General features: G+C 72.8%; 60 protein-coding genes. 29 read left to right on the plus strand and 31 right to left on the minus strand.

Annotated elements, in window-relative coordinates; genetic code table 11:
• Positions 1 to 41: 41 nt before the first annotated feature.
• Together QRN89_RS16135 and mshA are read right to left on the minus strand one after the other, a co-directional pair.
• A complete protein-coding gene (locus QRN89_RS16135) occupies positions 42 to 533 on the minus strand; it encodes a type III secretion system chaperone family protein (protein ID WP_290350127.1) in 492 nt (163 codons plus the stop codon).
• Entirely contained in the window at positions 526 to 1,869 is a 1,344-nt protein-coding gene (gene mshA, locus QRN89_RS16140) for a D-inositol-3-phosphate glycosyltransferase (protein WP_290350128.1), read from the minus strand. Before mshA ends, QRN89_RS16135 begins: the two co-directional genes overlap by 8 nt.
• Positions 1,870 to 2,133: 264 nt before the next feature.
• On the opposite strand from mshA, the gene QRN89_RS16145 reads away from it, so the two are divergent.
• The 3 genes from QRN89_RS16145 to QRN89_RS16155 all read left to right on the plus strand — a co-directional run bounded on the left by QRN89_RS16145 (position 2,134) and on the right by QRN89_RS16155 (position 5,950).
• Positions 2,134 to 2,961, plus strand: coding sequence for a class I SAM-dependent methyltransferase (locus QRN89_RS16145; RefSeq protein ID WP_290350129.1), 828 nt, complete (start codon positions 2,134 to 2,136; stop codon positions 2,959 to 2,961).
• 398 nt (positions 2,962 to 3,359) lie between these two features.
• A complete protein-coding gene (locus QRN89_RS16150) occupies positions 3,360 to 4,403 on the plus strand; it encodes a C40 family peptidase (RefSeq protein ID WP_290350130.1) in 1,044 nt (347 codons plus the stop codon).
• A 245-nt stretch (positions 4,404 to 4,648) separates the two neighbouring features.
• Positions 4,649 to 5,950, plus strand: coding sequence for a PP2C family protein-serine/threonine phosphatase (locus QRN89_RS16155; protein ID WP_290350131.1), 1,302 nt, complete (start codon positions 4,649 to 4,651; stop codon positions 5,948 to 5,950).
• Positions 5,951 to 6,017: 67 nt separating this feature from the next.
• On the opposite strand, the gene QRN89_RS16160 is transcribed toward QRN89_RS16155, so the two are convergent.
• The 3 genes from QRN89_RS16160 to QRN89_RS16170 form a co-directional block, all read right to left on the minus strand.
• The gene (locus tag QRN89_RS16160; protein ID WP_290350132.1) at positions 6,018 to 6,350 is read right to left on the minus strand and encodes a DUF2516 family protein; all 333 of its coding nucleotides are present in this window, start codon (positions 6,348 to 6,350) and stop codon (positions 6,018 to 6,020) included.
• Positions 6,351 to 6,507: 157 nt separating this feature from the next.
• Positions 6,508 to 7,146 (minus strand): hypothetical protein, encoded by a 639-nt coding sequence (locus tag QRN89_RS16165; RefSeq protein ID WP_290350133.1) that lies wholly within the window; start codon positions 7,144 to 7,146, stop codon positions 6,508 to 6,510.
• 34 nt (positions 7,147 to 7,180) lie between these two features.
• A complete protein-coding gene (locus tag QRN89_RS16170) occupies positions 7,181 to 7,615 on the minus strand; it encodes a helix-turn-helix domain-containing protein (protein WP_290350134.1) in 435 nt (144 codons plus the stop codon).
• A gap of 179 nt (positions 7,616 to 7,794) precedes the next feature.
• Here QRN89_RS16170 and QRN89_RS16175 point away from each other — a divergent pair, with 179 nt between their 5' ends.
• The 6 genes from QRN89_RS16175 (at position 7,795) to QRN89_RS16200 (ending at position 11,916) form a co-directional block, all read left to right on the plus strand.
• Positions 7,795 to 8,259, plus strand: a complete 465-nt coding sequence (locus QRN89_RS16175) for a DUF6228 family protein (RefSeq protein ID WP_290350135.1) — start codon at positions 7,795 to 7,797, stop codon at positions 8,257 to 8,259.
• A gap of 124 nt (positions 8,260 to 8,383) precedes the next feature.
• Positions 8,384 to 9,265 (plus strand): GNAT family N-acetyltransferase, encoded by an 882-nt coding sequence (locus QRN89_RS16180; RefSeq protein WP_290350137.1) that lies wholly within the window; start codon positions 8,384 to 8,386, stop codon positions 9,263 to 9,265.
• A 295-nt stretch (positions 9,266 to 9,560) separates the two neighbouring features.
• Positions 9,561 to 9,935, plus strand: coding sequence for a helix-turn-helix transcriptional regulator (locus tag QRN89_RS16185; RefSeq protein WP_290353732.1), 375 nt, complete (start codon positions 9,561 to 9,563; stop codon positions 9,933 to 9,935).
• A 10-nt stretch (positions 9,936 to 9,945) separates the two neighbouring features.
• Complete coding sequence (locus QRN89_RS16190; RefSeq protein ID WP_290350138.1) at positions 9,946 to 10,362, plus strand: VOC family protein; 417 nt, start codon at positions 9,946 to 9,948, stop codon at positions 10,360 to 10,362.
• A 90-nt stretch (positions 10,363 to 10,452) separates the two neighbouring features.
• Positions 10,453 to 11,169, plus strand: coding sequence for a class I SAM-dependent DNA methyltransferase (locus QRN89_RS16195; RefSeq protein WP_290350139.1), 717 nt, complete (start codon positions 10,453 to 10,455; stop codon positions 11,167 to 11,169).
• A 132-nt stretch (positions 11,170 to 11,301) separates the two neighbouring features.
• On the plus strand, positions 11,302 to 11,916 hold the full coding sequence (locus tag QRN89_RS16200) for a LysE family translocator (protein WP_290350140.1): 615 nt from the start codon (positions 11,302 to 11,304) through the stop codon (positions 11,914 to 11,916).
• Between the two features lie 99 nt (positions 11,917 to 12,015).
• Here QRN89_RS16200 and QRN89_RS16205 read toward each other — a convergent pair whose 3' ends face one another.
• Positions 12,016 to 12,909 carry an aldo/keto reductase gene (locus tag QRN89_RS16205; RefSeq protein WP_290350142.1) on the minus strand — a complete coding sequence of 298 codons (894 nt, stop codon included), beginning with the start codon at positions 12,907 to 12,909 and terminating at the stop codon, positions 12,016 to 12,018.
• Positions 12,910 to 13,000: 91 nt separating this feature from the next.
• Here QRN89_RS16205 and QRN89_RS16210 point away from each other — a divergent pair, with 91 nt between their 5' ends.
• Complete coding sequence (locus QRN89_RS16210; protein WP_290350144.1) at positions 13,001 to 13,489, plus strand: MarR family winged helix-turn-helix transcriptional regulator; 489 nt, start codon at positions 13,001 to 13,003, stop codon at positions 13,487 to 13,489.
• 303 nt (positions 13,490 to 13,792) lie between these two features.
• Complete coding sequence (locus tag QRN89_RS16215) at positions 13,793 to 15,199, plus strand: MFS transporter (protein WP_390701575.1); 1,407 nt, start codon at positions 13,793 to 13,795, stop codon at positions 15,197 to 15,199.
• A gap of 55 nt (positions 15,200 to 15,254) precedes the next feature.
• On the opposite strand, the gene QRN89_RS16220 is transcribed toward QRN89_RS16215, so the two are convergent.
• Positions 15,255 to 15,725: a DUF5958 family protein gene (locus QRN89_RS16220; protein WP_290350146.1), complete on the minus strand. Its 471-nt coding sequence runs from the start codon at positions 15,723 to 15,725 to the stop codon at positions 15,255 to 15,257.
• 486 nt (positions 15,726 to 16,211) lie between these two features.
• On the opposite strand from QRN89_RS16220, the gene QRN89_RS16225 reads away from it, so the two are divergent.
• Complete coding sequence (locus QRN89_RS16225) at positions 16,212 to 17,054, plus strand: nitroreductase/quinone reductase family protein (RefSeq protein ID WP_290350148.1); 843 nt, start codon at positions 16,212 to 16,214, stop codon at positions 17,052 to 17,054.
• Positions 17,055 to 17,131: 77 nt separating this feature from the next.
• Positions 17,132 to 17,266, plus strand: coding sequence for a hypothetical protein (locus QRN89_RS16230; RefSeq protein WP_290350149.1), 135 nt, complete (start codon positions 17,132 to 17,134; stop codon positions 17,264 to 17,266).
• A gap of 24 nt (positions 17,267 to 17,290) precedes the next feature.
• On the opposite strand, the gene QRN89_RS16235 is transcribed toward QRN89_RS16230, so the two are convergent.
• Complete coding sequence (locus tag QRN89_RS16235; protein WP_290353733.1) at positions 17,291 to 18,061, minus strand: TetR/AcrR family transcriptional regulator; 771 nt, start codon at positions 18,059 to 18,061, stop codon at positions 17,291 to 17,293.
• A 107-nt stretch (positions 18,062 to 18,168) separates the two neighbouring features.
• On the opposite strand from QRN89_RS16235, the gene QRN89_RS16240 reads away from it, so the two are divergent.
• Positions 18,169 to 19,290 (plus strand): ATP-binding cassette domain-containing protein, encoded by a 1,122-nt coding sequence (locus QRN89_RS16240; protein WP_290350151.1) that lies wholly within the window; start codon positions 18,169 to 18,171, stop codon positions 19,288 to 19,290.
• On the plus strand, positions 19,283 to 20,026 hold the full coding sequence (locus QRN89_RS16245; RefSeq protein ID WP_290350153.1) for an ABC transporter permease: 744 nt from the start codon (positions 19,283 to 19,285) through the stop codon (positions 20,024 to 20,026). The genes QRN89_RS16240 and QRN89_RS16245 overlap by 8 nt, the downstream gene beginning before the upstream one ends.
• Here the strand turns inward: QRN89_RS16245 and QRN89_RS16250 are convergent.
• Both QRN89_RS16250 and QRN89_RS16255 read right to left on the minus strand, forming a co-directional pair.
• Entirely contained in the window at positions 20,007 to 22,307 is a 2,301-nt protein-coding gene (locus QRN89_RS16250) for a phosphotransferase family protein (protein WP_290350155.1), read from the minus strand. The genes QRN89_RS16245 and QRN89_RS16250 overlap by 20 nt on opposite strands.
• A 132-nt stretch (positions 22,308 to 22,439) precedes the next feature.
• Positions 22,440 to 23,318, minus strand: a complete 879-nt coding sequence (locus tag QRN89_RS16255; protein ID WP_290350156.1) for a winged helix-turn-helix domain-containing protein — start codon at positions 23,316 to 23,318, stop codon at positions 22,440 to 22,442.
• A gap of 167 nt (positions 23,319 to 23,485) precedes the next feature.
• On the opposite strand from QRN89_RS16255, the gene QRN89_RS16260 reads away from it, so the two are divergent.
• A complete protein-coding gene (locus QRN89_RS16260; RefSeq protein WP_290350157.1) occupies positions 23,486 to 23,641 on the plus strand; it encodes a hypothetical protein in 156 nt (51 codons plus the stop codon).
• Between the two features lie 22 nt (positions 23,642 to 23,663).
• Here the strand turns inward: QRN89_RS16260 and QRN89_RS16265 are convergent, their stop codons facing one another.
• Both QRN89_RS16265 and QRN89_RS16270 read right to left on the minus strand, forming a co-directional pair.
• Positions 23,664 to 24,401: an HAD family hydrolase gene (locus tag QRN89_RS16265; protein WP_290350158.1), complete on the minus strand. Its 738-nt coding sequence runs from the start codon at positions 24,399 to 24,401 to the stop codon at positions 23,664 to 23,666.
• Positions 24,398 to 25,285, minus strand: coding sequence for a winged helix-turn-helix domain-containing protein (locus QRN89_RS16270; protein ID WP_290350159.1), 888 nt, complete (start codon positions 25,283 to 25,285; stop codon positions 24,398 to 24,400). The genes QRN89_RS16265 and QRN89_RS16270 overlap by 4 nt, the downstream gene beginning before the upstream one ends.
• 192 nt (positions 25,286 to 25,477) lie before the next feature.
• Here QRN89_RS16270 and QRN89_RS16275 point away from each other — a divergent pair, with 192 nt between their 5' ends.
• Positions 25,478 to 25,645 (plus strand): hypothetical protein, encoded by a 168-nt coding sequence (locus QRN89_RS16275; protein ID WP_290350160.1) that lies wholly within the window; start codon positions 25,478 to 25,480, stop codon positions 25,643 to 25,645.
• Between the two features lie 152 nt (positions 25,646 to 25,797).
• Here the strand turns inward: QRN89_RS16275 and QRN89_RS16280 are convergent, their stop codons facing one another.
• The 3 genes from QRN89_RS16280 to QRN89_RS16290 form a co-directional block, all read right to left on the minus strand.
• On the minus strand, positions 25,798 to 27,048 hold the full coding sequence (locus QRN89_RS16280; RefSeq protein ID WP_290350162.1) for a GNAT family N-acetyltransferase: 1,251 nt from the start codon (positions 27,046 to 27,048) through the stop codon (positions 25,798 to 25,800).
• Positions 27,049 to 27,188: 140 nt separating this feature from the next.
• On the minus strand, positions 27,189 to 28,178 hold the full coding sequence (locus tag QRN89_RS16285; protein WP_290350163.1) for an asparaginase: 990 nt from the start codon (positions 28,176 to 28,178) through the stop codon (positions 27,189 to 27,191).
• Between the two features lie 84 nt (positions 28,179 to 28,262).
• On the minus strand, positions 28,263 to 28,913 hold the full coding sequence (locus QRN89_RS16290) for an RsiG family protein (protein ID WP_290350164.1): 651 nt from the start codon (positions 28,911 to 28,913) through the stop codon (positions 28,263 to 28,265).
• A 146-nt stretch (positions 28,914 to 29,059) separates the two neighbouring features.
• On the opposite strand from QRN89_RS16290, the gene dtd reads away from it, so the two are divergent.
• Positions 29,060 to 29,485, plus strand: a complete 426-nt coding sequence (gene dtd, locus QRN89_RS16295) for a D-aminoacyl-tRNA deacylase (protein ID WP_290350165.1) — start codon at positions 29,060 to 29,062, stop codon at positions 29,483 to 29,485.
• A gap of 93 nt (positions 29,486 to 29,578) precedes the next feature.
• Here dtd and ygfZ read toward each other — a convergent pair whose 3' ends face one another.
• From ygfZ to QRN89_RS16325, 6 genes are all read right to left on the minus strand, one after another.
• On the minus strand, positions 29,579 to 30,559 hold the full coding sequence (gene ygfZ / locus QRN89_RS16300) for a CAF17-like 4Fe-4S cluster assembly/insertion protein YgfZ (RefSeq protein ID WP_290350166.1): 981 nt from the start codon (positions 30,557 to 30,559) through the stop codon (positions 29,579 to 29,581).
• A gap of 10 nt (positions 30,560 to 30,569) precedes the next feature.
• Entirely contained in the window at positions 30,570 to 31,007 is a 438-nt protein-coding gene (locus QRN89_RS16305; protein ID WP_290350167.1) for a Fur family transcriptional regulator, read from the minus strand.
• A gap of 124 nt (positions 31,008 to 31,131) precedes the next feature.
• The gene (locus tag QRN89_RS16310) at positions 31,132 to 31,704 is read right to left on the minus strand and encodes a heme-binding beta-barrel domain-containing protein (RefSeq protein ID WP_290350169.1); all 573 of its coding nucleotides are present in this window, start codon (positions 31,702 to 31,704) and stop codon (positions 31,132 to 31,134) included.
• A 254-nt stretch (positions 31,705 to 31,958) separates the two neighbouring features.
• Positions 31,959 to 32,861 (minus strand): hypothetical protein, encoded by a 903-nt coding sequence (locus QRN89_RS16315; protein WP_290350170.1) that lies wholly within the window; start codon positions 32,859 to 32,861, stop codon positions 31,959 to 31,961.
• The gene (locus QRN89_RS16320) at positions 32,858 to 33,634 is read right to left on the minus strand and encodes a hypothetical protein (protein ID WP_290350172.1); all 777 of its coding nucleotides are present in this window, start codon (positions 33,632 to 33,634) and stop codon (positions 32,858 to 32,860) included. The genes QRN89_RS16315 and QRN89_RS16320 overlap by 4 nt, the downstream gene beginning before the upstream one ends.
• A complete protein-coding gene (locus tag QRN89_RS16325) occupies positions 33,631 to 34,404 on the minus strand; it encodes a hypothetical protein (RefSeq protein ID WP_290350174.1) in 774 nt (257 codons plus the stop codon). The genes QRN89_RS16320 and QRN89_RS16325 overlap by 4 nt, the downstream gene beginning before the upstream one ends.
• A 430-nt stretch (positions 34,405 to 34,834) precedes the next feature.
• On the opposite strand from QRN89_RS16325, the gene QRN89_RS16330 reads away from it, so the two are divergent.
• On the plus strand, positions 34,835 to 35,197 hold the full coding sequence (locus QRN89_RS16330; RefSeq protein WP_290350176.1) for a DsrE family protein: 363 nt from the start codon (positions 34,835 to 34,837) through the stop codon (positions 35,195 to 35,197).
• Positions 35,198 to 35,296: 99 nt separating this feature from the next.
• Here the strand turns inward: QRN89_RS16330 and QRN89_RS16335 are convergent, their stop codons facing one another.
• The 8 genes from QRN89_RS16335 to QRN89_RS16365 all read right to left on the minus strand — a co-directional run bounded on the left by QRN89_RS16335 (position 35,297) and on the right by QRN89_RS16365 (position 40,877).
• Entirely contained in the window at positions 35,297 to 35,572 is a 276-nt protein-coding gene (locus tag QRN89_RS16335) for a DUF3099 domain-containing protein (protein ID WP_093661261.1), read from the minus strand.
• Positions 35,573 to 35,683: 111 nt separating this feature from the next.
• On the minus strand, positions 35,684 to 35,971 hold the full coding sequence (locus QRN89_RS16340; RefSeq protein WP_017945923.1) for a DUF1416 domain-containing protein: 288 nt from the start codon (positions 35,969 to 35,971) through the stop codon (positions 35,684 to 35,686).
• A gap of 41 nt (positions 35,972 to 36,012) precedes the next feature.
• The gene (locus tag QRN89_RS16345) at positions 36,013 to 36,858 is read right to left on the minus strand and encodes a sulfurtransferase (RefSeq protein ID WP_290350177.1); all 846 of its coding nucleotides are present in this window, start codon (positions 36,856 to 36,858) and stop codon (positions 36,013 to 36,015) included.
• 151 nt (positions 36,859 to 37,009) lie between these two features.
• On the minus strand, positions 37,010 to 37,090 hold the full coding sequence (locus tag QRN89_RS35605) for a putative leader peptide (RefSeq protein WP_352103060.1): 81 nt from the start codon (positions 37,088 to 37,090) through the stop codon (positions 37,010 to 37,012).
• Between the two features lie 407 nt (positions 37,091 to 37,497).
• Positions 37,498 to 38,187, minus strand: coding sequence for an LmeA family phospholipid-binding protein (locus QRN89_RS16350; protein ID WP_290350178.1), 690 nt, complete (start codon positions 38,185 to 38,187; stop codon positions 37,498 to 37,500).
• 103 nt (positions 38,188 to 38,290) lie between these two features.
• A complete protein-coding gene (locus QRN89_RS16355) occupies positions 38,291 to 39,502 on the minus strand; it encodes a hypothetical protein (RefSeq protein WP_290350179.1) in 1,212 nt (403 codons plus the stop codon).
• 10 nt (positions 39,503 to 39,512) lie between these two features.
• The gene (locus QRN89_RS16360; RefSeq protein WP_138054465.1) at positions 39,513 to 39,767 is read right to left on the minus strand and encodes a MoaD/ThiS family protein; all 255 of its coding nucleotides are present in this window, start codon (positions 39,765 to 39,767) and stop codon (positions 39,513 to 39,515) included.
• Positions 39,768 to 39,809: 42 nt separating this feature from the next.
• Positions 39,810 to 40,877: an alpha/beta fold hydrolase gene (locus QRN89_RS16365; RefSeq protein WP_290350180.1), complete on the minus strand. Its 1,068-nt coding sequence runs from the start codon at positions 40,875 to 40,877 to the stop codon at positions 39,810 to 39,812.
• A gap of 287 nt (positions 40,878 to 41,164) precedes the next feature.
• On the opposite strand from QRN89_RS16365, the gene QRN89_RS16370 reads away from it, so the two are divergent.
• From QRN89_RS16370 to QRN89_RS16390, 5 genes are all read left to right on the plus strand, one after another.
• A complete protein-coding gene (locus QRN89_RS16370; RefSeq protein ID WP_290350183.1) occupies positions 41,165 to 41,959 on the plus strand; it encodes a response regulator transcription factor in 795 nt (264 codons plus the stop codon).
• A 23-nt stretch (positions 41,960 to 41,982) separates the two neighbouring features.
• The gene (locus QRN89_RS16375; protein WP_290350184.1) at positions 41,983 to 43,008 is read left to right on the plus strand and encodes a LacI family DNA-binding transcriptional regulator; all 1,026 of its coding nucleotides are present in this window, start codon (positions 41,983 to 41,985) and stop codon (positions 43,006 to 43,008) included.
• A gap of 345 nt (positions 43,009 to 43,353) precedes the next feature.
• Positions 43,354 to 44,379, plus strand: coding sequence for a S1C family serine protease (locus QRN89_RS16380; protein WP_290350186.1), 1,026 nt, complete (start codon positions 43,354 to 43,356; stop codon positions 44,377 to 44,379).
• 20 nt (positions 44,380 to 44,399) lie between these two features.
• On the plus strand, positions 44,400 to 45,125 hold the full coding sequence (locus QRN89_RS16385) for a response regulator transcription factor (RefSeq protein ID WP_290350187.1): 726 nt from the start codon (positions 44,400 to 44,402) through the stop codon (positions 45,123 to 45,125).
• Entirely contained in the window at positions 45,122 to 46,555 is a 1,434-nt protein-coding gene (locus QRN89_RS16390; protein ID WP_290350188.1) for a sensor histidine kinase, read from the plus strand. Before QRN89_RS16385 ends, QRN89_RS16390 begins: the two co-directional genes overlap by 4 nt.
• Here the strand turns inward: QRN89_RS16390 and QRN89_RS16395 are convergent.
• Together QRN89_RS16395 and QRN89_RS16400 are read right to left on the minus strand one after the other, a co-directional pair.
• Positions 46,520 to 47,395, minus strand: coding sequence for a phosphatidylinositol-specific phospholipase C (locus QRN89_RS16395; RefSeq protein WP_290350189.1), 876 nt, complete (start codon positions 47,393 to 47,395; stop codon positions 46,520 to 46,522). The genes QRN89_RS16390 and QRN89_RS16395 overlap by 36 nt on opposite strands.
• Before the next feature lie 170 nt (positions 47,396 to 47,565).
• Positions 47,566 to 49,392 (minus strand): bifunctional metallophosphatase/5'-nucleotidase, encoded by a 1,827-nt coding sequence (locus tag QRN89_RS16400; protein ID WP_290350190.1) that lies wholly within the window; start codon positions 49,390 to 49,392, stop codon positions 47,566 to 47,568.
• 137 nt (positions 49,393 to 49,529) lie between these two features.
• Here QRN89_RS16400 and mshD point away from each other — a divergent pair, with 137 nt between their 5' ends.
• From mshD to QRN89_RS16425, 5 genes are all read left to right on the plus strand, one after another.
• Positions 49,530 to 50,456, plus strand: coding sequence for a mycothiol synthase (gene mshD, locus QRN89_RS16405; protein WP_290350192.1), 927 nt, complete (start codon positions 49,530 to 49,532; stop codon positions 50,454 to 50,456).
• Positions 50,457 to 50,624: 168 nt separating this feature from the next.
• On the plus strand, positions 50,625 to 51,020 hold the full coding sequence (locus QRN89_RS16410; protein ID WP_290350194.1) for a GntR family transcriptional regulator: 396 nt from the start codon (positions 50,625 to 50,627) through the stop codon (positions 51,018 to 51,020).
• Complete coding sequence (locus tag QRN89_RS16415; RefSeq protein WP_290350195.1) at positions 51,017 to 51,898, plus strand: ABC transporter ATP-binding protein; 882 nt, start codon at positions 51,017 to 51,019, stop codon at positions 51,896 to 51,898. Before QRN89_RS16410 ends, QRN89_RS16415 begins: the two co-directional genes overlap by 4 nt.
• Positions 51,895 to 52,797 carry an ABC-2 membrane transporter-related protein gene (locus tag QRN89_RS16420; RefSeq protein ID WP_290350196.1) on the plus strand — a complete coding sequence of 301 codons (903 nt, stop codon included), beginning with the start codon at positions 51,895 to 51,897 and terminating at the stop codon, positions 52,795 to 52,797. Before QRN89_RS16415 ends, QRN89_RS16420 begins: the two co-directional genes overlap by 4 nt.
• A gap of 117 nt (positions 52,798 to 52,914) precedes the next feature.
• Positions 52,915 to 53,871 carry an ABC-2 membrane transporter-related protein gene (locus QRN89_RS16425; RefSeq protein ID WP_290350197.1) on the plus strand — a complete coding sequence of 319 codons (957 nt, stop codon included), beginning with the start codon at positions 52,915 to 52,917 and terminating at the stop codon, positions 53,869 to 53,871.
• Positions 53,872 to 53,943: the final 72 nt, after the last annotated feature.

The following is a 53,943-nucleotide window of genomic DNA, read 5'->3' on the forward strand; positions in this document are numbered from 1 at the left end:
TTGGCCCTCGGGCCGCGGGGTCAGCCCCTCGGGCCGCTGGGTCAGCCCTTGGGCCGCTGGGTCAGATGCGTGAACGCTTCGAGATTGCGCGTGGACTCGCCGCGCGCGACCCGCCAGGCGTACTCCTTGCGAATGGCCCCGGCGAAGCCGAGCTCCAGCAGCGAGTTGAACGCGCCGTCCGCGGCCTCCAGCACGGTCCCGAGCAGCCGGTCGAGTTCCTCGGGGCCGACGGTCGACAGCGGGAGCCTGCCCACGAGGTAGACGTCACCGAGCCGGTCGACCGCGTAGCTCACCCCGTACAGCTTGAGGTTGCGCTCCAGCAGCCAGCGGTGGACGCCGGCCTCGTTCTCGTCGGGGTGGCGGATGACGAAGGCGTTGACGGACAGCGTGTGCCGGCCGACGCGCAGGGAGCACGTCGTGGCCAGCTTGCGCGTGCCCGGGAGGGTGACGACGTACGTGCCGGGCTCCGGGCCCTCCCAGTCGAGTTCCGCGTCCTTGAGGTACGCCTCGATGATCTGCCGCGCGTCAGCCATGGTGGGAGCGTACGCGACGGCGGTGTTCGTGCATCGCGGCCGTGTAGACCTCCGCGGTGGCGGCGGCCGCCGTGTCCCAGCCGAAGCTGCGGGCGTGCTCGGCGGCGGCCGCGCCCATCCGGCTCGTCAGGCGCGGGTCGTCGACGAAGCGACGCAGCGCGCGGGCGTAGTCCGCCGGGTCGTGGCCGGCCACCAGGAAGCCGGTCCTGCCGTCCCGCACGGCCACCGGCAGTCCTCCGACCGCGGCCGCGACGACGGGCGTGCCGGCCGCCTGCGCCTCCACGGCGACCAGCCCGAACGACTCGCTGTGCGAGGGCATGACCAGCACCGACGCCGCCCGGAACCAGTCGGCGAGCCGGTCCTGCGCAACCGGTGGCCGGAACTGCACCACATCGGCGATGCCCAGCCGCGCCGCCAGTTTCTGCAGGCCCTCCGGCCTGGCCAGCCCGCTGCCGCTCGGGCCGCCCACTATCGGCACCACCATCCGGGACCGCAGCGAGGGGTCCTCGTCCAGCAGCAGCGCGACGGCCCTCAGCAGCACGTCGGGGGCCTTCAGCGGCTGGATGCGGCCGGCGAACAGCGGGATCACGGCGTCCCTGGGCAGTCCGAGACGGGCCCTCGCGGCCGAACGGCCGTCGGCGACACGGAAGCGGTCGAGGTTCACGCCGGGGTGGACCACGGCGACCTTCGCGGGACGCGCGTCGTAGTGGCGGATCAGCTCGCGCGCCTCTTCGGCGGTGTTGGCGATCAGCCGGTCGGCGGCTTCGACGATCTGCGTCTCGCCGATGACCCGCGCGGCGGGCTCGGGGGTGTCGCCGTCGGCGAGCGCGGCGTTCTTGACCTTGGCCATGGTGTGCATGGCGTGGACGAGGGGGACGCCCCAGCGCTCGGCGGCCAGCCAGCCGACGTGGCCCGAGAGCCAGTAGTGGGAGTGGACGAGGTCGTAGTGGCCGGGGCGGTGGCCCGCCCACGCCCGCATCACCCCGTGGGTGAAGGCGCAGAGCTGCGCCGGCAGCTCCTCCTTGGCCAGACCCTCGTACGGACCGGCGTCCACATGCCGGACCAGCACGCCCGGCGCCATCTCCACGGACTGGGGCAGCCCGCCCGTGGTGGCGCGGGTGAAGATCTCGACCTCCACGCCGATGGCCGCCAGCCGTCGGGCCAGCTCCACGATGTAGACGTTCATCCCGCCCGCGTCGCCGGTGCCCGGCTGATGCAGGGGCGAGGTGTGCACGCTGAGCATGGCCACCCGCCGCGGCCTGCGGTGATGGCCGGGCAGCCGCAGACGGGGCGGCGCCGCCAGGGTGCCGGCGAGCCGGGACACGTACTGGCTCACGGGGACGGTCCTCTCGGCTCTGGTGCACGGGCATGACGAACAGAGGACAACCAGGGCCCTCCAAAGCCGGTCAACAGTGGAACCGTCTCTTTCATTTCCTGTCCCCCTCCCCCTTTGCCCAATCGTTGCCCGGGGCGCGCGGGCGGCCCGCGGCGACGCCGGAGGCGGCACTCCCGCGGCCACGGCCGTCCCCCACCTTCGCCCGGGTACCCCGCCCCCGCGACCGGTACCGGCGCCGATTTCCTCCGGTTTACCCTCGTGTGCATGTCCCCGCGCCCCGTCACGCCCTCGTCCCGCCCCGTGGGCGCGGTGACGCGCGGTACCACCAATCCGAACCGGCTGCGCCGCATGGACCGCTGGATCGCCGCCATGCACGGCCCCGCCCTGCGCCGTTCGGCGGCCGCGCCCGTCGCGGTCGACCTCGGCTACGGGGCCGCCCCCTGGACCGCGGTGGAACTGCTGCAGCGGCTCCGCGCGGCGGAGCCCCGTACCCGCGTCGTGGGCGTCGAGATCGAGCCGGCCCGGGTGGAGGCCGCCCGTCCGTACGCGCGGGAGGGGCTGAGCTTCGTGCACGGCGGCTTCGAGGTCCCGCTGCCGGACCCCGTCCGTCCGCTGGTCATCAGGGCCGCGAACGTACTCCGCCAGTACGACGAGGAGCAGGTGGCCGAGGTGTGGCAGCGGCTGTGCGCCCGGCTCGCACCCGGTGGCCTGCTGGTCGAGGGGACCTGCGACGAGATCGGCCGCCGGCACGTGTGGGTGGCGCTCGGACCGGAGGGCCCCAGGACCGTCACCTTCGCCACCCGCCTCGGCTCGCTGGACCGACCCTCCGACCTCGCCGAACGGTTGCCCAAGGCGCTGATCCACCGCAATGTGCCGGGCGAGCCGGTCCACGCGTTCCTGCGCGACTTCGACCGGGCGTGGGCGGCCGCGGCGCCGTACGCCTCGCTCGGTGCGCGGCAGCGCTGGATCAGGGCGGTGGGTCTGCTGGCCGCGGACTGGCCGCTGACCGACGCGCGGACGGACGGCCGGCGGCGGTGGCGCCAGGGCGAAGTGACCGTCAAGTGGGCGGCGTTGGCGCCCGGTTCCGGCTGAGCCGCGCTGTCGCCGGCACCGGTGGTCCTGCCGAGCGACGCACTGCCGGCACGTCTCCACCGGGCTGCGGCCGATGCGCTGCTGCCCGCGAGCGGGGCGCGAGGCGCACGCGCCGGGCGCGAAGGCGGACACCCGGAACGCCGTGATCGGATCGGGAACGCGGACCGGGGTTCGTTCGTCGGAGGGGTGGAAGTGATCTACGGCTGGTCCATCCGCGGGAACAGGGGGGCGCGTGAAGGGTGACGGACCGGACTGCGGACGGGTGACAGACAGGACCGGGGCGGACTTGCCCTGTCGCTTTGGCGCGGGTCGTGGCACCATCGCGTCGACAGCCGTAAGTTACTGACGGTAAATCAAATGGAGCCGAGAGTCGTCTGGCGTTGTCCGGAGGGGGACTTGTGAACCGACGCCGTTGTGCCGCCGCCGCCATCACGGTGGTGAGCGCCGTGACGTTGCTGGCCGCGCCCGGCCAGGCCTTCGCCGTGCCCCAACCGCCGGAGCCTCCCAGGAAGAGCCTGGAAGAGGTGCGCAAGGAGCTCGACGGGCTCTACCGGAAGGCCGCTTCGGCCACGGACGCCTACAACCTGGCGGAGGAGCAGGCCGACCGGCAGTCGGCCCAGATCGTGAAGCTGGCCAAGGAGATCGTCAAGGGGCAGACCCGGATCGACGACCTCAAGGACCGGGCCGGCGCCACGGCCCGCGCCCAGTACCGGGGCGGCGGACTGCCGCCGGAGGCGCAGTTGGTCCTCACCGACGACCCGCAGCTCTTCCTCGACGCCGCCGGACGCATCAAGGCGGGCGGCAAGGCGACGAAGGACCTCCTCGGCGAACTGAACCGGACCCAGGCCGACTTGCGGGCGTACAGCAAGGAGGCCAGCGCCCAGTGGGCGCTACTGGAGGCGAACCGGGTCAAGAAGGAGAAGCACAAGAAGGAGATCAACAAGCAGATCGCCGCAGCCCGGAAGATAGAGGCACAGCTCCAGAAGGAAGAGCTGGCGCGACTGCAGAAGCTGGAGCAGGAAGCCGCGTACCGGGCCCAGACGGCCTGGCTGGACTCCGGCGTCCTCAAGGAGATCAACGGCCGCGCGAGCGGGCAGGGCAAGGCCGCGGTCGCCTTCGCGACCCGGCAGATCGGCAAGCCCTACGTCTGGGGTGCGGAGGGGCCGGGCTCCTACGACTGCTCCGGACTGACCTCGCAGGCCTGGGCGGCCGCCGGGCGCGGCATCCCGCGCACCTCGCAGGAGCAGTGGCGGCTGCTGCCGCGCATCGACATCAAGGACATGCGGCCGGGCGACCTGATCATCTACCACGCCGACGCCAGCCACGTGGGGATGTACGTGGGAGACGGCGCGATCGTCCACGCACCCCGCCCCGGGCGGAACGTGACGCTGGCGGGTGCGGGCTCGATGGCGATCCTCGGGGTGGTCCGCCCGGACAAGTGAGCGGAACCACAACAAAAAGGATGGAGTGAGCCGGGTCACGCGGGAGTTGCGTGACCCGGCTCACCTGCACTGCGTGACGTTCGTCATCACCCGGGGAGCAACTACGCCCTGATGCGCGGCATATGCCAGCCACTCTTCCCGGAACGCCATTCCCCCGCACCCCCCGCTACCGCTATGGTCCCCGTCTGGTGGGACGTCGTTCGTCGACCCACCGCGCCCTCGGGGGGAGGGAAGGAAACACACCGATGTCCGTACCCGTTCCGCGCCAGCGGACCGGCTCAGCAGTCACCGAAGGCCTCATCGCCGCAGCGCCCCTCACCGCAGGTCCCTTCGCCGCCGGCCCCGTACAGGAGTCCTCGGGCGGCGGCGATCTCACGCTCCTCGTCATCGAGGACGACCCGGCGGGCACCTTCACCGTCCCCGAGCTGCTCGGCGCCGCCGGTACGCGGGTCCGCATCCGCACGGCCCGCAACCTCACCGAGGCCGAGCGGCTGCTCACGGACGACATCCACTGCATCCTCGTCGACCTTGCGCTGCCCGGCACCGCCCGCGACCGCGCCGAGGGCGACGAGCTCGCCGTGCTGCGGCACGTCCTGCGCATCGCGCCGAAGCACGCCGTGCTGGCGCTGACCGCGGACGCCGACGCCGACCGCGCCGCCGAGGCGGTACGGGTCGGGGCACAGGACTTCCTGCACCGTGACGAGCTGGACGGACGGGTCCTCAGCCGGGCCATCCGCTACGCCGTGGAGCGCAAACGCGCCGACAGCGCCCAGGTGAAGCTCGCCGAGTCGCGACTGCGGGCGCAGGAGAACGCCCGGCTGGAGCGGGGACTGCTGCCCACCCCGCTGCTGCAGGGCAGCGACCTGCGGTTCGCGGCCCGCTACCGGCCGGGGCGCTCCCGCGCCCTGCTCGGCGGTGACTTCTACGACACGGTCCGCACCCCGGACGGCACGGTCCACGCGATGATCGGCGACGTCTGCGGGCACGGCCCCGACGAGGCCGCCCTCGGCGTGGAGCTGCGCATCGCCTGGCGGGCACTGACGTTCGCCGGGATGTGCGGCGACGAGCTGCTCTCCACGCTCCAGCAGGTGCTGGAGCACGAGCGTGAGAGCGACGAGATCTTCGCGACCCTCTGCACGGTCGACATCGCCCCGGACGGCCGGCGAGCGGGCCTGTGCCTGGCCGGGCACCCGTCCCCGCTCATCGTCCGCAAGGGCCGGCCCGCGCGGCTGCTCCCGTACGAGAACGGCGGCCCGGCGCTGGGCCTGCTGCCGCGCGCCCGCTGGCCGCGCCGGCAGGTGGAGCTGGGTGCCGCGTGGAGCCTGATGATGTACACGGACGGCCTGATCGAGGGCCGGACCGCACCGGGCGGGGACCGGCTGGGCCAGGACGGCATGGTCGACATGGTCAACCGCCAGCTCGCGGCCGGTCTCAGCGGCGAGTCGCTGCTGGAGGCCGCGGTGGCGGAGGTGCGCGAGATGAACGGCGGCGATCTGACCGACGACGTCGCCGTGCTGCTGCTGGACCGCGACCGGGCGCACGGCTGAGGCCCGGCCGGGGGCCGGGCCTCAGGATGCCTCGGACGGGCTCTGCCGGGGACGCTCCCGCGACCGCCTACCGTCCGCCGTTGTAGGGCCCGTACGGCCCGTCGCTGCTGGAGCCGCCGCGCCGGCCGCCGCCGGACACCTGCTGGAGTGCGGGCCGGACGTCGACCATGAAGACGATCGTGGCGATCAGACCGGCGATCTGCAGGAACAGCATCGGTACGAACAGGTTCACGGCGACCGTGACACCGAGCAGAATCAGCCAGAACATCTTCGACTGCTTGTCGGCCGCACGGTACGCGTCCTCCCGGGCGAAGGCAGCGAAACCCAGCGCGACCAGGGCGAGGATGAGCATGGCCAGATTGAGCAGCCAGAGAATCGTGCCGAATCCCTCGAGCAACATGCTGTGCACCGCCTAGTGGGTTGAAACGCGTCACGACCACGGTACGGCCAGGACAAGGCCAACGTACCCGCACAACGGGCCGGGAACCCGAAAGGTGCCCGGCCCGTGGGATGTGCGCCCCCCGGCGGCCGCGAGGGCCGCCCGTGGGGCGGTGCCGCTACTTCCCGGCCTGCGGGCTGGTGGACTTCTTCGCCACGGGCTTGCGGGGCGCGGGCTTGCGGGCGGCCGGCGGCGCCGGCTTCCTGTCCTCCGCCCTGGCCGCCGGCTTCGGGGCGGTCTGCGTCTTCGCCGCACCGTTCGGCGGCTTAGGCGCCTCGGCCTTGGGCTGGGGCTTCGGCTCCGCCTTGGGCTCGACGGCGACGGCGATCTCGGCGATCTCCTCCGCGGCCTCGCCGCGCCACGCCTTCACGGCCTGCTCACCGTGCTCGGCGACCTTCTCGTAGGTCTCGCGGGCCCGGACCGCGTACTCCGCGGCCACGCCCACACTGCGCAGGGCCAGGTCCTGCGCGTTCTCGCCGAGCTTCTTCAGGTCGGTGTCCAGGTTCCCGAGCACCTCGGTCACCTTGGCCTGCACGGTGGCCTGGGCCTCCCGGGCCTGAGCCACCACCTTCGCCTGCACGGCCTTCGGGTCGGTCTCCCGCACGGCGTCGATACGGCCGGGCGCCTCGGCACGCAGCTGCTCGATCAGCGCGGGCACCTTCCGTGCCTGCTGCACGGCCAGGTCGGCGGTGCCGGCCGCGAAGTAGAGGGGGGTCGGGTCGGTGAGGGTCTTGCGCAGGTCATCGGTGATGGCCATGACTGTGGTCCTCCCGGATCGCAGATTCGTCGGTTCAGACTTCGGGTGATGAGGGTTGGTCGGCACCACTTCCTGCGGCCGTGCGGGGGCCGTCCTCAGAGGTGTCCTTATCCGTATCGGCGTCGAAGCCGTTCTCCTTGCGGAACGATTCGTAGATCTGCAGCAGCACCTGCTTCTGCCGCTCGTTGATCGAGGGATCGGCGAGTATGACGGCCCGCGTCTCCAGCTCGTCCCGCTCGCGCTCGTCGAGGATCCCGGCCCGGACGTACAGCGTCTCGGCGGAGATCCGCAGCGCCTTGGCGACCTGCTGCAGCACCTCGGCGCTCGGCTTGCGCAGCCCGCGCTCGATCTGGCTCAGGTACGGATTGGACACCCCGGCGGCGTCGGCGAGCTGCCGCAGCGACAGCTGCGCGTTGCGCCGCTGCTCGCGGAGATAGTCACCGAGACTGCCGACGTTGAGGGATGCCATGGTGTCGATGGTGCGCCATCGACGCTAACAATTGCAAGCACCTGCTTGCAAAAGTGCGCTCCGTCACCCGCGCGGGCCAGTGGACGGCCGAGGCCGCCGTGACGTGGCTCGCTGGAGATGAGCCACGTCTCGGTCCATCCGAGTGACCTCGAACGGGCTGCTGACCTAGCGTTCCGCCCATGACCACACCAGACGTCGGCACTGACGATGGGGCCGGCGTGACCATCCGCTGCCAGGACAACGCGTCCGTCGGCGTGACGTTCTGCGACCGGTTCGGCTTCGACGCAGACTCCGTGCACTATGCCGTCGAGCTGCGGGCCCCCGGTCTGAGCGCTCGTGTCAACGAGGTCGTCGCCTGGATCAGGGACAGCGGTCTCCCCGCGTTCCTTGACGAGCTCGCCGCCGACCACCGGGGCTGGGACGGCGAACGGTGCTGGCGGACCGACGACCGGGACCTGATCGTTTCGGCCGTGTTCCGGCCGGGCGGGCACGTCGGCCTGACATGGACGCTGCGCCCGTGGCCGAAGGACGCGGGCGGCTGGAGCGCCTCGGTCACCACCTGGCTGGAGGCCGGGGAACAGATGTCGGCTCTGGCAGCCGATGTCCGGTACTTCCTCGCCCTCTCGCGGGAGGCGTCGCCATGACCGGGACGGGGCGGCTGCCCGTTCCGTCCCCGTACCGCAGGACCGCGCAGCGGTAGGGGGCCCCGCGGCCTCACCCCCGGCGGAAACCCCGAGGCGCCCCCGTCGGCATGGGCGACCATGGGGCATGCGATCGGATGACTGGCACCTCACCGAAGACGTCGACGACTTCCTCGCCCGAGCCGGGGACTTCCTGCGCTCGCAGCCCGGCCGGCACGTCATGCCGTTGACGTGGACCGCGAGACTGCGAGCCCGTGGGGCGGAGGCGTTCGGCACCGCAGCCCCCGTCTTCGGGATGCTGGACCGAGGGGGCGAGGTCCACGCCACCTTCTACCGCCTCCCGTCCAGCGGTCTCGGTCTCACCCCGCTCACGCCCGAGGAGGCCGACGGCCTCGCCGCCCGCCTGACCGCCCTCGGGTACTCCTTCCCCTCCGTCAGCGCGGACCACGGCACCGCCACGGCCTTCGCCGAGGCCTGGCAGCGCCACACCGGCGCGACGCCGAAGCTCCGCGACACCCGACTCCGGCTGTACCGCCTCGGCACGCTCACCCCACCGGACCCCCTGCCGGCGGGACGGGGCCGTCTCCTGGGCGAGGAGGACCTGGAGCACGTCATGTACTGGTGCGGTGAGTTCGCCAAGGCCGTCGGGGAGGACGTGTCCATCGACGCCGACACATGGGCCGACACCCGCTACGCCGACAAGCGCTACACGCTCTGGGAGACCCCGGACGGCACCCCCGTCTCCGTCGCGGGCATGAACCCGATGATCGGCGGCCAGATCCAGGTGGACATCGTCTACACGCCGGCCCACCTGCGCGGTCGCGGCTACGCGGGTGCCGTGACGGCGGAGGTGAGCCGGGCCGCGCTGGCCGCGGGCGCGCGGGACGTCGTGCTGTTCGCGGACCTGTCCAACCCCACCAGCAACGCCCTCTACCAGCGCCTCGGCTATCGCACGCTCGCCGACTGGGCGGTGTACGGATTCTCGCCCGCCGTACCGGAAGCAGGCTGAGAACCGACGGAGTCGCGGCGCAGGTCACCGGGCTGGTACGCGGGCCACGGGCACGGGCGACTCGGGCACGGGCGACTCGGGCACGGTCACGGACGCGGTCACGGACACGGACACGGACACGGGAACGGTACGGGCCGGGGCCCCACCGGTCACCGGTCCGTACGGCTTCCGGCTTCCGGCTTCCGGCTTCCGGCTTCCGGCTTCCGGCTTCCGGCTTCCGGCCGGTCTGTACCGTGTCCTTGTGTCCCGCGTACCCCTCTCCGACCTCGTCAGGCTCCGCCGGGCCCGTGACGCGATGGACCGCGACTACGCACAGCCCCTGGACGTGCCGGCGCTGGCCCGCATCGCCCTCATGTCGCCGGGGCACTTCTCGCGCAGCTTCCGGGCCGCCTACGGCGAGACGCCCTACAGCTACCTCATGACCCGCCGGATCGAGCGGGCCAAGGCCCTGCTGCGCCGTGGTGACCTGACGGTGACGGAGGTCTGCATGGAGGTCGGCTGTACGTCGCTCGGCTCGTTCAGCTCGCGGTTCACCGAGCTGGTCGGCGAGAGCCCGAGCGCGTACCGGGCCCGCGACCACGACCACGGTGCGGCCGTCCCGGCCTGCATCGCGAAGATCCACACCAGGCCGGTCAGGAACGGAGAAGCGAAGAGCCCCACCGGTCCGTAGCGTGACAGGCATGGACATCAAGCTTTCGCAGTGCTTCATCGCCGTCGACGACCACGACAAGGCGCTCGCCTTCTACCGCGACGCACTCGGTCTCGAGGTGCGCAACGACGTCGGTTTCGAGGGCATGCGCTGGGTGACCGTGGGCTCACCCTCACAGCCGGACGTGGAGATCGTCCTCGAGCCGCCGCTCGCGGACCCGAACGCCACGGACGCCGACCGCCAGGCGGTGGCCGAACTGCTGGCCAAGGGCATGCTGCGCGGCGTCATCTTCCGGACCGACGACGTCGACGCCACGTTCGAGCGGGTCCGCGCCGCGGGCGGTGAGGTGCTGCAGGAGCCCATGGACCAGCCGTACGGGGTGCGGGACTGCGCGTTCCGCGATCCGTCCGGGAACATGCTCCGGTTCAACCAGCCCCGCGCCACGTAGCCAGGGGAGGAGCAGGGGCACGCACCGGGGCCGGGCGTTCTCCCCGGGCCGGTGCGGTTCCTGGCGAGGGGCGGGGCTAGCGTTCTGCCCATGCCGCTGCCCGACGCCGCCCCGGACCGCTCCGCCGACGTCATCGCCGCCTGCCGGGACCACGGTGCCGAATCACTCCATGTGCGCTCCGCGCGGATCGCCTACGACACCGTCGCCGTCGACTACGACGTGCTGGTGCGGGCGGAGTTGGCGACCAAGCCGCTGGACCGGGCCGTGCTCGGGGCGCTCGCCGAACTGGTGACGGAGGCGGGTACGGGGCCCGTGGTCGACGCCGGCTGCGGCCCCGGGCGGATCGCGGCGTATCTGGCCGGGCTCGGGGTGGACGTGTCCGGGATCGACCTGTCGCCCGCGATGGTCGCGGTCGCCCGGCGTGCGCACCCGGAGCTGCGGTTCGAGGTGGGGAACATGACCGCCCTCGACGCGGCGGACGGCTCGCTCGGCGGGATCGTCGCCTGGTACTCGACGGTGCACACCCCTCCCGAGGCACTGCCGGAGGTCTTCGCCGCGTTCCGGCGGGTGCTCTCCCCCGGCGGGCGGCTGCTGCTCGCGTTCAAGGCGGGCGACGAACTCCGGCATCTGGACCACGCGTACGGACACGAGCTCTCGCTCGACGTCTACTGGACGCCCCCGGACCGGGTCGCCGCGATGGTCGCCCGGGCCGGGCTCGACGTGGAGGCCACGCTGGTCCGCGAGCCCGACGAGCGGGAGCGGCCCCGGCAGGGACGGCAGGCGTTCCTGATGGCGCGCCGCCCTTGAGCCGCCGCGGCCGGCACCCCCGCATCGCGCCGTCGGGCCCCGGACGTTGCACCTCGGGCGCCGGCACTCCGCGTGGGGCGCCGGCCCGGCGACCGTCCCGTACCGACCCGTCCCCTCATCAGGAAGCCGAGAATGACCCAGGTCATCGCCGTCGCCGTCATCACCGTCCTGGCCGTCGTCAGTCCCGGCGCCGACTTCGCCATGACCGTGCGCAACAGCTACCTGTACGGCCGGACCGCCGGGCTGCTCGCAGCTGTCGGGATATCCCTGGGCGTGCTGGTGCACGTCGCCTACACCATGCTCGGCGTCGGGCTGCTCGTCAGCGGCAGCCCCGCCCTGTTCACGGTGATGAAACTGGTCGGGGCGCTGTACCTCGTCCACGTCGGGGTCAGGACGTTCACCGCCCGCACCCGCCTGGACATCGATCTGTCCGGCCCGGGCGGGCTCTCGCGGGTGCAGGCACTCCGCACCGGTTTCCTGACCAATGCGCTCAACCCCAAGACCATGCTGTTCGTGGTCAGCACGTACACCCAGGTCGTGACCGCGGGCACGCCCCTCGCCCAGCGGATCGGGTACGGGCTGTTCATGTCGGTGGCCCATCTCGTCTGGTTCAGCCTGGCCGCGCTGTGCTTCTCGCACGAGACGCTGCGGGCCCGGATGCTGCGCCGCCAGGCCGTACTGAACCGGGTGATCGGCTCGGTGCTGGTCGGCCTGGGTGTGGCGCTGGCGCTCACCCCCGCCGTGTGACCGGCCCCGCCGCCGCATGGCCGGCACGGTGCCCGACGGCCCGGTCCGAGGTCCCGGCGCCGCACGGCCGGGCGGCGGACGACACCTCGTCCCCGGCGGTCAGACGTGCGGGACGCTCGACAGCAGGGCCATGTCCTCCCCGGTGAGCCGCAGCGCGCCCGCCGCGACGTTCTCCTCCAGATGCGCGGGATCCCCCGTGCCCGGGATCGCCAGTACGTGCGGGCCGAGTCCGAGCGTCCAGGCCACGCGGACCTGGGCGGGGGTCGCGCCGTGGGTACGGGCGACGGTGAGGACGGGGTCGTGCTCGTCGCCGGTGACTCCCGCCTCCCGGCCCCGGCCGGCGATGGCGAAGAACGGTACGTAGGCGATGCCCTGTTCACCGCACGCGCGGATGAACTCCTGCTCCACGCCCGGCACTCCGATGGCGCAGGCGTTCTGGACGCAGACGACCGGCGCGATCGCCCGCGCCTCGGCGAGTTGGCCGGGGGTGACGTTGGAGACGCCGAGGTGGCGGACGAGTCCGGCTTCCCGGAGCTCGGCCAGGGCGCCGAAGTGCTCGGCGATGGAGCCGGTCGCCTTGCTCCTCGGGACACGGAGGTTGACGACGTCGAGATGGTCGCGGCCGAGCTGGCGGAGGTTCTCCTCCACCTGGCCGCGCAGTTCGGCCGGCGAGGCCCAGCGCCAGTCGCCGGACGGGTCCCGTCCGGCCCACACCTTGGTGGCGATGACGAGGTCGTCGGGGTACGGCGCGAGCGCGGTGTTGATCAGCTCGTTGGCGGACCGGAGCGGTGAGAAGTAGAACGCGGCCGTGTCGATGTGGTTCACGCCGAGCTCGACCGCGCGACGCAGCACGGCGACCGCCCGGTCCCGGTCGCTCGGGGTGCCGTCGGCGCCCGCCGTCAGGCGCATGGCGCCGAACCCGATCCGGTTGACCGTGAGGTCGCCGAGTGTCCAGCCGCCGGCCGCCGTTGCGTTGATCGTCTCCGAGGTCATGGGCGGAGTCTGACACGCCCTCACGGGACCGCGGCGAGAACATAAGCTTCCGGATAATCCGCCACGGACCGAATTGTTTACGCTTGGACCCATGACGGCCATGGCACCCACCCGCAGCGAACCCGACCTCTCCTACCTCCTGGACCACACCAGCCATGTGCTCCGCACCCGGATGTCGGCCGCGCTCGCCGAGATCGGCCTGACGCCGCGGATGCACTGCGTGCTGGTCCACGCCCTGGAGGAGGAGCGCACCCAGGCCCAGCTCGCCGAGATCGGCGACATGGACAAGACCACCATGGTCGTCACGGTGGACGCACTCGAGAAGGCCGGGCTCGCGGAGCGCAGGCCGTCCCGGTCGGACCGTCGCGCCCGGATCATCGCGGTGACGGAGGAGGGCGCGCGGATCGCCGGACGCAGCCAGGAGCTCGTCGACTCCGTGCACCGGCAGGCACTGTCGTCACTCCCCCGGCCGGAGCGTGACGCCCTGCTGCGGGCGCTGACCGTGCTGGCCGAGGACCACCTCGCGGCACCCGTCGAGAGCCCCCGCCCGGCACGACGGGCACGCCAGCGGGAGAGGTGAGCGAACGCCCCGAGGAAACACAAAGACGATCCGTAAAAAATAGTCTGCAACAAAACCATCTGCTACGGTCTCTCTTGGTCGACGCGCCCAACTGTCCCGTGCCCGCGGGCCGTCGACGTGTGCACGCCTGCACCCATCGACGGGAGAGACCGCATGTCCGCACTTCCCGCTCCGCCTCCGGCCACCCCCGCCACCGACGGCACCGCGGCGACCGAGCCCGCCACCGCCGCGACCGACCCCACCGCCGGCAGCGCCCTCCGTTCGCGCTGGGTCGCCCTCGGGGTCCTCGCCACCGGCCTGCTGATGACGATCCTCGACGGGAGCATCGTCACCGTCGCCATGCCGGCCATCCAGCGCGACCTGGGCTTCTCTCCCGCGGGACTCAGCTGGGTCGTCAACGCGTACCTGATCCCGTTCGGAAGCCTGCTCCTGCTGGCGGGGCGACTGGGCGATCTGCTGGGGCGCAAACGGATGTTCCTCGCGGGGACCGCGGTGTTCACGGCCGCCTCGCTGCTCGCGGGCCTCGCGTCGTCGCCCGCAGTGCTGATCGCCGCCCGGTTCCTCCAGGGCACCGGGAGCGCGATGGCCTCCGCCGTCGGACTGGGGATCCTGGTGACCCTGTTCGCCGAGCCCGCCGAACGGGCCAGGGCCATCGCCGTGTTCAGCTTCACGGGAGCGGCGGGCGCGTCGCTCGGGCAGGTACTCGGCGGCGTCCTCACCGACGCCCTCGACTGGCACTGGATCTTCTTCATCAACCTGCCGATCGGGCTCGCGGTGCTGGCCGTCGCCGTGCCCGCACTGCCGGCCGACCGCGGACCGGGCCTGCGCGAAGGAGCCGACGCCGTCGGGGCGTTCCTGGTCACCGCGGGACTGATGACCGGCATCTACGCGGTCGTCGAGGTCGAGCGGTACGGCTGGGACTCGGCGCACACGCTCGGCCTCGGCTCGTCGGCCGTCGCGCTGCTGATCGCGTTCGCCGTCCGCCAGGCGACCGCCGCGACGCCCCTCGTACCGCTGCGGATCCTCCGCTCCCGAGGCGTCACGGGCGCCAACGCGGTCCAGATGCTGATGGTCGCCGCGCTCTTCACGTTCCAGTTCCTCGTCGCCCAGTACCTGCAGCAGGTCCTCGGGTACGGAGCCGCCGGCACCGGACTCGCGATGCTGCCGGCGGCCGTGGTCATCGGCGCGGTGTCCCTGGGCGTCTCGGCCCGGCTCAACGCCCGTTTCGGGGAGCGGAATGTCCTGCCGGCGGGCCTCGTCCTGCTGATCGGGATGATGGTCCTGCTCACCCGCCTTCCCGTACGCGCCGACTACGTCACCGACCTGCTGCCGGTCATGCTGGCGGCGGCGGGCTTCGGACTGGCCCTGCCCGCGCTGACGACGCTCGCCATGTCCGGCGCGCGGGACGACGACGCCGGACTGGCGTCCGGGCTCTTCAACACCACGCAGCAGGTCGGCATGGCACTGGGCGTCGCGGTCCTGTCCACACTGGCGGCGGCTCGCAGCGAGCACCTGCTGGCCGGGGGATCGTCCGCATCGGCGGCCCTGACCTCCGGCTACCGGCTGGCGTTCACGGTGGGTGCGGGCCTGCTCGTGGCGGCTTTCGCCGTCGCCGTCCTCACCCTGCGCCGTCCGGAGACGCGGAAGCCGTCCGGGGCCGGCCGGGCCCCGGCAGCCCCGAAACCCCCGGCGAACACCTCAACTCCCTGACCGGCGAGCGCCGTCGGCCCCGGCGGATGCCACGCCGGTGTCGTCCGACCGCCCGTCACGCTCGGCACCGCCCCGGGCCCCGAGCCCGGCCCCCGTCCGACGGCCGACCGGTCCCCGCCTCCCGGTCGGCGGTCAGCCGGTGCCACTCGTGGCCGCAGCCGACGACGCGGCACCGCCTCCTGCGCCGGCCGTCCGCGATGGCGAGCAGGGCGATCAGCAGACGGAATGCCTTCATCCGCTCGTGCCGAGGCGTCAGTGAGGCGATGGCCCCCACCCGGTCCTCGATCCGTCCCCGAACGAGCATGACCGCCGGCGTGTGGGTGGGCCTGAGACCGGAGCGCCGGATGCTCTCCACGGATTCCTCGGCGGTGGGATGGGCCTGGAAGCAGAAGCCCGCGAGCAGGCGCAGCGTCCGCGTCTGCTCGTCCTCGGGGAGGGTGGCGAACCACTCGATGCCCTCGTCGAGCGGGCGCAGGCCCTGGGCGAGTTCGTTCAGGTACACGTCGGGGTTCGTTCCGTACCGCATGGCTTCCCCACTCCCCGGTCCCGGACGTCCGGCCAGGATGCCCCGCCGACGGCCACCACCGCATTCCGATTACGCGGCCGGAAATCGATGTTGCCCAGCCCGCCCTTTCCCCATTAAATTGAGCGCGTGACTGCCGGGTCGGCCATGGGCCACGAACGAGTAGGGCACCCGGCCTTGGCGTGATGCCGAGGCGGGCGAGAAGCCCGCCTTTTCTGCTTTCCACGGCGTGTGCTGCGCACCGCCGTTCTCGCGACCGTCGCACCCGGTGCGACCGCGCGCCACGCACCCCCCGTACGTCCCGTCCGACGGCACACATGCCCGTGCACCTGCGGACTCCTGTGGCCGCAGGGCCCGTACGGACACGCGGCTGCCGTTCCTCCGCGCGCCACGCGCCCTTCCTTTCCACCCACCCCTCGGGCGCGACGCGCCCTGCGCCGGGTGAATTCGCCATGCCCGAAAACGAGAAGACGCAAGAGAAAGCAGAGAATGCCGAACGATTTCAATCAGCAGGTCATCGACGAGTTCCGCGCCCATCGCGGCCGCGTCGGAGGCTATTTCGAAGGTGCCCGGCTGCTCCTTCTGACCACCACCGGGGCGCGCTCCGGCGCCCCGCACACCACGCCCGTCGGCTACCTCGCCGACGGCGGCGACCGCGTCCTCGTCATCGCCTCCGCGGGCGGCTCGCCGAAGCACCCCGACTGGTACCACAACATCGTGGCCAACCCCCGGCTCACCGTCGAGGACGGCGTCTTCACCTACGAGGCCCGCGCCGTGATCCTGGACGGGGAGGAGCGCGAGCGCGCCTTCGCCCGTGCCGTGGAGGCGGATCCCGGCTGGGCGGAGTACCAGGCGAGGACCGACCGCGTGATCCCGGTGGTCGCGCTGGAGTCGGTCGAGCACGGGCCGCCGGACATGGGCACCACGTCCATGGGCGAGGCCATCAAGGCGGTCCATGACGCCTTCCGGCGTGAACTCGCCCTGATCAGCCGGGAGATCGGCGACTCCGGCCCCCGGCTCGGCGCCCAGCTCCGGATCAACTGCCTGACCCTGTGCCAGGGCCTGCACAACCACCACACCGGTGAGGACACCGCCCTCTTCCCCTTCCTCGCCGGGCGGTACGAGGAGCTCGCCCCGGTCATGGACCGGCTGCGCGAGGAGCACGGGAAGATCGCGGCGCTCCTGGACGAGCTGCGGCGGGTCGTCACGGCGGACGACGCCGACCCGGGACTCGTTCAGGCCGAAGTCGAACGGCTCACCGACGAACTCGAGGCGCATCTCGTCTACGAGGAGGAGCAGTTGATCCCGGTTCTCGACGCCGCGGGGGCCTGACCGGGCCCGGGCACGGAGCCCCGGCGCACGGCTGAAACGTGCGCCCGGGTCCCGGTCCTCCTGGTTGTCCACGACCGATGCCGCTCGGCCCGCCCTCCTGGCGCTCCGCCTTCGTCCGGTACGTCGGCCGCAGGCTGTCCACCGCCGGGACCGCGCCCGGATGCGCCGAGGGCGGGGGCACCGAGCGGCGCATGGGCGGGACACCGGACTGAGACCGCGACGGATGGGGGCGGCGGTCACCCCGTCCCGTCGGCCCTCCGTGACGCGATCAGGACCGCCACCCCGTCCAGGATCCGCGCCAGCCCGAAGGCGAACTCGTAGCCCGGCTCGTCGGGTTGGGTCATCACTCCGGAGCCGAGCAGCCGGGCCACCGACGGATAGCGCTCCGGGTCGGCGAGGCGGGCGAGGGTGTTCTGGTGCCGGGCGAGGAACTCCTCGGGGGTGCCGCCGGCCCTGACGGCCGCGTCGAGATCCGCCATCATCGTGGCCTCGCTGCGAACGAAGCCGCTGACCAGCAGGATCACCGAGATCTTCTCGCCGTCGTCGAGCCCGGTGCCCTCCAGTGCGACGAGGCCCTGCTCCCACCAGGCGACCATGTTCGGCGTCGCGGGCGGGCCGGAGACCGGGATCCGCAGCGCCCACAGGTGACGCAGCAGCACATCGCGCTGCGCCCGGGCCCAGGCGGTGAGTGCCTCACGCCAGTCCGCGCCGCCGGGGGCCGGGGGCGGGGGCCCCAGGGCGGCCTCCTGCATCAGGACGTAGAGCTCGTCCTTGGCGGCCACATAGCGGTAGAGCGACATGGTCGAGACCCCGAGGGCCTTCGCCACCCGGCCCATGGAGACCGCGGGCAGCCCCTCCTCGGCGGCGACGGACACGGCGGCCCCGACGATCCGGTCGAGGCTGAGACCCGGCTTGGGGCCCTTGGCGGGCCGCTCCCGCAGCCCCCACGCGGCCTCGATGCTCGCGGGCAACCCCGTACGGCCGCCTCCCGCGCCGCGCTCCGCCATCCGTCGCACCTCCGCTCTCCTGGCCTTGACGCACATCCTAGTAATGCGTAACCCTTACACAGTGATGCGTATGTCATACGCAGTACCGACCACAGGGGGGTACGGCCATGGAGCCGAGCTCGTACGCACCGCGTGAACCCCGCGGGCCGCACCACGCACACCGCGCCGACCAGGCAACCGACCCGCACCACACGCCCCGTCGTCCCGGCCCGCCCCGGGGGCAGGAGCCGGCCGTCGAGGCCACGGCGCTGCGGAAGTCCTACGGCGCCGTCCGGGTCCTGGACGGAGTCGATCTCCGCGTCGAACGCGGCACCGTGTTCTCGCTCCTCGGCCCCAACGGCGCCGGCAAGACCACCACCATCCGCATCCTCACCACGCTCACCAGGGCGGACGCCGGCACCGCCCGCGTCGCCGGGCACGACGTGGTCGCCGAGCGGACCGCCGTACGGCGGTCGATCAGCCTCACCGGACAGTTCGCGGCCGTCGACGAGATGCAGACCGGGGAGGAGAACCTGCGGATGATGGCCCGGCTCGGCGGCGCCTCCCGGGCGGCCGCCCGGAGCCGCGCCGCCGGACTGCTCGAACGCTTCGACCTCACCGCGGCGGCCCGCCGTCCCGCCCGTACCTACTCGGGCGGGATGCGCCGGCGGCTCGACCTCGCCGCGGGGCTCGTCGGCGACCCCGAGGTGATCTTCCTGGACGAGCCCACGACCGGGCTCGACCCCCGCAGCCGACAGCAGCTGTGGGAGGTGGTCCGCGCGTTGTCGGCCCGGGGAGCCACCGTCTTCCTCACCACCCAGTACCTGGAGGAGGCCGATCAGCTCGCGGACCGCATCGCCGTGATCGACGGCGGGCGGATCGTCGCCGAGGGCACCGCGCACGACCTCAAGAGCCAGGTCGCGGGCCACCGCCTCGACCTCGTCCTCAGCAACCACGCGGCCTACGAACGCCTCTCCGCACGGGCGGTCCTCCACGCCCCCGAGACCCTGACCCTCGGCGTGCCGACCGACGGCACGGCGGCCCATGTGCGCGCGCTTCTCGACGAACTCGACCCCGGGCGGTGCGACGTGGCGCGCTTCTCCCTGCACACGGCGACGCTCGACGACGTCTTCCTGACCCTCACCCGCACGGCGCCGCGCCCGCCCGCCGATTCCGCCGTCACCCCCGAGTCCACCGCAACCCCCGGCGCCGGGTCCGGCGCGTCCGCCGAGGAGGCCACCCGTGTCTGACGCGCTCACCCTGACCGGCCGCGCCCTGCGCCTCAGCAGGCGCAACGTCGACGCCGTCATCACCAGCCTGATGCTGCCGGTGATGCTCATGCTGATCTTCGTCTACTTCTTCGGCGGGGCCATCGAGACCGGCACGGCGTACGTCACCTACGTCGTCCCCGGTGTCCTGCTGCTGTGCGCGGGCTTCGGCGCCTCCACCACGGCCGTGACGGTCAGCGAGGACATGAAGGGCGGGATCATCGACCGCTTCCGTTCGCTCGACATCGGCGGCATCCCCATCCTGGCCGGCCACGCCGCCGCCAGCACGGCCCGCAACCTCGTCTCGACCGCCCTCGTCCTCGGGGTCGCCTTCGCGATCGGCTTCCGCCCCTCGGCGACGGCCGCCGGCTGGTTCGCCGCCGCCGGTGTCCTGCTCGCCTTCGTCATCGCCGTGTCCTGGCTGTCGGCGGCGATCGGGCTGCTCGCCAAGACCCCCGAGGCGGCGGGCGGGTTCACGTTCTTCATGATGTTCCTGCCGTACCCCAGCAGTGCCTTCGTCCCCATCGACACGATGCCGGACTGGCTGCACGGCTTCGCGGAGCACCAGCCGGTCACCCCCGTGATCGAGTCCCTGCGCGGTCTGCTGCTGGACCGGCCGGTCGGCGACTCGCCGTGGATCGCGCTGGCGTGGTGCGCGGGGCTGCTGGCCGCGGGCGTGGCGGGGGCATGGGCGCTGTTCAGGTGGCGGACGAGGTGAGCCGGCCGCCCGTGCGACTCGACTGCCGTGCTCCCGCGTCCTCCGGCGGCGGGGTGTCCGGGTCCCGCGCCAGTATCGCGCGGGCTCCCTCCGGCAGCGCGATGTAGAGGAACGGGTTCACGTCCCGGGGCGTCCGGCGCAGCCCGAGCGAGTCGGTGGCCGCGCCGAGCGTCATCGCGTAGGAGTCCACCGCCCTGCGGACGTTGGGAGCGTGCAGGTCCGCGCCGTTGACGAGGCGGTCGAGGTCCAGATACGCGGACCGGACGACCTCGATCCACCGGTAGGTGCGGACGTCCTCCTCCCAGCCCTCGACGTAGTCCGTGCCCAGCGCCCCCATCCGCAGCGCCCAGCGTCGGTACATGCGCCGGGCGATCTCGGTGCGGTGGGGCGTCAGATGCAGATGCCGGACCAGGTCGTACAGCGGATCGCCGACCATGGCGAGTTCCCAGTCGATGACGGTGAGCCTGCCCGGGCCGCTGCGCACCAGGTTCCACGGGTTGAGATCGCCGTGCAGGAGTACGGGAGTGCGGCGCGTCACCGTGTGCCGGTCGAGGATCTCCTTGAGCCGGTCCGCACCCGGCAGTCCCAGCGCCCGGGCCAGTTGCCGGGAGTCCGCGGGCAGGGAGGCGACCATCCCGACGAGCCGGTCGCTGAGCCGGCGGTGGAAGCAGCCGTCGTCCGCCGCCGTGCCGAGGGTCCCGGTGTCGGCCGCAGCCAGGGCGACCAGTTGGTCGACGAGGTCGTCCGCCTCCTGGGGCCGCAGGCCCTGCACCGGATGCTCCGGGGGACGGAACGGACCCGCCGGACCCTCGTAGGAGTGGACGGCGAACTGGTCCTCCAGCCCGCCGTAGCCGAGGGCCAGGATGCGGGGCGCGCGCACGCCGCCCCGCAGCCGTTCCACGGCCAGCAGCACGGCGTGCTCGTCCAGGAGGCGGGGCTCCCTGCGGGCGGCGCCGTTCAGCTTGCGGCGGACGACGACCCGCGCCCCGGCGCTCTCCACGTCCACGACGGTGTTGAGGTGCCCCGTGCCCCGGAAGACCCGGCCGGCGGGGGCGGCACCCTCGGCGCCGAGGGCCTCCGTCACGGCAGACCAGGGGAACCAGGTCCGCTCGGGAACCCGCACGTCCGCCTGCCACAGGACGGCCGACGGTCTGTGCCGGACCCGGGCGGGCCGCACGGGGAGCCGGGCGGTGTGCCAGCGGTACAGGGCCTGCTCGATCTCCGGCAGACCCGGCGGGTCGGGCAGCCGGAGCGGCCCCTGTGCAGCCGCCAGGGCCTGCCGCACGGACTCCGCCGCCTGGTGGAGGTCCCTCGGCAGGTCCGCCCGGCCCAGCCCGCGGGCCGCGCGCATCACGTCCGGGAAGACGGACTGCGCCCGCTCGAAGTCGAGATAGGCCCGCAGGTCCTCCGTGCCCTGCGCGGCCTCCGGCCGGACCTCGGTCATCGCCCTGCCCCAGGCCTCGACGACCTCGTCCTCCTGGAAGGAGGGGTAGCGCATGCGGACGAGATGGGTGGCGAGATCGTGCAGGGGGTCCCCGTACGTCGCCAGTTCCCAGTCGACGCACACCAGCGGCGGGCCGCCGTCGTCGTAGTAGCGGAGGATCACGTTGTCCCGGTGCAGATCGGTGTGGAGCAGCGTGAAGGGCCGGGGCGTCATGGGCGGGATCCGGTCGGCGAACCTCCGCAGGGCGTCCTCCGGCACTCCCAGGGACACGAACAGACCGCCGAACTCAGCCCAATTGGGCTGCCTGATCTGCTCGTCGGCGAGCCGGGCCATGGTGCGCAGGAACGACCGGCTCGCGCCGTCCCGCGGCCAGCCGGCCGGCAGCTTCGGCAGCCTTGTCACGGGCACCGCGTACATTCCGGCCAGCAACGGTGCGAGCGCCTCGACGAGCCGGGGGTCGACGGGCTTGCCGTACTCGCAGACGCCCGACAGCGGGACGCCCTCGACGTAGGTGTGCACGGCGGCGTCACCGACCACCGCGAGCACTTCGGGCACATGCGGCAGCACGCCCTTCAGCGCGTCGAGGAGGAGCCGCTCCCGCGGCCAGGTGCGGATGACGACCGGAAGCACCCGGGGCATCCGCCGGCGCACGGTGACCCGTTCACCCGCCGCGCGCCCGAGCAGCCGCGCCGTGTCCGGATCCAGGGCGGCGATGTGGTTGCGGTTGTGGTGGCCCCGGGTCGTCTCACCGGTGCGGGCCGCCTCACGGACGAAGCGCGCGAGCGCGCCGCCGTCCGGACCGGCGGTGCGAAGGACGGCCGTAGGGGAAGTGCCCACCAGCCGCTCCTGAACAGTCACGCGAGGCGCCCACGATGACGGACACCATAGCGGGACTCCCCCGCACGGGGCGGTGAACCGGCGAGGCCGGTGCCGTGACCGGAAGGGTTCACCGGCCCGCAGCGCCCTGCACTAACCGAACTGATGACTCCGGTCCCAGTAGGAGTCGAACATCTGCTGCGACGCGGTCACGAACCGGGATCCCTCCGACGCGGCGTCCTCGTCCTTGGCGTAGTGGAAGAGGGTGGCCCCCAGCCCGATCACATCGGTGATGACGATCTCCTGGCCGTCCTGCAGCCGCACCTCCCGGTCCACCAGGTCGTAGAACCCGTGCAGCGCCTCCTCGCCGTTGAGCAGGTAGAGCTTGCCCGTGGGGTAGTGCGGCACATGGGCCACCCGGACGTCCACCTCCGGGACGCGCCCCTCCTGCCTGAGGTCGCGCAGGGTGTCGACGAGCAGGTCCGTGTAGCGCCGGCTGATGGCGCGCAGCCGCTCCAGCGGACGGGGATCGTCCGGGTCCTCGACGTTGCGGGGGTACAGCGAGGGCTGCCGCAGATCGGGCAGCAGCAGGCGCACGGCGATGCGCCGGGGACTGATCTCCCCGCTCTGCACCCGCTGGGACGCGACCCCGAGGTGCGAGGTCAGCGACTGGGCCGTCAGGGTGAAGACGTCCAGTGCGACTTCCTCCTCCTCGAACGCGGCCTCGATGAACGGCCCGAGAGCGGCCGCTCCGGATCTGGAGTGCCGCCGGGCCGAGGACGTGTGGACCAGCTGGGTCTTGATCACCCTGGTGCCGCTGCCCCTGCGGGACTCGATCCACCCCTCGTGGGTGATCTCCCGCAGTGCCTTCTGGACGGTGTCGCGCGAGACACCCAGGCGGTCGGCGAGTTCGCGCTGCGTGGGGTAGCGGCCGCCGACGTGGTACGTGCTGCCGTCGGTCAGCTCGGCCCGCAGCGTGTCCGCGACACGCTGGACCAGGTCGGCGCCTTCGCCGGTCTCCTTGCTCCCCACGCCGCGAAGCTACCCCTTCCGGCCGTACCGCATACCGCTTTCGGTCACATTGGCCGGGCAACGCACCTGCGGGTTAAGGGATCTGACGGATAGGGGACCAACTGGTCAAACAACCAATCCAATTGGACTGGTTGGCTTGACCGGGCCCGCCCGTTCGGAGGGAACTCATGGCTCGCCTCCTGCCACCACTGTGGGAACTTCTGGCCCAGCAGCTCCTCGGAGCTCCGGGACTGCTCGTGGCGGTCGTCGCCCTGACCGCCAAGGAGGAAAGGCGCAACTGTGCGGTGCTGGGGTGCGTCGTGTGCGTGCTCCTGCTCATCTAGTGCCATGACCGGGCGGCCGTGGTCACCGACCCCGCCGCACGATCGACAGCACCGGTTCCAGCGATTCCACGACCACCGTCGCGCCGGCCGCGCGGAGCCGTTCCGCGCGGCGGGTGTCGTGGGCGTAGCCGAGGAAGCTGACGCCCGCGGCGCGTGCCGCGAACAGGTCCGAGGGGGTGTCGCCGATCATCAGGGCCGAAGCGGGCGCGGCGCCGAGGGAGCCGAGGGCCCGCAGCACACAGTCCGGGTCGGGCTTGAGGAGCGCGAGGTCCGGGCCGCGGCCGTGGATGTGGGGGGCGAAGCAGTCGCGCAGGCCGCGCCCGGTGAGGTACTCCTCCGCCGCCCGCGGCGAGTTGTTCGTGGCGACCGCCAGTCCGTCCGCCACCGCACTCCAGGTCCGTATCAGGGGATCGGCATAGGCGGTGGGCCAGGCGCTCCGGGTGGCGAGCAGTTCCTGGCGGGTGAGCTCCTGCTCCAGCCCTTCGACCACGTCGCTGCCCGGATGCTGCAGGCCCACCGTCCGCAGCACCTCGTGCGGATCGGCGGCGGTCCGCTGGTCGTCCGTGAGGCGCACCCGGCCGCCGTGCCGGTCCAGCCAGCCGACCAGGCTCTCCGCGACCCCGGAGGCGGGATGGCGGGCGAAGAGGCGGCAGATGGGGCCGTCGAAGTCGAAGAGGACGTGGTCGGCCCCGCTGATCAGGTCCTCGATGGTCTCCGCCACGTGCGCCGCCTGTTCGTCGAGTGCCGCATCAGTAGTCACGAAGAGAGTGTCAGGTTCGTGGCGATGGTGTTCCAGAGTGCGTCGAACCACTTCCGCGACTGTTCGACGAAGGCCGCGTCGCGGGTGCCGTTGCCGGCGTCGAACGGGAAGAGGAGCGACTGGGTGCCGAGGGTGTCGTACATCTCCACGGTGGTCGCCTCGATCTCCTCCTCGCGTCTGGTCACGGTGTAGTACGCGAAGAGCGCCTCCGTGCCGTTCAGCACGTAGAGCTTCACCGGTGGGGTGAACGGCAGCGCGCGGAAGGCGACCGTGACGTCGATGCCGTGGGAGGCGCGCAGCGCCTGGAGGTTGTGGCGCAGCACCATGCCCTGGGCGTTGCGCTGGGCGAGCCAGCGCTGGTGGACCAGGTCGTCCTCGTCCGTGTCGGCGACGGACGTCGGGAACGCGAGGTCGATGTTGCGGTCGGGCAGCAGCAGCCGCACCTCGACGGCCTCGGGCCGGATCCGGCCCTCGTGGATCAGCCGCAGCGGTTCGGCCAGCGCCAGCATGAGCGTCTCGGCCGTCAGGCACAGGGCGTCGACGCGCACCTCGGGCACCGAGAACGCCTTCGCCAGCTGCGGGGCCAGGGCGACCATCGTGGGCTGCGGCCGGACGTCCTCGCCGTCGCCCGGCCCCTCCGGACGCTCGGCGACCCTGGCCGGGGCACCCCTGGTGACATGGGTGAGGAGGCCGTCCTCCTGGAGGATCCTGAGGGCCTGCCGTACGGTGCCCCGCTCCACGCCGAACTCCTGGACGAGCTGGGACTGCGTGGGCATGTGATCGCCGGGTCGGAGCACACCACTGTCGATCCGGTCGCGCAGCACATCGGCGATGTCGTGATGTGTCGGCTTTCTTCCGTTCACCGTGCCGTTCTCGTGGTTCACAACTCGACGCTACAACTCTTCCGAAGTTATGGGGAGTTGCCGAACACGGGTTAGTCGACATTGCCAAGTGGGGACAACTTCAATTGAGTTGGCGCCAACTTGCAAGACATGGCCGAAGAGGCCGAGTACCGCCCCGAGTTGGCCGCTTCTTCGACGACTGCGCTCCTCCCCGACCCCAAGGAGGGACCTGCCATGCCACTCATCGCCTTCGCCCTCGAGGAATTCGTCCAGTGGCGTTTCGGCCTCATGGGCGTGATCGGCCTGGGACTGCTCAGCTTCGGTCTGCGTGCCAGGAACGCCCCCTGCGCAGGTGTGGGCAGCGTCGTGCTGGCGCTGCTGCTGCACTCCGCCTCGGTGTGAAGCCGGGCGGGCGGCCCCGCCGCCCACCCGGTCCGGCACCGGCCCGGGCCGTCCGGTTCGTCCGCCCCGATCCGGGCCCGGAAGGCCCGCAAGGCCGCAAGGCCGGAAGCCCCAAAAGCCCGTAACGCCCGGAATCCCGAAGGCCCCGGGGCTCAGAACATGTCCGGGCACCACGCCCGGCGCCGGGACCGGAACAGGGCGTCCGCCAGAACCGCCGCGCCCGCGCGCTCCTCCGTCACCCGCCCCAGCGCCACGAGCCGCAGCACCGATTCGTCGCCCAGGTACAGGGACCCCAACGCCCCCAGGTCCATGACGAGATCGGCCGGAGCGTCGGTCGGGGAACACTCCGCCGCGCCCCCGGGCGACACCTCCAGCCGGAACCGGCCACCGGCCGCACCCAGCGGGTCGTGCACGTCCAGCACGAGCGCGCCGGCGGTGTCGTACGTACGCGCCTCCAGCGCCCGGACGACGTCCAGCACCCGCACCCACAGGAAGTCCGCGTGGGTGACGGTACGGGCGGCGCGCGGGTCGGGCAGCAGCAGCGGGAGGACGTCGTCCGGGGCACGCCGCCCCGTCCTCACCGTGGTGACCCAGTCCACCGAGCACACGAACTGCCACAGGGCACGCTCGGCGGCGGACGACACCGCGATCAGCTTCTCGACCGCCAGCGCCGTGTCCGGCTGGCCCGCGTCGGACCAGCCGGACGACTCGGCCCCGTAGACGGCCAGGCCCTCCACCTCACCCGCCGACGAGCGGTACAGCGCGTAGAACGGCTCCTTCCAGGGCTCGGGCCCCACCTGGGCCGCCCCCGTGGCCACCTGCCACCAGCGCGCGTCGCGGTCGGTCGCCCCGGCCCGGTCGGCACGGAAACGGTCGTACAGTTCGGGGCCGAGCTTGCGGACCTCCTCGCCGTCGACCAGATCGATCCTGCCACCGTCCACCGGGCCCGCCCAGCGCGGGTCGAGACCGGTACGCGCCACGTCGACGCTCCACTCCGTGAACCAGGTCGCGGGACCGAAGCCGTACCGCCCGTAGATCGGGAACTCCGCCGCGATCAGCGTCGAGACGATCTCGCCGCGCTCCTTCGCGGCCTCGAGATCCGCCGTGATCATCCTGGTGAGCAGCCCACGCCGGCGGTGCGTCGGCAGGACGGTGACGTTCGAGACGGCGTTCGCCGGGACGGCGGCCCCGCCCGGGACCGTGAGCTCCTGTGCGTAGGAGCGGTACGTCGCCACACAGCGGCCCGCGTCGAAGGCGCCCTGCACCCGGGGGAGATCGAAGTGCGACAGCCGGTCGGCGACCAGGTCCTCGCTCACCACCGGGGGCTTCAGGAACCCGGTCCTGCAGGCGCGCAGCCAGTCGGCGAACTCGGACTCGGTGACGGGGCGCACATCGGGGCTCATGACACCCACGCTATGTCCCTCCGCCCGCGTCCGTCACAGGGATTACGGCGCCGTCCGCCGGGCGCCCGACCGGTCCGGCCCCCGGCGGTCCCCGGTCCGGCTCCGGCCTCCGGCGGTCCCCGGTCCGGCTCCCGCCGCGGTCAGAAGACCGCCCGTACCCCGCCCACCGGTTCGCCCCCGCCGAGCAGCGGGGAGTCCGCGATCCGCGCCACCACCGGGTCGTCCACACCCAGCCGCTCGAGCAGCCGGGCCAGCACCGGCCCCAGCGCTCGCGCGCCGCCGTCGTCGATCTTCAGGGCGAGGGCCCGGCCGTCGGGGAGGGCCACCGCCTGGACCGCCTCGGCGCCGACCTTCGACAGCGCCCCCGGCACGGCCCGCATCAGCCAGGTGTCGTGCCTGTTCGTCCCGGCGACGTACTCGGGGTGGGCCCGCATCGCGTCCGCCACCCGCCGCTCCGCGGAGCCCTCCGGCGCCAGGACGTACGCGCGGAACGCCCTGGCCAGGCCGACCAGACCGATCGCCATCAGCGGTGCGCCGCAGCCGTCCGTGCCGACTGCGGCGACCGGCTCTCCCGCGGCCTCCTCCACGACCGTGCGCGTCAGCAGCTGCAGTGGGTGGGAGGGATCGGCGTAGCTCTCCATCGGCCAGCCGTTCACCCGGCACGCCGCGAGCATCGCCGCGTGTTTGCCGGAGCAGTTCATGGCGACCCGGTCGCGGGGCCGGCCGGCCGCCAGGTACCGCTCCGCCTCGGCCTGGTCCAGCGGCAGCGACGGCGGGGTCCTGAGGTCGTCCGGGGTCAGCCCGTGCTCGGCGAGCATCGTGCGGACGAGGCCGATGTGGAACGGCTCCCCTGAATGGCTCGCCGCGGCCAGCGCGAGCCGCTCCCCGGGCAGGTCCACGCCCGCCCGCAGCACGGCCGCGGCCTGCATCGGCTTGTTCGCCGAGCGGGGGAGGACGGGCACCTCCGGTTCGCCCAGCGCCAGCTCGACGCCCCCGTCGGCCGCCAGGACCACGAGAGAGCCCCGGTGCCGGCCCTCCACGAAGCCGGAGCGGACGGCCTCGGCGAGGACCGGGTGCGGCGCGGGCCCGGCCCCGGGCACGTCGGCGGACACGGACGGGGTGACGGTCATGTGCGGCAGCCTTCCGGGGCGGCACCCGGCCGACCCGAGCCGCCGGCGGGGTTCCGCATACGGGCGGTTCGCGTGACCCGGCGTTCAGGTGAGCAGGTCGTCCACTTGCGCTTCGCCGTCACGGTACCTGCGGGCGATCTCCGCGCTGCAGTCGTCAGCGGTGCGCTGCAACTGCTGCCGCTGGCCCGATACTTCCTGCTCGTAGTCCGCGAGCCGCCCCATCGCCGCGCGCAGTTCGTCGTCCGTCCGCGCTTCCAGGTCGGACAGCTCGACCTCGGAGAGCATCTCCGCGGCCAGCAGCCGGTACTCCTCGCCGCGCGGCACGGACAGCGTGACGTGCCGGGCCGAACTGCCGCGCCGCGACGGCGGGTCGGCGAGGATCCGGGAGAGCCGGTCGACCACCGCCGCGTCCGGGCCGGACCGTTCCGGGCCGCCGGTCTCGGCGGGCGGCAGCGGCGACGGCGGTGCCGAACGCCGGCACAGCTCCGCGCGCAGGATGTCGATCCGGCCCTGCAGCAGCCGCCGCACATAGCTCAGATCGGCCTCGTCCCGCTGGGACTCCTTGCGCAGGGCCCGCAGTTCGGGAAGCCGCAGGGCGGCGAGATCGCGCGCACCGGGCTCGGGACGGCTGTCACCGGTGCGCTGTGCGGGCGGGCGGGCGGTACCGGCCCCCGTGCAGGCACCGCGGGTCATCTGTACGGGACCGGGCGACTGCCCGGCGCCAGGTGTGCTCATGCGTGAATCAGTCCCCTCGACCGGTGCATGAGGTCTCCCCGGGCCCGGAGGGCCGAGGGGATGCACCGACTCCGTGCATCGTGCCATCACGAGCGGTGCCCATGCAGGCGGTCTGCACCCGTTCAGCCCCCGATAGGTTGGTCTGTATGCGTGCAGTGGTGCAGAGGGTCGACGGCGCGAGCGTCGTGGTGGCCGGTGAGACCGTGGGAGAGATCGTCGGCGAGGGACTGTGCGTCCTGGTGGGGGTGACCCACGAGGACACGTCCGAGAAGGCGGCACAGCTCGCCCGCAAACTGTGGTCGGTGCGGATCCTCGAGGGCGAGAAGTCCTGCTCGGACGTGAACGCCCCCTTGCTGGTGATCTCCCAGTTCACCCTCTACGGGGACGCCCGGAAGGGCCGCCGCCCCACCTGGAACGCCGCAGCGCCCGGCGAGGTCGCCGAGCCGCTCGTCGACGAGGTGGTGGCGCGGCTGCGTGAGCTGGGGGCGCGGGTGGAGACGGGCCGCTTCGGAGCGCAGATGAGGGTCTCGCTCACGAACAACGGCCCGTTCACGGTGCTGCTGGAGGTGTGAGGGCCGCGGAGGCCACGGTCCGTGGTCTCCGCGGACGCCCGTGCGCCGCGATCCCGGGCCCGCACGGGCCCGGTCCCCGCGCCCGTGCGGCTCCTACGGCTCGACCACGACCTCCTGGGCCGCGGCCGTGTTCCCGGCCAGCAGCGCCGCGTCCACCGGCACGTTCCGCTTCACCAGGGCGAGGGCGATCGGCCCCAGCTCGTGGTGGCGGGCCGAGGTCGTGATGAAGCCGAGCTGGCGGCCGTCCTCGCCGTCCGCGGCCAGCCGTACCGGCGTGCCGTGCCCCGGCAGGTGCACCTCGCTGCCGTCGAGGTGCAGGAACACCAGCCGGCGCGGCGGCTTCCCCAGGTTGTGGACGCGCGCCACCGTCTCCTGCCCCCGGTAGCAGCCCTTCTGCAGGTGCACGGCGGGCCCGATCAGCCCGACCTCGTGCGGGATGGTGCGGTGGTCGGTCTCGAAGCCCAGCCGCGGGCGGTGCGCCTCCACGCGCAGGGCCTCGTACGCCAGGACGCCGATCGCCGGGCCGTTGGCAGCGGCGTACGACTCCAGCGCGGCACGCGGCAGGAACAGGTCGCGGCCCTGCGGGGTCTCCCGGACGACCACGCCCTCCGGCACCTCCGCGATCGAGCCGGCGGGCAGATGCACGACCGCGAACTCGTCCGTCCGGTCCGCGACCTCCACCTGGTAGAAGAACTTCATCGACTCCAGGTACGCGAGGAGCGCCTCCTGGGTCCCCGGTTCGACGTGCGCCCACACGGTCTCGCCGTCGTCCACGAGGTACAGCGCGTGCTCGATGTGGCCGTGCGCGGAGAGGATCAGGGCCTCGGTGGCCTCACCGGCGGGCAGCTCGCTGACGTGCTGGGTGAGGAGCAGGTGCAGCCAGCCGAGCCGGTCCTTCCCGGAGACGGTGATCACGCCGCGGTGCGAGAGGTCGACGAGACCCGTGCCGTCGGCGAGGGCACGCTGCTCGCGGAACAGATCGCCGTAGTGGGCGGCGACACCTTCGTCGCGTCCCTCGGCGGGAACGGCGCCGGGCAGGGACAGCAGAGGGCTGGTCGTTGAATGTCGCTGCATGGACCCAAGCCTACGTCTGGCCGCCGGCGGCCTTCCCCGCGCACTTCCGGCACTGGCCGAAGATCGCGAAGTGCTTCATGTCGGTGGTGAAGCCGAACTTCTCGCGGAGCTCGGCGGTGAAACCGGCGGCCACGTCGACGTCCGCCTCGATCACGTCCGCGCAGTCGCGGCAGACCAGATGGAGGTGGTGGTGCCGGTCGGCCAGGTGGTAGGTGGGGGCGCCGTGCCCGAGATGGGCGTGCGAGACCAGGCCCAGCTCCTCCAGCAGCTCCAGGGTCCGGTAGACCGTCGAGATGTTCACCCCGGACGCGGTCCTGCGCACCTCGACGAGGATGTCGTCGGGCGTCGCGTGCTCCAGCGTGTCGACGGCTTCGAGGACGAGCTGGCGCTGCGGGGTCAGCCGGTAACCGCGCTGCCGCAGATCGCTCTTCCAGTCGGTGCTCACCACGCGTCCAGTGTAGGCAGCGCCGGGCGGGGGTGCGGAGGGACCGCGATCCGTCCGCACCCCCGGTCTCACCGGGGCCGCGGGTCGGGCGGGGAGCGCCACGCACGCCGCGGGTCACGCGGGAGGGTCACTTGAAGAAGGCGATGCCGTCGTCCGGCAGGTCACCGAGGTCCTTGGCCCACGCCTCGACCTGCTCGGGAGTGACGACCTTCTTCAGGTGCGCCGACATGTAGGGGCGCAGCGGCACGTCGGGGGTGGACTTCTCGCCGACCCACATCAGGTCGCCCTTGACGTAGCCGTAGAGCCGCTTGCCGCCGGAGTACGGCGGGGAGGCGGCGGTGCGCGCGACCGCGTCCGTGGCCAGGTCGATCTGCGGCTTCTTGTCCGCGAGGTCGCCGTACCAGATCTCCACGACCCCCTGGTCGCGGATCATGACGACCTCGACCTTCCGGTCCTTGTCGATCCTCCAGTAGCCGGACTCGCTCTCCAGGGGGCGGACCTTCCTGCCCTCGGAGTCCAGCACCCAGCTGTGCGAGACGTACTCGATGAAGTCCCGGCCGTCGTGGCTGAAGGCCACGGACTGGCCGAAGTTGCACTTCTCCGAGCCGGGGAAGTCGGACACCCCCGCGCCTTCCCAGGTGCCGAGGAGAAACGCGAGCGGCACGAGGTCGGGGTTGAGGTCGGACGGGATCTCGATCATGGCTGGCTCTGTCGGTCAGTGGGATACGGAACTAGCGCTGGCCCTGGTACAGCTTCTTCACGGCCAGGCCGGTGAAGGCGAGCACGCCCACACACACCAGGACCAGCAGAAGTTCGAAGAAAACAATCACGGGTGCTCCTCGGGTGAGCGCGAACGCAGATCGGGCCGCACCCCAGCTTAGTGGGCGGGGGCGCGGCCCTCTCCGCGAGGTCCTCTGCCGGGTCCTCTGCCAGGTCGGCCCGGCAGCGGACGGGTCAGCCGAGCAGCTGGTTCTGGAGGACGAGGGTCTGGTGGAAGGGGACGGACAGGGCCTCGCCCTTCCGGGTGTGGATGATCAGCGCGACCGTGTCCCCGGCGACGACATAGGCCTGGCGGGTGTGCTCGGGCCCGACCGGCTTCGCCTCGGTGTAGACGGACACCGCGGACCGGCCGTCCGCCGGCGTCTCGGTCTCCCACCCCTCGTCGATCCCGACCTCGCCCGGCGCGGACCGCAGCAGTACGTCCGGGGAGAGCCCGGCCCCGATCTCCGTGCCGGTGAACTCCTCCGCCATGTCCTCCGAGTTGAACCGGAGGAGGTAGACACGGGCGGTGGTGCCGTCGGGCATCGTCCAGCCGCGGGCCGCGATGTGCCGCACCGCGTAGTCCTCGAGGGCCTGCCGGAGGTCGGCCCGGTTGTCCTCGACGTACTCGGACACGTACTGGTCGGCGCTCACCCAGCCACCGGTCAGCTTCTTGTCCGGCGTGGCGCCGGACGGCGCGGGGAGCAGCAGCTTCCGCAGGTCGGCGTGGTGGATCCGGTGCCGGTTGCCGTCGGTGAAGGGGCGCTGACTGCCCGCGGGGAGCGCGGGCAGCGAGAGGCGCGGGTAGGACCAGCGGCCGTCGCTCTCGGTGGCGAGCCCGGGGACGTCGGAGCGTTCCATGGAGCTGATCCCGTACGCCGTGCCCGCGCCGAGTCCGCCGCACACGAGCACGGCGGCGGTCCAGCGCGCGAGGGCACGGAAGACACGACGGTCGCGCGGGGGAGTGTCCGCGGTGTGTTCGGGCCCTCCACCAGCGGTGGCCGGTGCGGAAGGGACCTGACCGGACGTGGCCGGCACGGCCCGTGCGGCGTCCGCCGGCTCGGCGGCCGGCTCGGCGCGCTGCGTCTGCTCGGTCATACGTACTCCCCCGGCGAGGCGATGTGATCCAGCTGTTCCTGCACGAGATCGGCGACGGCCCCCTTGTCCAGGGGCGCCACGCCGTCCGCCCAGACACTGACGAGCAGCTCGGAGTCGTAGGCGAAGCACCGCATCGCGTCCAGCCGCCCGCCCTCCTCCTCGGCGCTGTCGAGGCCCGCCCGGGGGCCGGCGAAGCAGCTCGCGTTCGTGTGGCCCTTGATCTTCGGCCCCTTCGGAAGGCCGAACATCTTGCCCAGCCCGGTCTGGCGCTCGTACGCCTCCCGCACCCGGGCCTGGTTCTTCATCCTGACGATCTGCACCGTGACGACGACGTCGTCCTCGTACACCCCGCCCCGCTCGGCGAACTCCGTCGCGTACGAGCGCACGGCGATGCCCTTGAGCCCCAGCCTGTTCACGTGCTTCTCGTCGTCCCGTCGCTCCGCGCCTGACAGGCGGCGGCCCCACTCCTTCATCAGGGCGGTCGCCTGCTTGGCGCTGAGTTCGGCGTCGTTGCCGAACTCAGCGACGTCGGGGCCGAGCCGGTAGCCGTCCGGTACCGGCAGCAGCAGCTTGCCCAGCGGGGTGGAGGCGCGTCCGCGCCAGGCCTCGGCGGCCGGGTCGGCTGCGGGCTCCTTCGAGGGCTGGGCCCAGACGGTGGTGGGGACGGTGCGGTCCGCGCCGCCGACGGTGACGGCCGTGTACGCGGCAGCGCCGCCCACCGAGCCCAGGACGAGCACAGCCGGGAGCACGACCCCGGTCAGTACGGATCTCAAGACAGACGCTCCAGCTGTCGCTCGGCGAGCGAGCGGATCTCGTTCTTGCCGATCCGCTCGCTGTCGTGGATGTTGATGTCGACCATGACGTCCCCGCGCTGGAAGACGGCCCGGGCCCGGTAGGGCAGGACCCCGGTCCCTTGCTTGGCGGGGTAGAGGTAGTAGCGGCCGTTGCCGCTGCCGCCGAGGGCGTCACCGTCGTTCCCCGCGTGGTCCTCGCGCGGTACGTACGACTGCTGCTCCCGGGCGTGGTCCATGGCCGCCTGGCCGGACCGGAACTGGACGAGGCTGATGCTCACGTTCCGGTGCGCGCCCTGCCTCCAGCCCGCGACCGCGATCCGGCGCAGGTCCTTTTCCGTGAAGTTCGTGAAGGCATTGCCGGGTCGCTCGAAGTCCCGCGCGTACGACGCGCTGTCCGACCAGCCGTCCACCGCCCCCCACGCGGGGAACGAGCGGGCGCCCTTCGGCTGTGGCACCAGCAGCTTGCGCAGATCGCCGTCCGTCTTCACCCTGCGGTCCTCGGCGGCGCTGAGCGGTTCCGGGGCGCGGTCAGCGGGCAGCGGCTTCGCCGGGTACGCGAGGCCCGGCTGGTTGAGCGGGGGCAGCGGCGTCGGCGGCCGGTCGGCCTGCACCTTGTACCCGACGGCCGTGCCCGCGCTGATGCCGATCACCGCGGCGACGGCGAGGAGCACCGCGGTTCGGCCGCGGCGCCGCGGGGAGGGACCCGGCGGGTCGGGTACGTCGCGGGACGGCCCGGCGATCGCGGGCACGGTCGCGGGTGCCTCCCCGCACCGGAGACCGTCCCCGGGCACGGGCGCTTCCCCGGGCGCGGGCGCTTCCCCGGGCTGGGACGCGGGACCGGGCACGGGCACGTCCGCGGACGCCTGAACGGGCGCGGGCACCTCCGCCGGGGCGGGCGTCGCCTCCTGCGCGGAGGCCGGTGCGCCGTCCCCGGCGGGCCGGTGCGCGCCTTGCGCGTCAGGTGCGTCGAGCGCGTGCCCGTTCGCTCCGGCCGACTCCGGGCCGTCCCGCGGCCCTTCCGCTTCCGCCTCCGACGCGGCCGGCTCCGGCTGTGTTCTCTGCGATTCCAAAGGGGTCCCTCCACGAGACCTGTGGGCGCAGATTCCGTTCGACTGCGCTCACACAACTGACCCGCGCCCCCGATCACGGGTTGTGGCCGCGCCGATTACAGTTCGGCATATGGCGAAGAAGCTCGTGATCAAAGTGACCGCCGGGGCGGACGCCCCCGAACGCTGCTCGCAGGCCTTCACGGTCGCCGCCGTCGCCGTGGCCAGCGGTGTGGAGGTCTCGCTCTGGCTGACGGGCGAGTCCTCGTGGTTCGCCCTGCCGGGCCGGGCGGCGGAGTTCGAGCTCCCGCACGCGGCACCGCTGCCGGATCTGATCGAGTCGGTCCTGGCGGCGGGGCGGATCACCCTCTGCACGCAGTGCGCGGCCCGGCGCGAGATCACGGAGAAGGACGTGATCGAGGGCGTACGGATCGCGGGCGCTCAGGTGTTCGTCAGCGAGGCCATGGCCGACGGTACTCAGGCGCTCGTGTACTAGGCCGAGTTGCCACGGGCGGCGCGCCGAGTTCGCGAGTCCCTCCTCCACGAGGGCGCCCGGACCCCGGCCACGGGGCGCCCCCGGGCTCCTCGACCCGCGTCACGGGCGTGGGCCCGAGCCCGGCTTCCGTTTGCCGTCCAGCTCGTCCCACCACTCGTCGGACTGCGGGTCCCCGGACGGGTCGTCCCACCAGCGGTCCTCGGGACCGCGCCGGTTCGCCACCACCGCGGCGAGCGGCGGGATCACCATGGCGACGACGCACATGCCGACGGCGACCGGTACCGACCAGAGGCGCACGAAGGCCCAGGCGGAGACGAAGAGGACGAGGCATCCGCCCATGAGCAGGAAGTAGGCGTGACGGCGCCGCGCGTACATGCCTCCAGCGTAGGACGCGCCGCGCACGACGGCACGAAGGGCCGCACCCACGTCCAGGAAAGCGTCCAACCCCCTGGGGTGCGGCCCTTCGGCCGGTTCGGTCCGCTGCCGTCAGACGGCGATGGCCACCTCGGAGAGACCACCCGTCTGCGCGACGACCGTACGGTCCGCGGTGGCGCCCGGAACGAGGGCGCGCACGGTCCACGTCCCCTCGGCCGCGTAGAAGCGGAACTGTCCGGTCGCCGAGGTCGGGACCTCGGCGGTGAACTCGCCGGTCGAGTCCAGCAGGCGCACGTAGCCGGTGACCGGCTCGCCGTCGCGGGTCACCTGACCCTGGATGGTGGTCTCACCGGGCTTGATCGTCGAGGCGTCGGGGCCGCCGGCCTTCGCTCCACACATACTTTCTGTCCTTACGGTCGAGGGGTCCGGAGGTCCGGGGCTTACTTGTTCGCGCCGAGCTCGATCGGCACGCCGACGAGGGAGCCGTACTCGGTCCACGAGCCGTCGTAGTTCTTGACGTTGCCGACACCGAGCAGCTCGTGCAGGACGAACCAGGTCAGCGCGGAACGCTCACCGATGCGGCAGTAGGCGATGGTGTCCTTCGCCAGGTCGACCTGCTCCTCCTCGTAGAGGGCCTTGAGCTCCTCGTCCGACTTGAAGGTGCCGTCGTCGTTGGCGTTCTTCGACCACGGGATGTTGCGGGCGCTCGGCACGTGGCCGGGGCGCTGCGACTGCTCCTGCGGCAGGTGGGCCGGGGCCAGCAGCTTGCCGCTGAACTCGTCGGGCGAACGGACGTCGACCAGGTTCTGGGCGCCGATGGCGGCGACGACGTCGTCGCGGAAGGCGCGGATCGACGTGTCCTGGGCCTTGGCCCGGTACTCGGTGGCCGGGCGCTGCGGGACCTCGGAGCCGTCGACGAGGTCGCGGGAGTCGAGCTCCCACTTCTTGCGGCCGCCGTCGAGGAGCTTCACGTCCTCGTGGCCGTAGAGCTTGAAGTACCAGTACGCGTAGGAGGCGAACCAGTTGTTGTTGCCGCCGTAGAGGACGACCGTGTCGTCGTTGGCGATCCCCTTCTCCGACAGCAGCTTCTCGAAGCCGGCCTGGTCCACGAAGTCACGGCGGACCGGGTCCTGGAGGTCCTTCTGCCAGTCGATCCGGACGGCGTTCTTGATGTGGTTCTTGTCGTAGGCCGAGGTGTCCTCGTCGACCTCGACGACCACGACCTTCGGGTCGTCCAGGCGGGCCTCGACCCAGTCGGCGTCTACCAGGACGTCGCTGCGGCTCATGCTGTTCTCCTCCGGGGCAGTGTGCGGCGGGTGGTGCGCTGGGGTGTCGCGCGGGGATGTGCGGGTACGCCGCAAGGGCGTCAGGCACAGGGTCGGCCCTGATCCGTGGCAGGTCAGAAGGCCCGGGGAATACGGAAGTCGACGCTTCCGCTCAGATGGCGCGACAGAGCATGGCGGCGACACGGCACAGGTCGACTGCCCGCCGCTTCGTGAGATCCGCCTGTCGCTTCATGGGTCCGATCGTAGGGACGACTCGGCTGCCATGTCACCGGCGTGTCGCATTCTGAGACACGATCGTCCGAAAGGCGGAACGGAGGTCCCCTTCCCGCACTCCGCGCAGCGCCCCGGGGGCCCGCGGCCGGGACGGCATCTGCGGGTCGGACAGGACCGTCTCAGTATCCGGCCATGATGCGCGTATCCGGACTCGCACGGTCCGGTGGACCGGCGGTCCCGTCCGCTGACCGCTCCCGGGGCCGTCCGCGGGTCGTCGAACAGGGCGGCTGCGGCAGCGGCGGACGCGCGAGGGCCGACAGGGCTCAGGCGAGGCCGTCGCGGACGGCCCGGCCCCGCTCCACGGCCTTCACGCCGGCGCACGACGTCAGGGTCCGGAGCCCGAGCGCGGGCGCGGGCGCGGGCGGGTCAGCCGCTCAGCGGGACGTCCGTGCCCGAGACGGTGATGACGAGCCCGTTCTCCTCGGCCTGCACCTTCTCCAGCTTCATCCCCTGCGGCAGCCCGCTGATCTTCCGGTCGAAGTCGGTCCTGCCCCGGATCAGTTCCTCGAGCCTCGGTATGCCCTCACCGGGGACCTCGTCGGCCCGCACCCGGATCGTGTCCCCGTCGGCGAGGCTGACGGTGGAGACCACACTGCGGGAGATCGTGCGGCCGAGGATGCCGACCGAGCCGGTGACCTTCACCTTGCCGTTCCCGCCGTAGGCCAGCGTGACGTCCTCGTCGGCGGCCTTCTCGAGGTCGGCGTACGAGATACGGGCGGTGCCGGTCGCGGTCGTCGCCGTGGCGCTGCCGAAGCCGGAACCGAGGCGCACGTCGTGCAGGGCGGCCGACATCTCGGTGATGACGACCCGGCGCCCGTTGGCGCTGGCCTCGATGCCCCTGACGGTGACGTCGACGCGCTCGAGTTCCCTGCCGGCGACCTGGGTCAGGAACGGGAAGCCGGCGATCGACACCTCCGTCGCCCCGGACAGGCCCTGACGCGCCTTGAGCTTCTCCGCTGCCTCCGACTCGGCGTAGTTCAGCAGCAGCCGGTCGGCGGCGACGAAGAGCCCGCCGAGGATCACCACGGTGATCAGCAGTATTCGCAGTGCGCGCACGCCTGGTTCTCCCACCCCTGTCGCGGCCGCCCCGGACGGAGGCGGACTGAATGATCGACGTCCCGCGGCACGCCGTTGGTTCCCCCCGGACCGGGCCGGGGCCTCACCCGAGCGCGCGGCCGAGCAGGTAGACGATCGGCGCCGCGGCGGTGAGCGGCAGCGCGACACCGGCCGTCATGTGCACGAAGCGGGACGGGTAGTCGTAGCTCGCGACCCGCAGGCCGACGAGCGCGCAGACCCCTGCCCCGAGGGCCGGCAGCACGCACTCCGTGCCGGCTCCGGTGACCGCGCCCGCCGCGATCCCGGCGCCCGCGGCGGCCAGCAGCGCCACCGCCGCGGAGGCGGCGCCGGGGAGCGGGAGCGCCCGTGCCAGGGCGGCGACGGCGACGGCCGCACCGCCGGCCGCGACCGCGTCGGGGGCGGCGGCGAGGAACCCGGCCGCGACGATCGTCAGCGCGGCCGAGGCGATCGTCGCCATGAGTCCGTACATCCGCTCGTCCGCGGCCGCGTGGCTGCGCAGCTGGAGGACGAGTGTGAGGAGCACCCAGACGCCGAGGGTGCCGATGATCGCGGCCGGGGCGTGCTCCCGGCCCGCGGCCAGCAGCACGGCGTCGGCGGCGAGACCGCCGGCGAAGGCCAGTGCGATGCCCTGGCGGGCGGGCCACATGCCGTTGAGCCGGAACCAGCCGGCCGCGGTGAGGGCCTGCAACGCGATCAGCGGGACCAGCAGCAGGTACTCCGAGACTCCGGCGGTCGCCGCGAGCAGCAGGCCGGTGAGGGCCGTGAGCCCGGCGGGCTGCATCCCGGGCGGGATGATCGGCGAACGGCCCTCGGCACGGGCCCGCTGGGCGTCGGTGACGCGGGCGTTGCCCAGGGTGGTGGGCGCGCCGTACGCGGGACCCGCACCGGCGGTGGACCCGATCCCGGCGGGTTCCGCGGGCGGGACGTCCATGGCGCCCTGCGGCCCGTACGCCACGGGCACGCCCGGCGTCGGGACGGGTCCGGCGGGAACCGGGCCGGACGCGGAAGCGACCGCTGCCTCCGGAGGCAGCGGGTACGCCGCCGGGGCCGCGCCCACCGGCGGCAGGTACGCGGTCTCCGCGGCGGCCTGGGGGTACTGGGCGGCCTGCGGGTACGGGGTGTGCTGCGGGTGCGGGGCGTGCGGCGTGTCCTGCGGGTGCGGGGCGGGCTCGACCACCGGCTGGTACTGGGTGTCCCAGGTCTGCCCCTCCCACGTCTGGGTGACGTGGGGGTCGGGCGGATTCTGCCCGTAGGGGTCGTGCGTGCCGTACGGATACTGCTGATCGCTGCTCATGCTGTGCGGTTCACCCTCCTGCGAACGGCGGGAGCACCTCGACCGTGCCGCCCTCGGCCAGCCGTACGGTCTCATGCCCGCGGGTCCCGACGGGCGCACCGTCGACGAGGAAGGAACACCGCTGGAGCACGCGGACGAGCTCGCCCGGGTGCCTCTCGCGGGCGGCGTCCAGCGCCTCGGCCAGGTTCTCCGCGGCGTACGGCTCCTCGGCCACACCCGCGGCGGCCTTGGCCGCGGCCCAGTAGCGGATGGTCCCCGCTGCCATCGCGGCACTCCTCTCTCCGGCTCGTCGACTGTCCATGATGGGCTATGCGCGGACGAGCCAGTCCGCGAGGCGCCCCAGAAGCGCGTCGTCGGCCGCGTTCTCCGCGTGTCCCATGCCCGGTTCCAGCCACAGCTCCGACGGTCCGGCCGCGGCCAGCATCCGGGGGTGGTCCAGCGGGAAGTAGGCGTCGCGGTCGCCGTGGACGATCAGCAGCGGGGTCGGGGCGATCAGCGGCACGGCCTCCACCGGGGAGAGCGGCACCGGGTCCCAGTCCTCGGGGTGGATCCGCGTGCGCAGCCCGTAGCGCCCCACGAGCCGTCCCGCCGGGCGGGTGACCACCCAGTGGAGCCGGCGCATCGGAGCCGTGCCCCGGTAGTACCAGCGGGCCGGCGCGCTCACGGCCGCGACGGCGTCGGTCCGGCCGTCGCACGCGTCCGCCGCGAGCCACGGCTCCCGGCCGGCCCCGTACGGCCACGGCCCCCGCGCCTCACCCGTCAGCCGTACGTCGCCGCCCGTCGCCGGGTCCGTGGCCGTGCTCACGGCCCCGCCCGTGTTCGTGGCCGTACCCGCCACCGTGCCCGCAGCCCCGGCCCTGTCCCCGCCGCCCCCCGCGGCCTCCGCCGCGCGCCCCGCGCCGGCCGCTCCGTAGAGCGCCGCGTGCCGCAGGACCACCGAGCCGCCCATGGAGAAGCCCACCGTGACGACCCGCCGGTGCCCCAGGGACCGCGCCCAGGCGACCGCCGCCGCCAGGTCCAGCACCTCGCGGTCCCCCACGGTCGAGTGCCCGCCGGACCGGCCGTGCCCGCGGAAGGAGAAGGTGACGACCGCCGCACGGCGGGCGAGCACACGGGCCGCCCTGCGCACCGCGGGACGGTCGACCGAGCCGGTGAAGCCGTGCGCGACGACAATCGCCGTCCCGCGGTCCACGGCACCGGGACGGTCCACGACGGCGGGACCGCCCTCGTACGACCCCTCCGCCCGGGCCGTACAGGGCTCGTGGAGAGCCTCCAGGAGCACCCCGTCGGAGGTCCTCAGCGTGGCGCGCAGAGGACCGGAGGTGATCGAGGAAACATCCACACTGTGAAATCGGCCCTCCGACACGGAAGTCATGTGGGCTATTCTGCTTGGCAGAGGATCCGGGCGACGCAGCCCCCGGGTCCTTTTGTGTTTCCAGGCCGTTGTTACAGACAGGTGAACGAAACGATCGCGGACCCCCGGGGCGCGGGGCCCGCGGCCGGGCAAGAAGCAGATGCCGCACACTCCCCCGCGGCCTTCGGGCGTGGGAGGGACCCCCTCTCGCAGGGACGAGGAGGAACCGACGTTATGGGCGAGCGAACCGTGCACGACCGAAAGACGACGACCCGGGCAGGGGAGACGGCCGGGGCAGGTGGGGCGCGATGAGTTCACTGCTGCTCCTCACCAACGCCCTCCAGCCGTCCACGGAGGTGCTTCCGGCCCTCGGCCTGCTGCTGCACAACGTACGCGTGGCCCCGGCGGAGGGCCCGGCCCTCGTCGACACCCCGGGCGCCGACGTGATCCTGGTCGACGGCCGGCGCGACCTCCCCCAGGTGCGCAGCCTCTGCCAGCTGCTCCGCTCCACCGGACCCGGCTGCCCGCTCGTGCTCGTCGTCACGGAGGGCGGCCTCGCGGCCGTCACCGCGGACTGGGGCATCGACGACGTGCTGCTGGACACCGCCGGCCCCGCCGAGGTGGAGGCCCGGCTCCGGCTGGCGATGGGCCGCCAGCAGCTCACCTCCGACGACTCCCCGATGGAGATCCGCAACGGTGACCTGTCCGTGGACGAGGCGACCTACAGCGCGAAGCTGAAGGGCCGGGTCCTGGACCTGACCTTCAAGGAGTTCGAGCTGCTGAAGTACCTGGCCCAGCACCCCGGGCGGGTCTTCACCCGGGCCCAGCTGCTCCAGGAGGTCTGGGGCTACGACTACTTCGGCGGCACGCGCACGGTCGACGTCCACGTACGGCGGCTGCGCGCCAAGCTCGGCCCCGAGCACGAGTCCCTGATCGGGACGGTGCGCAACGTGGGCTACCGCTTCGTCACGCCGGAGAAGGTCGAGCGCGCGGCGGAGGAGACGGCCGCGGCGAAGGCGAAGAAGGCGGCCGCCGGTTCCGCCGCTCCGGCCCCGGACGTGATCGAGAGCGTCGAGGCCGCCGTACGCCCTGCCCAGAGGTAGGTCACCACGCGTAGACTGCGCGCGTGGCCAAGGTGACGCGGGACGATGTGGCGCGACTGGCGGGTACTTCGACCGCTGTCGTCAGCTACGTCATCAACAACGGACCCCGGCCGGTCGCACCGGCCACGCGCGAGCGCGTACTCGCCGCGATCAAGGAGCTGGGCTACCGGCCCGACCGGGTCGCGCAGGCGATGGCCTCGCGGCGCACCGACCTCATAGGCATGATCGTGCCGGACGCCCGCCAGCCGTTCTTCGCCGAGATGGCGCACGCGGTGGAACGGGCCGCCGCCGACCGCGGAAAGATGGTCCTGGTCGGCAACTCGGACTACCGCGACGAGCGCGAGGTCCACTATCTGCGGGCCTTCCTCGGAATGCGGGTCGCCGGCCTGATCCTGGTCAGCCAGGGTCCGAGCGAGCGCGCCGCGGCGGAGATCGAGGCCTGGGACGCCCGGGTGGTGCTGCTCCACGAGCGCCCCGAGGCGATCGACGACGTCGCCGTCGTCACCGACGACATCGGCGGCGCGCAGCTCGCGACGCGGCACCTGCTGGAGCACGGGCACCCGTACGTGGCGTGTCTCGGCGGGGTCGAGGAGACCCCGGCGGTGGGCGACCCGGTGGCCGACCACGTCGAGGGCTGGCGCCGGGCGATGCTGGAGTCCGGGCGGTCCACGGAGGGCCGGCTGTTCTCCGCGCCGTACAACCGTTACGACGCCTATCGCGTGGCCCTGGGGCTGCTGGCCGGCCCCGACCGGCCGCCGGCGATCTTCTGTGCGACGGACGACCAGGCGATCGGTGTGCTGCGGGCGGCCCGTGAGCTGCGGATCGACGTGCCCGGTGAGCTGGCCGTTGCGGGTTTCGACGACGTCAAGGAAGCCGCGCTGACCGATCCGCCGCTGACGACGATCGCCTCCGACCGGCCCGCGATGGCCCGGGCGGCGGTCGACCTGGTGCTGGACGACGGGCTGCGGGTGGTCGGATCGCGGCGGGAGCGGGTCAAGCAGTTCCCCTCGGCGCTGATCGTGCGCCGCTCCTGCGGCTGCGGCGGCTGACCCGCGGGTCCCCGCCGGGGCGGCGCTGAGCACGACGGGCCGAGCACGACGGGCCCGGGTGCCACCCGTCCACCCGGCCGTCCGGGCGAGGCAGGGCCGGACGCCACCGGCCGGAACACCAACGACCCTCCCGGCCGTGAAACGCCGACGCCCCTCCCGGTCGTGGCACCATCGCCCTCCCGGTCGTGGCACCACCGGCCCGGTCCGTACGCCGGTCTCCGCACCCTCGGGGGCCTGCCCTCTCCGCCGTCCCGGACCGCGCTTTACATGGGGCATACAGGCTTCTGTCGGGCTTCTCAGGGCGTCCTCAGCGCACTCTCATCTACGGGCCCGAGAGTCGTCACCATGACGGACCACCACCGCAGCGGCGGCGACGACGGCACCCAGCAGACCCACCCGTACCCGTACGCGGGCTTCGGCGACGGGGCGTACCCGCCGCCGCCCCCGCACGCCCCCACGGCGGGCCTCCCCGGTCCGGCCGCCGCCCCCGCGCACCGGGCCCGCGCCAAGCGGCCCGTCGCGCTGATCTCGGCCGTCGCGATCGTGGCCGCGGCCGTCGGCGGCGGGGCGGCGACGCTCGTCGAACGGTTCACCGCCGGGAGCGCGCCCGGCACCTCCAACGGCGTCAGCGGAACGACGGTGTCCCAGAGCAGCAAGGGCACCGTCGCCGGTGTCGCACAGGCCGTCTCCCCCAGCATCGTGGAGATCAACGCCTCCTCCGGCTCCGGCGAGTCCACCGGCTCCGGAGTGATCATCTCCGCGGGCGGCGAGGTCGTGACGAACAACCACGTGATCGCCGGCGCGGACACCGTCAAGGTCCGGCTCAGCGACGGAAGGGCGTACACCGCGGACGTCGTCGGCACCGACCCCGACAAGGACCTCGCGCTGATCGAGCTGAGGGGCGCCAGGGACCTGAAGGCGGCCGCCCTCGGCGACTCGAGCGCCGTGAAGGTCGGCGACGAGGTCGTCGCGATCGGCTCCCCCGAGGGCCTCACCGGCACGGTGACCAGCGGCATCGTCTCGGCCCTCGACCGGGACGTGACCGTCGCCAAGGACGAGGGGCGGGGGCAGGACCGGCAGGACCCGCGCGGGAACTGGCCCTTCGAGTTCGGCGGCCAGGAGTTCAACGGCGACACCGGCGACTCCAGGACCACCTACAAGGCCATCCAGACCGACGCCTCCCTCAACCCCGGCAATTCCGGCGGCGCACTGATCAACATGAACGGCGAGATCATCGGCATCAACTCCGCGATGTACTCGCCGAGTTCGGCGAACGGCTCCACCGCGGGCAGCGTCGGGCTCGGGTTCGCCATCCCCATCGACACCGTCAAGGCGGACCTGGACGGCCTCCGCTCCGGCGGCGACGCCTGAGCGCGTGCGAGGCTGGGGCCATGACCTCCACACCGGATGACGGCGGGCGCATCCTCGTCGTCGACGACGAGCCCGCGGTACGCGAGGCCCTCCAGCGCAGCCTCGCGTTCGAGGGGTACGCCGTCGAGGTCGCGGCCGACGGCGCCGACGCGCTCGCGAAGGTGGAGTCGTACCGGCCCGACCTGGTCGTCCTGGACATCCAGATGCCGCGCATGGACGGACTGACCGCGGCGCGCAGGCTGCGCTCCGCCGGCTCCACCCTGCCGATCCTGATGCTGACCGCCCGGGACACCGTCGGCGACCGCGTCACCGGTCTCGACGCCGGGGCCGACGACTACCTGGTGAAGCCGTTCGAGCTGGACGAGCTGCTCGCACGGATCCGGGCACTGCTGCGGCGCAGCTCGTACGCGGCCGCCGGGGCAGGCGGGGACTCCGGCGAGGTCCTGTCGTTCGCCGACCTCCGGATGGACCTGGCGACCCGCGAGGTCACCCGCGGGCCGCGCCGCGTCGAACTGACCCGGACCGAGTTCACCCTGCTGGAGCTGTTCCTGGCGCACCCGAGGCAGGTGCTGACCCGTGAGCAGATCCTGAAGACCGTCTGGGGCTTCGACTTCGAGCCGAGCTCCAACTCCCTGGACGTCTACGTCATGTACCTGCGCCGCAAGACCGAGGCCGCCGGCGAACCGCGCCTGGTCCACACCGTGCGGGGAGTGGGCTACGCCCTTCGGGAGGGGTCCCCGGAGTGATCCGCAGATTCCGCGCCCTGCCGCTGCGGTCACGGCTCGCGCTGCTGACGGCGACGGCCGTGGCGGCCGCGGTGGCGGCGGTCGCCGTCGCGTGCTGGCTGCTGACCCAGGCGCAGCTGCGCGACGAGCTCGACACCTCGCTGCGGAACACGGGCGCGCCCCCCGACTCGATCGCGACCGCCCTCGCGGCGTGTCGCGCCCCGGCCGGCGCACAGGCCGCCGAGCGCAAGGCGTTCGCGTACATCCAGGTCATCGGCCCCGACGGGACGCGCTGTGTCACGCCCTACTCGGAGCCCGTGAAGGTGCAGCCCGAGGACATCGCGGTCGCGCGGGGGCTCAGGCGGGACGTCCTGCACGGCAGCACGACCGACGACGGCGACGAGGTGCGGGTGCACACCCTGAACGACGCGCCGAACGGCCGGGGACAGGTCACCGTCATGGTCGCCCGCCCGCTCCACGAGATCGACACCGCGCTGAACCGGCTCGCCCTCCTCCTCACCTTCCTCGCCGGCGCCGGGGTCGTCGCCGCCGGCGCCGCAGGACTGTGGGTCGCCCGTACCGGCCTGAAGCCGGTCGACCGGCTCACCGACACGGTCGAGCACGTGGCGCGCACCGAGGACCTGACGGTGAGGATCCCGGTGGAGGGCGAGGACGAGATCGCCCGGCTGTCGCGTTCGTTCAACCAGATGACCGCCGCGCTGGCCTCCTCCCGCGACCGGCAGGCACAGCTCATCGCGGACGCCGGGCACGAACTGCGCACCCCGTTGACCTCGCTGCGCACGAACATCGACCTGCTGGTCCGCAGCGAGCGGACCGGCCGGGCCCTGCCGCCCGGCGACCGGGCGGCGCTGCTGGCGTCCGTGAAGGCGCAGATGTCCGAGCTGGCCGCGCTGATCGGCGATCTGCAGGAGCTGTCCCGGCCGGACAGCGCGTCGCCCGGCCCGGTCCGGGTCGTCGCGCTGCACGAGGTCACCCGGGCCGCGCTGGAACGCGCCCGGCTGCGCGGTCCCGAGCTGAGGATCGAGGCCGAGCTGCGGCCCTGGTACGTACGGGCCGAGCCCGCGGCGCTGGAGCGTGCCGTCGTCAACGTGCTGGACAACGCGGTGAAGTTCTCGCCGCCGCGAGGAGCGGTCGAGGTGGAGCTGGACCGCGGGGTACTGACGGTGCGCGACCACGGCCCGGGGGTGCCGCCGGACGAACTGCCGCACGTCTTCGAGCGGTTCTGGCGCTCCCCGTCCGCCCGCGCGCTGCCCGGCTCGGGCCTCGGACTCTCGATCGTGGCCAGGACCGTGCGGCAGGCGGGCGGCGAGGCGGAGCTGCGTCCGGCGGACGGCGGCGGCACCGTGGCGGTGATCCGTCTGCCCGGGGCGCCCACGCCGCCGCCGGAGACGCCGTCAGTTGTGCCGGATGAGCGAGTCGACCAGCCCTGAGCGGGTGTTGGGGAAGTCGAGCACGACGATCCCCAGCCCCTTCCAGCCGCTCGCCGTGCCGTCCAGGAAGCGGTGCACGCGGGGGTTGAGGTCGTCGGAGTTCCACCTCGGCGGGAGATACGCCGAGGTGCTGACGAAGTTGACGTACAGCCTGCCGGGCTGTTCCACGGCCTTGCGCAGATGGGCCTCGACCTTGGGGTACTTGTCCCAGGGCGGGGCGTTCCAGTCGTCCTGCGCGTCGAAGGCCCCGCCGTCCCACCACTTCAGGCCGGGCAGCCCGCCGTTGTCCGCGATCAGGACGACCTTGCCCCTCGCCCGGCCGAGGGCCGGGAGGGTGTCGCCGATGTGGAACAGCGAGCGCCAGCCGCGCACGTCGAGGTAGTTGTCGAAGATGGCGCGGAAGGCGGCGTCGCTCTCTCCCGAGTACTCCTGCTTCACCCGCATCAGGACGGTTTCCGACGGGTGGGCGCGCAGGAAGTCACGGCAGGCGATGAGGACGTCGCCGAACATCATGTTCTGGTAGGAGGGCCCGTGGTGGATGGCGAACGAGCCGTCGATGGCCCGGCACCGCACGTCCAGGAACCGGATCCCCGAGTCCAGCTGCTGCGCGATGGTGGTGTTCTGGCACTCCGACCAGGGGCCGCCGAAGCGGGCCCCGGAGTCGTGGGTGCCGGGGATGGTGAGCGTCCGCAGCGCCCTGGCGTCGTCGAAACCGCCCATCCAGTCCTGCGGACCGAGCGCCCGCCGCGGCGCGGCCGCTGCCGGGCCCGGTGCGCCGATGAGGACGGACGCGGAGGCGACCGCCGCGCCCGTGAGGAAACCACGTCTGGTCAAGGACATGCCTGCTGTCTCCTTCGTCGGCCGCCGCGATGTGGGGGGTCGCGGTCGGCACCCGGATAATTGCAGACATGCCCATGACACAAAATGAGTTGGGCGGAAAACGCGGGAAAGATCCGAGGGGCGGCGGACCGGTGGTCCGCCGCCCCTCGGCATGAGCCGGGCTCAGCAGGTCACTTGACGACCGTGATCCGGCCCGTGGCCGGCGGCGCCAGCGGGGCGGCCGGGCTCGAGTGCGCGGCGAAGTAGGCGTTGAGCAGGTCCAGGTCGGACGCGCCCACCAGCTTGTTCTTGTGCTCCTTCAGCACGGCGAAGCCGTCGCCGCCGCCCGCCAGGAACTCGTTCATCGCGACGCGGTAGGTCTTCGCCGGGTCGATCGCCTCACCGTTCAGCTTCACGGAGTCCGTCACGATCCGGTCGGCACCGGCCTTGGTCATGTCCAGGGTGTAGGTGAAGCCCTTCGACACCTGGAGGATCTTCGGCGCGGCCTGGTTGGGGCCGCTCACCTGCTGCTGCAGCGCGGTGATCAGCTGGGCACCGGTGAGGTCGACCGCCGTCATCATGTTGGTGAACGGCTGCACGGTGAAGGCCTCGCCGTAGGTCACGACGCCGTCGCCCTCGCTGCCGGACGCCTTGTGGACCAGACCGGCACGGATGCCGCCCGGGTTCATCAGCGCGAGCTGCGCGCCGCCCTTGTCGGCCGGCGCCATGCCCTCCAGCTGGGCGTCCGCGATCAGGTTGCCGGCCGGACGCTCGGCCGCGTCGGCGGGGTTCTCGATGTCCGCGGAGATGTAGCCGACGGGCTTGTTGGCGATCGGCGCGGCCAGCGTGTTCCAGCGGTCGATCAGCTGCGTCATGTCCGCGGCCTTGGCCACGTCACGGGTGACGACGTGGTTGGCGGACGCGACCGACGTGCGCACGATGTCGCGGGTACGGCGGTCGTACGTGAGCGTCGTGTCGGTGTACAGCTTGCCGAACGAGGCGGCCGAGGTGACCGTGCGCGGCTTCCCGGACGGGTCCGGGACGGTGCACGCGTACGCCTGGTGGGTGTGGCCGGTCACCAGCGCGTCGACCTGCGGGCTGACCTTCTTGGCGATGTCGACGATCGGGCCGGAGATGCCGTCGCCGGGGCCCGGGCTGTCGCAGTTGTAGTTGTACGAGCCGGAGGCGGGCGCACCTCCCTCGTGCAGCAGCGCGACGATCGACTTCACGCCCTTGCGCTCGAGCACCTTGGTGTACTTGTTGATCGTCTCGATCTCGTCGCCGAACTTCAGGCCCTTGATGCCCTCGGCGCTGACGATGTCCGGGGTGCCCTCCAGGGTGACGCCGATGAAGCCGATCCTCACCCCGTTCTTCTCCCAGACGAAGTACGGGTCCAGGACCGGACGGCCGGACTTCTCGTTGGTCACGTTGGCCGCGAGGTACGGGAAGTCCGCGCCGCGGAAGGTCTTCGGCTTGCCGTTGGCCTTCTTCTCGTAACAGCCCTCGACCGGGTGGCAGCCGCCGTTCTGCAGCCGGGCGAGCTCCTTGGCCCCCTCGTCGAACTCGTGGTTGCCGACGGAGGTCACATCGAGCTTCAGCTTGTTCAGCGCCTCGATGGTCGGCTCGTCGTGGAAGAGACCGGACAGCATCGGCGAGGCACCGACCATGTCGCCGGCCGCGGCCGTGATCGAGTACCGGTTGCCCTTGCGGGCCTCGCGCAGATGCGTGGCGAGGTACTCGGCGCCGCCCGCGTCGATGGTGCGGGTGGTGCCGTCCTCGTTGGTGTGGGTGACCCGGCCCGCCGAGCCGGCGGGCGGCTGCAGGTTGCCGTGCAGGTCGTTGAAGGACAGCAGCTGGACGTCGACGGTGCGGCCGTAACCGTATCCGTGGTCGTGGCCGTGTCCGTTGCCGCGATCGTGAGCCCCGGCGGGCATCGCGGCGACCAGTGCGCCGACGGTGGTCAGTCCGGCGGCGGCCGCGAGTACGCGGCGGCGCTTCTGGTGTGATGTCGCTGACATCTGTCCCCTTGTCAGTTCAGCGTGAAACGACTGTCCTCAGCCGGGCAGCCTAGAGTCAACGCGCGTAGCGCGACAGGGGGTACCGGGTTACGAGCTGGTATCCGATCGGGTTCGCCCCGGCGCCGTACCCTCGTCGTATGACTGACGCAGCTCCCGCCGCCATCGAGCCCGGCCGGCAGATCACGACGCTCGACGAGCTCACCCCCGAGCTGGCCGACGACGTGCTCGGCCTGCTGTCCGTCGCCGCCCGCGCCGACGGAGTGCAGGCCGTCTCCGAGCAGGGCCGGCTCTATCTCCGCCACGGCAGGCGCGAGGGCGTACGGCACTTCGTCCTCACCGTCGCCGGCGACCTCCGCGGGTACGCCCAACTGGAGGGCGCCGACCCGGTGGAGGCCCCGGCCGCCGAGCTGGTCGTCCACCCGGCGCACCGCGGCCGAGGCCACGGCCGGGCCCTCGGCAACGCGCTGCTCGGTGCGTCCGGCAAGCGGCTGCGGATGTGGGCGCACGGCGGCAAGTCCGCGGCCCGCCATCTCGCCCAGGTGCTGGGCCTGACCCTGTTCCGTGAACTGCGGCAGCTGCGCCGCCCGTTGAGTCCGCTCGACATTCCGGATCCGGTCCTTCCGGACGGCGTGACGGTACGCACCTTCGTCCCCGGCCAGGACGACACCGCCTGGCTCGCGGTGAACGCCGCCGCTTTCGCCCACCACCCCGAGCAGGGCTCGATCACCCAGCGCGACCTCGACGACCGCAAGGGCGAGGCCTGGTTCGACCCCAAGGGCTTCTTCCTCGCCGAGCGCGGGGGCGAGGTCGTGGGCTTCCACTGGACGAAGCTCCACGCCGAGGAGCAGCTCGGCGAGGTGTACGTGCTGGGCATCCGCCCCGACGCCCAGGGCACCGGCCTCGGCAAGGCCCTCACCGCGATCGGGCTGCGCCATCTCGCGGCGCAGGGGGTGCCGACGGCCATGCTGTACGTCGACGCGGACAACCCGGCGGCCATGCGGGTGTACGAGCGGCTCGGCTTCACCACCCACGAGGTGGACCTGATGTACCGCACGGAGACCTGAGCGGCCCGGAGCGCGGAGACCTGAGCGGCCCGGAGCACCGGGGCCATGTGCTGCCCGGAGCGGGCGGGCCGGCCGGTCCGCGCGGCGGCGGGACCAGGGGGCGGTTGACACCGCCCCCTCTCTTGCACCACCCTTTCACTACTTGATTAGTGAAAGGGTGGTGGACACGTGATCGAGTACCGGATCGACCGGCGCAGCGGCGTCGCCACCTACGTCCAGATCGTCCAGCAGACCAAGCAGGCCCTGCGGCTGGGCCTGCTCCGGCCCGGCGACCGGCTGCCGACGGCCCGTGAAGTGGTGGAAGCGACCGCCATCAACCCGAACACGGTGCTGAAGGCCTACCGGGAACTGGAACGCGACGGCCTGGTCGAAGCCCGCCGCGGCCTCGGCACGTTCGTCCGCAGGACGCTCGGCGCCGCGGGCGCCGACACACCCCTGCGCGGCGAGCTCGCCGACTGGGCGGCGCGGGCCCGCGCGGCCGGACTGGAGCGGGACGACGTGGCCGCGCTCTTCACCGCGGTGCTGGACGAGCACTTCACGCAGACCCAGGGGGACGACACATGACCGACACCGCCATCGAGGCGGCCGGACTCGGCAGGAGCTTCCGGCGCCACCGGGCCCTGCGCGACTGCACCTTCCGGCTGCCCGCGGGACGCATCTGCGCGCTGGTGGGCCCCAACGGCGCGGGCAAGTCCACGCTGCTGGCGCTCGCGGCGGGCCTGCTGCGGCCGACCGAGGGCAGTGTCCGGATCCTCGGAACCGGTCCCGCGGACGCACGCGAACGGCTCGCGTACGTCGGCCAGGACAAGCCGCTGTTCCCCCAGCTCACCATCGCCGAGACCCTGCGTGTGGGCCGCGAGCTCAACCCCGGCCGCTGGGACGACGGCGCCGCCGGTCGCATTATCGACGCCGGCGAGCTGCACCCGGACACCCGCGTCCGTACGCTCTCCGGCGGCCAGCGCACCCGGGTGGCTCTCGCCCTGGCCCTCGGAAAGCGGCCCGAGGTCCTGCTCCTCGACGAGCCGATGGCGGACCTCGACCCGCTGGGACGCCACCAGTTGATGGGCATGCTGCTCGCCGACGCGGGCGAGAACGGCACGACCGTGGTGATGTCCTCGCACATCCTCTCCGAACTGGAGAACGCCTGCGACCACCTGCTGCTGGTGGACGGCGGCAGCGTCCGCCTGGGCGGAGGCATCGACGAGCTGCTCGCCGCGCACCGCCTGGTGACGGGAGCGTCGGGCACGGGACTCGGACCGCACACGGTCGTCGAGTCCCGCACCACGGGACGCCAACTGACCGCGCTCATACGCCCCGACGGCCCCGTCGGCGAGGGCCTGCAGGCGGTGGAGCCCTCGCTGGAGGAACTGCTCCTGGCCCATCTGCGCTCTCCCTCGGCGCCCGCCCTGCTCACCCCGTCGAAGGAGGTGGCCGCCGGATGAGCGCCCTGACCTCCGCACTGACCGGCACCCGCTGGGTCCTCGTCCGTCAGCACCGGTCGGCGCTCCGGATGCTCCTCGCCGTCTTCGCCCTCGGCTGCGGCGGCCTGGCGGCGACGCGCCTGTGGTTCACCTCCGGGCACGGACGGCAGGGGGCGTTCGGTCCCGAGGACCTGCTGCTGGGGGCGCTCGACCGGGGCAGCACCCTCCTCGTGCTCTCGCCGCCGCTCATCGCCGCGTACGTGGCCGGGCCGCTCTTCGCCCGCGAGACGGAGACCGGCACCCACCAGGTCGCCTGGACCCAGTCCGTCACCCCCCTCCGCTGGACGGCCACGAAACTGGTGCTCGTCGCGACGGTCGTCGCCGCCACGTCGGCCGCCTACGTGGCCGTCTTCCGCTGGAGCCGCGCCCCGGTGAGCGACAACGCCTTCCTCCCCCTCTGGTCCGGCCCCGTCTACACGGCGTACGGAACCACCGCCACGGCGTACGCGCTGCTGGCCGTCGGCGTCGGCGCGCTCACCGGACTGCTGGTCCACCGCGCCTTCGCGGCGATGGGCGTCGCGGGCCTCGTCACCGGGACGGTGATGCTCGTCCTCGGCACCGTCCGGCACACCCTGTGGCCGACGGAAACCCTCACCGGCCGGCCCCTGCCGCACCCCCGCGACACCTGGTGGGTGGAGTCCGGCAGCCTCGACGCGTCGGGCGGGCGCGTGTCCTCGGTCATGTGCCCCGGCTACTGGGACCCCTGCGACGGCGGCGGGACGGGCGTCACCGACTTCGCCAGGACCCACCCGCCCTCCCACTTCTGGCCGATCCAGCTCGTCGAGACCGGCATCGTGCTGGCACTGGCCGCCGCCGCCACGTACGCCGCCTTCCGCGTGCTGCGCCGACGCCAGGGCTGAGGAAGCCGCTCCGTGACCGACACCACCGAACGCGTGCCCGCCGACGGGCCGGTGCGCGGCCGCCCCGGGCGTCCGGCCGCACGCCCCGCCCCGCCGACCGATCCCCGGAGACCGCCCATGAGCACCCCCGCCCTCCCCGGCCCGGCCCGGGCCGTGCTCCTGCTGCACCGCAGGTCCCTGCTGCTCTTCGGGGCGTTCGTCGGGGCGGCCGCCGCCGGACTGGTCGCGCTGCGGTTCGCGGGTGCCGCGGCCGCCCGCACCGCGGGGCCGTGCGGTTCGCCCGGGACCGGACTGCCGCCCTGCCCGCCACTGCAGCTGCCGTCGCACTTCGACTACTCCGCCAACCTGGGCTCGGCGGCGTCCGCGATCGCGTGGCTGCCCCTCGTGGTGGCGTTCCACGCGGGTGCCGTGCTCTTCGGCTCGGAGCTGGAGCGCGGCACGGCCGGGCTCTCCTGGACCCAGTCCGTCACCCCGGCCGGCTGGCTCGCCGCCAAGCTCGCCGTGCCCGCCGCGCTGCTCACCGCCGGACTCGCGGTGCTGTCCCTGCTGTACCGCTGGGCCCGGGGTGCCGGGCCCGGGAACCTCATCGGCGACGAGTGGTACTCCACGGACACCTTCCTGGCCCTGGGGCCCTCGGTCCTCGCGTACGGACTGCTCGCCCTCGCGTCCGGCGCGCTCACGGCCCTGCTGCTGCGGAGCGCCCTCCCGGCCGGAACCCTCGCCCTCGGGGCGACCGCTCTGGTGTGGCTGCTCTTCGACGGGCTGCGGGACCGCCTCTGGCCGACGGCCACGGTCGTGTGGAGGGAGTCCCGGGGCGAGCTCGGGAACGGCGCCTGGGAGATGGAGCACGGCCTGGTGCTCCCCTCCGGGGAGTGGGTCCAGCAGTGCCTGACCCCACAGTCCGCGTCGCCTCCCGGGTGCCGGCCCGGCACCGGGATCCGCGAGTGGTACGCCCTCTACCACCCGCCGTCCCACTTCTGGCCGATCCAGCTCGTCGAGACCGGCATCGTGCTGGCACTCGCGGCCGCGGCGACGTACGCGGCCTTCCGCGTGCTGCGCCGGCGGCACGCCTGACAACTCCCCGCCCGCGCGGGCGTGGTGGACGGGGGTCACCACGTCCGGGCGGGCGGGCGGGAACGCCGTGCG

The sequence above is a fragment of the Streptomyces sp. HUAS CB01 genome, assembly GCF_030406905.1.
In the GTDB taxonomy this organism is placed as follows: Bacteria; Actinomycetota; Actinomycetes; order Streptomycetales; family Streptomycetaceae; genus Streptomyces; species Streptomyces chengbuensis.

Bases quoted from the DNA above. Each gene is read 5' to 3' on its own strand.
- mshD (WP_290350192.1), top strand. From the start codon at position 49,530: ATGACTGACGCAGCTCCCGCCGCCATCGAGCCCGGCCGGCAGATCACG.
- QRN89_RS16205 (WP_290350142.1), bottom strand. From the start codon at position 12,909: ATGACCTCGGAGACGATCAACGCAACGGCGGCCGGCGGCTGGACACTC.
- QRN89_RS16175 (WP_290350135.1), top strand. From the start codon at position 7,795: ATGACCACACCAGACGTCGGCACTGACGATGGGGCCGGCGTGACCATC.
- QRN89_RS16235 (WP_290353733.1), bottom strand. From the start codon at position 18,061: ATGGCGGAGCGCGGCGCGGGAGGCGGCCGTACGGGGTTGCCCGCGAGC.
- QRN89_RS16280 (WP_290350162.1), bottom strand. From the start codon at position 27,048: ATGAGCCCCGATGTGCGCCCCGTCACCGAGTCCGAGTTCGCCGACTGG.
- QRN89_RS16230 (WP_290350149.1), top strand. From the start codon at position 17,132: ATGCCGCTCGGCCCGCCCTCCTGGCGCTCCGCCTTCGTCCGGTACGTC.
- QRN89_RS16200 (WP_290350140.1), top strand. From the start codon at position 11,302: ATGACCCAGGTCATCGCCGTCGCCGTCATCACCGTCCTGGCCGTCGTC.
- QRN89_RS16340 (WP_017945923.1), bottom strand. From the start codon at position 35,971: ATGTGTGGAGCGAAGGCCGGCGGCCCCGACGCCTCGACGATCAAGCCC.
- QRN89_RS16215 (WP_390701575.1), top strand. From the start codon at position 13,793: ATGACGATCCTCGACGGGAGCATCGTCACCGTCGCCATGCCGGCCATC.
- QRN89_RS16310 (WP_290350169.1), bottom strand. From the start codon at position 31,704: ATGATCGAGATCCCGTCCGACCTCAACCCCGACCTCGTGCCGCTCGCG.
- QRN89_RS16135 (WP_290350127.1), bottom strand. From the start codon at position 533: ATGGCTGACGCGCGGCAGATCATCGAGGCGTACCTCAAGGACGCGGAA.
- QRN89_RS16400 (WP_290350190.1), bottom strand. From the start codon at position 49,392: ATGTCAGCGACATCACACCAGAAGCGCCGCCGCGTACTCGCGGCCGCC.
- QRN89_RS16290 (WP_290350164.1), bottom strand. From the start codon at position 28,913: ATGAGCACACCTGGCGCCGGGCAGTCGCCCGGTCCCGTACAGATGACC.
- QRN89_RS16370 (WP_290350183.1), top strand. From the start codon at position 41,165: ATGAGTTCACTGCTGCTCCTCACCAACGCCCTCCAGCCGTCCACGGAG.
- QRN89_RS16330 (WP_290350176.1), top strand. From the start codon at position 34,835: ATGGCGAAGAAGCTCGTGATCAAAGTGACCGCCGGGGCGGACGCCCCC.
- QRN89_RS16225 (WP_290350148.1), top strand. From the start codon at position 16,212: ATGCCGAACGATTTCAATCAGCAGGTCATCGACGAGTTCCGCGCCCAT.
- QRN89_RS16425 (WP_290350197.1), top strand. From the start codon at position 52,915: ATGAGCACCCCCGCCCTCCCCGGCCCGGCCCGGGCCGTGCTCCTGCTG.
- QRN89_RS16335 (WP_093661261.1), bottom strand. From the start codon at position 35,572: ATGTACGCGCGGCGCCGTCACGCCTACTTCCTGCTCATGGGCGGATGC.
- QRN89_RS16195 (WP_290350139.1), top strand. From the start codon at position 10,453: ATGCCGCTGCCCGACGCCGCCCCGGACCGCTCCGCCGACGTCATCGCC.
- QRN89_RS16170 (WP_290350134.1), bottom strand. From the start codon at position 7,615: ATGGCATCCCTCAACGTCGGCAGTCTCGGTGACTATCTCCGCGAGCAG.
- QRN89_RS16180 (WP_290350137.1), top strand. From the start codon at position 8,384: ATGCGATCGGATGACTGGCACCTCACCGAAGACGTCGACGACTTCCTC.
- QRN89_RS16275 (WP_290350160.1), top strand. From the start codon at position 25,478: ATGCCACTCATCGCCTTCGCCCTCGAGGAATTCGTCCAGTGGCGTTTC.
- QRN89_RS16315 (WP_290350170.1), bottom strand. From the start codon at position 32,861: ATGACCGAGCAGACGCAGCGCGCCGAGCCGGCCGCCGAGCCGGCGGAC.
- dtd (WP_290350165.1), top strand. From the start codon at position 29,060: ATGCGTGCAGTGGTGCAGAGGGTCGACGGCGCGAGCGTCGTGGTGGCC.
- QRN89_RS16345 (WP_290350177.1), bottom strand. From the start codon at position 36,858: ATGAGCCGCAGCGACGTCCTGGTAGACGCCGACTGGGTCGAGGCCCGC.
- QRN89_RS16190 (WP_290350138.1), top strand. From the start codon at position 9,946: ATGGACATCAAGCTTTCGCAGTGCTTCATCGCCGTCGACGACCACGAC.
- QRN89_RS16385 (WP_290350187.1), top strand. From the start codon at position 44,400: ATGACCTCCACACCGGATGACGGCGGGCGCATCCTCGTCGTCGACGAC.
- QRN89_RS16420 (WP_290350196.1), top strand. From the start codon at position 51,895: ATGAGCGCCCTGACCTCCGCACTGACCGGCACCCGCTGGGTCCTCGTC.
- QRN89_RS16240 (WP_290350151.1), top strand. From the start codon at position 18,169: ATGGAGCCGAGCTCGTACGCACCGCGTGAACCCCGCGGGCCGCACCAC.
- QRN89_RS16155 (WP_290350131.1), top strand. From the start codon at position 4,649: ATGTCCGTACCCGTTCCGCGCCAGCGGACCGGCTCAGCAGTCACCGAA.
- QRN89_RS16380 (WP_290350186.1), top strand. From the start codon at position 43,354: ATGACGGACCACCACCGCAGCGGCGGCGACGACGGCACCCAGCAGACC.
- QRN89_RS16165 (WP_290350133.1), bottom strand. From the start codon at position 7,146: ATGGCCATCACCGATGACCTGCGCAAGACCCTCACCGACCCGACCCCC.
- QRN89_RS16185 (WP_290353732.1), top strand. From the start codon at position 9,561: ATGGACCGCGACTACGCACAGCCCCTGGACGTGCCGGCGCTGGCCCGC.
- QRN89_RS16210 (WP_290350144.1), top strand. From the start codon at position 13,001: ATGACGGCCATGGCACCCACCCGCAGCGAACCCGACCTCTCCTACCTC.
- QRN89_RS35605 (WP_352103060.1), bottom strand. From the start codon at position 37,090: ATGAAGCGACAGGCGGATCTCACGAAGCGGCGGGCAGTCGACCTGTGC.
- QRN89_RS16415 (WP_290350195.1), top strand. From the start codon at position 51,017: ATGACCGACACCGCCATCGAGGCGGCCGGACTCGGCAGGAGCTTCCGG.
- QRN89_RS16145 (WP_290350129.1), top strand. From the start codon at position 2,134: ATGTCCCCGCGCCCCGTCACGCCCTCGTCCCGCCCCGTGGGCGCGGTG.
- QRN89_RS16395 (WP_290350189.1), bottom strand. From the start codon at position 47,395: ATGTCCTTGACCAGACGTGGTTTCCTCACGGGCGCGGCGGTCGCCTCC.
- QRN89_RS16355 (WP_290350179.1), bottom strand. From the start codon at position 39,502: ATGAGCAGCGATCAGCAGTATCCGTACGGCACGCACGACCCCTACGGG.
- ygfZ (WP_290350166.1), bottom strand. From the start codon at position 30,559: ATGCAGCGACATTCAACGACCAGCCCTCTGCTGTCCCTGCCCGGCGCC.
- QRN89_RS16365 (WP_290350180.1), bottom strand. From the start codon at position 40,877: ATGACTTCCGTGTCGGAGGGCCGATTTCACAGTGTGGATGTTTCCTCG.
- QRN89_RS16160 (WP_290350132.1), bottom strand. From the start codon at position 6,350: ATGTTGCTCGAGGGATTCGGCACGATTCTCTGGCTGCTCAATCTGGCC.
- QRN89_RS16260 (WP_290350157.1), top strand. From the start codon at position 23,486: ATGGCTCGCCTCCTGCCACCACTGTGGGAACTTCTGGCCCAGCAGCTC.
- QRN89_RS16285 (WP_290350163.1), bottom strand. From the start codon at position 28,178: ATGACCGTCACCCCGTCCGTGTCCGCCGACGTGCCCGGGGCCGGGCCC.
- QRN89_RS16220 (WP_290350146.1), bottom strand. From the start codon at position 15,725: ATGCGGTACGGAACGAACCCCGACGTGTACCTGAACGAACTCGCCCAG.
- QRN89_RS16360 (WP_138054465.1), bottom strand. From the start codon at position 39,767: ATGGCAGCGGGGACCATCCGCTACTGGGCCGCGGCCAAGGCCGCCGCG.